Annotated in this window: 49 protein-coding genes and 2 tRNA genes (1 of these 51 running past the window's edge); 22 read left to right on the top strand and 29 right to left on the bottom strand. The window is 43.4% G+C overall.

Features of this window, described 5'->3' with window-relative positions; translation table 11 throughout:
- Positions 1 to 1038: the 3' portion of a DUF748 domain-containing protein gene (locus tag VR7878_RS06410; protein WP_077334492.1), read on the top strand. The gene continues 2091 nt to the left of window position 1, outside the view; the window shows 1038 of its 3129 coding nt (coding positions 2092-3129); its start codon lies off the left edge, out of view; its stop codon occupies positions 1036 to 1038.
- Positions 1039 to 1146: 108 nt separating this feature from the next.
- Here VR7878_RS06410 and VR7878_RS06405 read toward each other — a convergent pair whose 3' ends face one another.
- On the bottom strand, positions 1147 to 2676 hold the full coding sequence (locus VR7878_RS06405) for a pectate lyase family protein (protein ID WP_235862855.1): 1530 nt from the start codon (positions 2674 to 2676) through the stop codon (positions 1147 to 1149).
- A 555-nt stretch (positions 2677 to 3231) separates the two neighbouring features.
- Between VR7878_RS06405 and VR7878_RS06395 the strand changes: the two genes are divergently transcribed.
- From VR7878_RS06395 to VR7878_RS06370, 6 genes are all read left to right on the top strand, one after another.
- Positions 3232 to 4905, top strand: coding sequence for a rhamnogalacturonan lyase B N-terminal domain-containing protein (locus VR7878_RS06395; protein ID WP_205409427.1), 1674 nt, complete (start codon positions 3232 to 3234; stop codon positions 4903 to 4905).
- Between the two features lie 663 nt (positions 4906 to 5568).
- Positions 5569 to 6609, top strand: coding sequence for a porin (locus VR7878_RS06390; RefSeq protein WP_077334484.1), 1041 nt, complete (start codon positions 5569 to 5571; stop codon positions 6607 to 6609).
- Between the two features lie 132 nt (positions 6610 to 6741).
- A complete protein-coding gene (locus tag VR7878_RS06385) occupies positions 6742 to 7425 on the top strand; it encodes a DUF2057 family protein (protein WP_159440436.1) in 684 nt (227 codons plus the stop codon).
- Positions 7426 to 7562: 137 nt separating this feature from the next.
- The gene (gene zntR, locus VR7878_RS06380; protein ID WP_235862854.1) at positions 7563 to 8018 is read left to right on the top strand and encodes a Zn(2+)-responsive transcriptional regulator; all 456 of its coding nucleotides are present in this window, start codon (positions 7563 to 7565) and stop codon (positions 8016 to 8018) included.
- Entirely contained in the window at positions 7996 to 9123 is a 1128-nt protein-coding gene (locus VR7878_RS06375; RefSeq protein WP_077334480.1) for an SO_0444 family Cu/Zn efflux transporter, read from the top strand. The genes zntR and VR7878_RS06375 overlap by 23 nt, the downstream gene beginning before the upstream one ends.
- 279 nt (positions 9124 to 9402) lie before the next feature.
- Positions 9403 to 10644 carry an MFS transporter gene (locus tag VR7878_RS06370; protein WP_159440435.1) on the top strand — a complete coding sequence of 414 codons (1242 nt, stop codon included), beginning with the start codon at positions 9403 to 9405 and terminating at the stop codon, positions 10642 to 10644.
- Here the strand turns inward: VR7878_RS06370 and VR7878_RS06365 are convergent.
- On the bottom strand, positions 10533 to 11576 hold the full coding sequence (locus VR7878_RS06365; RefSeq protein WP_077334476.1) for a GlxA family transcriptional regulator: 1044 nt from the start codon (positions 11574 to 11576) through the stop codon (positions 10533 to 10535). The genes VR7878_RS06370 and VR7878_RS06365 overlap by 112 nt on opposite strands.
- 88 nt (positions 11577 to 11664) lie before the next feature.
- Positions 11665 to 12735, bottom strand: coding sequence for a protease SohB (gene sohB, locus VR7878_RS06360; RefSeq protein ID WP_077334474.1), 1071 nt, complete (start codon positions 12733 to 12735; stop codon positions 11665 to 11667).
- Positions 12736 to 12801: 66 nt separating this feature from the next.
- On the opposite strand from sohB, the gene VR7878_RS06355 reads away from it, so the two are divergent.
- Positions 12802 to 13545 carry a YciK family oxidoreductase gene (locus tag VR7878_RS06355; protein ID WP_077334472.1) on the top strand — a complete coding sequence of 248 codons (744 nt, stop codon included), beginning with the start codon at positions 12802 to 12804 and terminating at the stop codon, positions 13543 to 13545.
- Positions 13546 to 13649: 104 nt separating this feature from the next.
- Here VR7878_RS06355 and VR7878_RS06350 read toward each other — a convergent pair whose 3' ends face one another.
- Together VR7878_RS06350 and mlc are read right to left on the bottom strand one after the other, a co-directional pair.
- Positions 13650 to 14594, bottom strand: a complete 945-nt coding sequence (locus VR7878_RS06350; protein WP_077334470.1) for a chemotaxis protein CheV — start codon at positions 14592 to 14594, stop codon at positions 13650 to 13652.
- 306 nt (positions 14595 to 14900) lie between these two features.
- On the bottom strand, positions 14901 to 16118 hold the full coding sequence (mlc, locus tag VR7878_RS06345) for a sugar metabolism global transcriptional regulator Mlc (RefSeq protein WP_077334468.1): 1218 nt from the start codon (positions 16116 to 16118) through the stop codon (positions 14901 to 14903).
- Between the two features lie 260 nt (positions 16119 to 16378).
- Between mlc and pyk the strand changes: the two genes are divergently transcribed.
- Complete coding sequence (pyk, locus tag VR7878_RS06340; protein ID WP_077334466.1) at positions 16379 to 17827, top strand: pyruvate kinase; 1449 nt, start codon at positions 16379 to 16381, stop codon at positions 17825 to 17827.
- 29 nt (positions 17828 to 17856) lie between these two features.
- Here the strand turns inward: pyk and VR7878_RS06335 are convergent, their stop codons facing one another.
- Together VR7878_RS06335 and cydH are read right to left on the bottom strand one after the other, a co-directional pair.
- Positions 17857 to 19023 (bottom strand): patatin-like phospholipase family protein, encoded by a 1167-nt coding sequence (locus VR7878_RS06335; RefSeq protein WP_077334464.1) that lies wholly within the window; start codon positions 19021 to 19023, stop codon positions 17857 to 17859.
- A 16-nt stretch (positions 19024 to 19039) separates the two neighbouring features.
- Positions 19040 to 19129, bottom strand: coding sequence for a cytochrome bd-I oxidase subunit CydH (gene cydH / locus VR7878_RS20820; RefSeq protein WP_139344033.1), 90 nt, complete (start codon positions 19127 to 19129; stop codon positions 19040 to 19042).
- Between the two features lie 713 nt (positions 19130 to 19842).
- Between cydH and VR7878_RS06330 the strand changes: the two genes are divergently transcribed.
- Positions 19843 to 21303, top strand: a complete 1461-nt coding sequence (locus VR7878_RS06330; RefSeq protein WP_077334462.1) for a sodium-dependent transporter — start codon at positions 19843 to 19845, stop codon at positions 21301 to 21303.
- A gap of 1 nt (position 21304) precedes the next feature.
- Positions 21305 to 21403, top strand: a complete 99-nt coding sequence (locus tag VR7878_RS20815; protein ID WP_139344032.1) for a MetS family NSS transporter small subunit — start codon at positions 21305 to 21307, stop codon at positions 21401 to 21403.
- A 131-nt stretch (positions 21404 to 21534) separates the two neighbouring features.
- Here VR7878_RS20815 and VR7878_RS06325 read toward each other — a convergent pair whose 3' ends face one another.
- The 15 genes from VR7878_RS06325 to yceD form a co-directional block, all read right to left on the bottom strand.
- Complete coding sequence (locus VR7878_RS06325) at positions 21535 to 21960, bottom strand: hypothetical protein (protein ID WP_077334460.1); 426 nt, start codon at positions 21958 to 21960, stop codon at positions 21535 to 21537.
- Between the two features lie 308 nt (positions 21961 to 22268).
- On the bottom strand, positions 22269 to 23702 hold the full coding sequence (gene ptsG / locus VR7878_RS06320) for a PTS glucose transporter subunit IIBC (protein WP_077334458.1): 1434 nt from the start codon (positions 23700 to 23702) through the stop codon (positions 22269 to 22271).
- Between the two features lie 451 nt (positions 23703 to 24153).
- Positions 24154 to 24921: a TatD family hydrolase gene (locus VR7878_RS06315; protein ID WP_077334456.1), complete on the bottom strand. Its 768-nt coding sequence runs from the start codon at positions 24919 to 24921 to the stop codon at positions 24154 to 24156.
- Positions 24894 to 25871: a DNA polymerase III subunit delta' gene (gene holB, locus VR7878_RS06310; RefSeq protein ID WP_077334454.1), complete on the bottom strand. Its 978-nt coding sequence runs from the start codon at positions 25869 to 25871 to the stop codon at positions 24894 to 24896. The genes VR7878_RS06315 and holB overlap by 28 nt, the downstream gene beginning before the upstream one ends.
- Positions 25872 to 25882: 11 nt before the next feature.
- On the bottom strand, positions 25883 to 26512 hold the full coding sequence (gene tmk, locus VR7878_RS06305; protein WP_077334452.1) for a dTMP kinase: 630 nt from the start codon (positions 26510 to 26512) through the stop codon (positions 25883 to 25885).
- The gene (gene mltG / locus VR7878_RS06300; protein ID WP_077334450.1) at positions 26509 to 27528 is read right to left on the bottom strand and encodes an endolytic transglycosylase MltG; all 1020 of its coding nucleotides are present in this window, start codon (positions 27526 to 27528) and stop codon (positions 26509 to 26511) included. The genes tmk and mltG overlap by 4 nt, the downstream gene beginning before the upstream one ends.
- Positions 27522 to 28328 (bottom strand): aminodeoxychorismate lyase, encoded by an 807-nt coding sequence (pabC, locus tag VR7878_RS06295; protein WP_077334448.1) that lies wholly within the window; start codon positions 28326 to 28328, stop codon positions 27522 to 27524. Before pabC ends, mltG begins: the two co-directional genes overlap by 7 nt.
- 76 nt (positions 28329 to 28404) lie before the next feature.
- Positions 28405 to 29649 (bottom strand): beta-ketoacyl-ACP synthase II, encoded by a 1245-nt coding sequence (gene fabF / locus VR7878_RS06290; RefSeq protein ID WP_077334538.1) that lies wholly within the window; start codon positions 29647 to 29649, stop codon positions 28405 to 28407.
- A gap of 93 nt (positions 29650 to 29742) precedes the next feature.
- Complete coding sequence (gene acpP, locus VR7878_RS06285) at positions 29743 to 29976, bottom strand: acyl carrier protein (protein WP_038180604.1); 234 nt, start codon at positions 29974 to 29976, stop codon at positions 29743 to 29745.
- A gap of 231 nt (positions 29977 to 30207) precedes the next feature.
- Positions 30208 to 30942, bottom strand: a complete 735-nt coding sequence (fabG, locus tag VR7878_RS06280) for a 3-oxoacyl-ACP reductase FabG (RefSeq protein ID WP_077334446.1) — start codon at positions 30940 to 30942, stop codon at positions 30208 to 30210.
- Between the two features lie 23 nt (positions 30943 to 30965).
- A complete protein-coding gene (fabD, locus tag VR7878_RS06275) occupies positions 30966 to 31895 on the bottom strand; it encodes an ACP S-malonyltransferase (RefSeq protein ID WP_077334444.1) in 930 nt (309 codons plus the stop codon).
- A gap of 72 nt (positions 31896 to 31967) precedes the next feature.
- A complete protein-coding gene (locus tag VR7878_RS06270; RefSeq protein ID WP_077334443.1) occupies positions 31968 to 32918 on the bottom strand; it encodes a beta-ketoacyl-ACP synthase III in 951 nt (316 codons plus the stop codon).
- A 5-nt stretch (positions 32919 to 32923) separates the two neighbouring features.
- A complete protein-coding gene (plsX, locus tag VR7878_RS06265; RefSeq protein WP_077334441.1) occupies positions 32924 to 33949 on the bottom strand; it encodes a phosphate acyltransferase PlsX in 1026 nt (341 codons plus the stop codon).
- 10 nt (positions 33950 to 33959) lie between these two features.
- Positions 33960 to 34130: a 50S ribosomal protein L32 gene (rpmF, locus tag VR7878_RS06260; protein ID WP_077334439.1), complete on the bottom strand. Its 171-nt coding sequence runs from the start codon at positions 34128 to 34130 to the stop codon at positions 33960 to 33962.
- A gap of 40 nt (positions 34131 to 34170) precedes the next feature.
- Positions 34171 to 34692 (bottom strand): 23S rRNA accumulation protein YceD, encoded by a 522-nt coding sequence (yceD, locus tag VR7878_RS06255; RefSeq protein WP_077334437.1) that lies wholly within the window; start codon positions 34690 to 34692, stop codon positions 34171 to 34173.
- Positions 34693 to 34843: 151 nt separating this feature from the next.
- On the opposite strand from yceD, the gene VR7878_RS06250 reads away from it, so the two are divergent.
- A complete protein-coding gene (locus VR7878_RS06250) occupies positions 34844 to 35428 on the top strand; it encodes a Maf family protein (RefSeq protein WP_077334435.1) in 585 nt (194 codons plus the stop codon).
- Here the strand turns inward: VR7878_RS06250 and rluC are convergent.
- Positions 35423 to 36367 carry a 23S rRNA pseudouridine(955/2504/2580) synthase RluC gene (gene rluC, locus VR7878_RS06245; protein WP_077334433.1) on the bottom strand — a complete coding sequence of 315 codons (945 nt, stop codon included), beginning with the start codon at positions 36365 to 36367 and terminating at the stop codon, positions 35423 to 35425. The genes VR7878_RS06250 and rluC overlap by 6 nt on opposite strands.
- Before the next feature lie 658 nt (positions 36368 to 37025).
- Between rluC and rne the strand changes: the two genes are divergently transcribed.
- Together rne and VR7878_RS06235 are read left to right on the top strand one after the other, a co-directional pair.
- Complete coding sequence (gene rne / locus VR7878_RS06240; protein ID WP_077334431.1) at positions 37026 to 40157, top strand: ribonuclease E; 3132 nt, start codon at positions 37026 to 37028, stop codon at positions 40155 to 40157.
- A gap of 329 nt (positions 40158 to 40486) precedes the next feature.
- Complete coding sequence (locus tag VR7878_RS06235) at positions 40487 to 42046, top strand: SulP family inorganic anion transporter (RefSeq protein WP_077334428.1); 1560 nt, start codon at positions 40487 to 40489, stop codon at positions 42044 to 42046.
- A 373-nt stretch (positions 42047 to 42419) separates the two neighbouring features.
- On the opposite strand, the gene adhE is transcribed toward VR7878_RS06235, so the two are convergent.
- Entirely contained in the window at positions 42420 to 45131 is a 2712-nt protein-coding gene (gene adhE, locus VR7878_RS06225) for a bifunctional acetaldehyde-CoA/alcohol dehydrogenase (protein ID WP_077334424.1), read from the bottom strand.
- Between the two features lie 733 nt (positions 45132 to 45864).
- On the opposite strand from adhE, the gene VR7878_RS06220 reads away from it, so the two are divergent.
- The gene (locus tag VR7878_RS06220; RefSeq protein ID WP_077334422.1) at positions 45865 to 46710 is read left to right on the top strand and encodes an ion transporter; all 846 of its coding nucleotides are present in this window, start codon (positions 45865 to 45867) and stop codon (positions 46708 to 46710) included.
- Between the two features lie 98 nt (positions 46711 to 46808).
- On the opposite strand, the gene asd is transcribed toward VR7878_RS06220, so the two are convergent.
- Positions 46809 to 47921 carry an aspartate-semialdehyde dehydrogenase gene (gene asd, locus VR7878_RS06215; RefSeq protein ID WP_077334420.1) on the bottom strand — a complete coding sequence of 371 codons (1113 nt, stop codon included), beginning with the start codon at positions 47919 to 47921 and terminating at the stop codon, positions 46809 to 46811.
- Between the two features lie 218 nt (positions 47922 to 48139).
- On the bottom strand, positions 48140 to 49144 hold the full coding sequence (yejK, locus tag VR7878_RS06210; RefSeq protein ID WP_077334418.1) for a nucleoid-associated protein YejK: 1005 nt from the start codon (positions 49142 to 49144) through the stop codon (positions 48140 to 48142).
- Between the two features lie 84 nt (positions 49145 to 49228).
- Between yejK and VR7878_RS06205 the strand changes: the two genes are divergently transcribed.
- From VR7878_RS06205 to VR7878_RS06180, 5 genes are all read left to right on the top strand, one after another.
- Positions 49229 to 49453: a YejL family protein gene (locus VR7878_RS06205; RefSeq protein WP_077334416.1), complete on the top strand. Its 225-nt coding sequence runs from the start codon at positions 49229 to 49231 to the stop codon at positions 49451 to 49453.
- Positions 49454 to 49479: 26 nt separating this feature from the next.
- Positions 49480 to 51282 carry a DUF3413 domain-containing protein gene (locus VR7878_RS06200; protein WP_077334414.1) on the top strand — a complete coding sequence of 601 codons (1803 nt, stop codon included), beginning with the start codon at positions 49480 to 49482 and terminating at the stop codon, positions 51280 to 51282.
- Between the two features lie 51 nt (positions 51283 to 51333).
- A tRNA-Pro gene (locus VR7878_RS06195) sits at positions 51334 to 51410 on the top strand.
- 170 nt (positions 51411 to 51580) lie between these two features.
- Positions 51581 to 51671 (top strand) — tRNA-Ser (locus VR7878_RS06190).
- An 871-nt stretch (positions 51672 to 52542) separates the two neighbouring features.
- Positions 52543 to 53793, top strand: coding sequence for a hypothetical protein (locus VR7878_RS06180; RefSeq protein ID WP_077334412.1), 1251 nt, complete (start codon positions 52543 to 52545; stop codon positions 53791 to 53793).
- Positions 53794 to 53855: 62 nt separating this feature from the next.
- Here VR7878_RS06180 and VR7878_RS06175 read toward each other — a convergent pair whose 3' ends face one another.
- The 3 genes from VR7878_RS06175 to VR7878_RS06165 all read right to left on the bottom strand — a co-directional run bounded on the left by VR7878_RS06175 (position 53856) and on the right by VR7878_RS06165 (position 56794).
- A complete protein-coding gene (locus tag VR7878_RS06175; RefSeq protein WP_077334410.1) occupies positions 53856 to 54356 on the bottom strand; it encodes a hypothetical protein in 501 nt (166 codons plus the stop codon).
- Complete coding sequence (locus VR7878_RS06170) at positions 54356 to 54883, bottom strand: transcriptional regulator (RefSeq protein ID WP_077334408.1); 528 nt, start codon at positions 54881 to 54883, stop codon at positions 54356 to 54358. Before VR7878_RS06170 ends, VR7878_RS06175 begins: the two co-directional genes overlap by 1 nt.
- Positions 54884 to 55474: 591 nt before the next feature.
- Complete coding sequence (locus tag VR7878_RS06165; protein ID WP_077334406.1) at positions 55475 to 56794, bottom strand: tyrosine-type recombinase/integrase; 1320 nt, start codon at positions 56792 to 56794, stop codon at positions 55475 to 55477.
- A gap of 233 nt (positions 56795 to 57027) precedes the next feature.
- On the opposite strand from VR7878_RS06165, the gene VR7878_RS06160 reads away from it, so the two are divergent.
- A complete protein-coding gene (locus VR7878_RS06160) occupies positions 57028 to 57477 on the top strand; it encodes a hypothetical protein (RefSeq protein WP_235862853.1) in 450 nt (149 codons plus the stop codon).
- A 31-nt stretch (positions 57478 to 57508) separates the two neighbouring features.
- Positions 57509 to 57671 (top strand): transposase (locus VR7878_RS06155; protein ID WP_139344031.1); only part of this gene is annotated, 163 nt, incomplete at its 3' end.

The raw sequence follows: 57671 nt of genomic DNA, 5'->3' as shown, positions 1-57671 counted from the left end.
ATTGACGGAGAAATCAACCCACTTTCCACACCTCCTTATCTCGATTTAGCCGTGAATTTCAATCGTGTTGAACTCACATCGGTTAATCCATACTCCGGGACTTACGCCGGTTACTATATTGATAAAGGACAGCTGTCATTGGGATTACAGTATCAACTCGAACAGAATCAGCTCGTCGGTAAAAACCACATCGTGATCGACCAGCTGCAACTGGGAAAAGCAAGCCATTCCGAGCAAGCCCTTAACTTGCCTTTGAAACTCGCCATTGCACTATTACAGGACCGCCACGGCGTGATTGATCTGGGGCTGGATATATCTGGCGATCTCGATAACCCCAGCTTCAGTTTCGGCAGTATTATTATGACGGCCCTGACCAACATGATCGCGAAAGCCGTCACGGCACCATTTAGTTTACTGGCAGGTTTAGTCGGTAGTGATGATGAACTCAACATGGTTCAGTTTGAGCCCGGTCTGGCAACCTTAAGTACAGCAGAGCAAGAGCGGCTAAAAACGCTGGCAACGGCATTGACCGACCGACCCAAACTCAGCGTCAGTGCCAAAGGTCACGTATCTCTCACACAAGATAGTCAGGCAATCAAAACCATGAAGCTGAAGCAACAACTCCAGAGACAAAGTGGTGTTGTGCCCTTGCCGGCTGATCTCAGCGCCAGCCGCTTTCCTGAAAGTGGCCCCTTGGTTGAGGCATTGAACGAGCTGTTTAGCACTGAGTTACAAAAACAGCCGGATGCCGAACGACAAATGATTATTCAGCAACTGCAAGGTGAAAATCCGGATGTTGACCCCGAGCCGGTCACGGTGACAACCCGACTCCACATCGCGATGTACAATCAGCTGCTGAATGCTCAAGCGGTGAGTAATGATGAACTGGGCTATCTGGCTCAAAGGCGGGTGAATGCGGTGAAGGCATTTCTGGTCAATGAGGCCGGGCTACCTCCGGAACGTATTTTTCTGCTCGACAGTAAAACCGAGTTGAATGATCGTGAGCCGCAGGTGAAACTAATTTTAAGTGCCGATTAAGCCGCTCAGTACATTGACAACTTCCAGACATCACCGGATGAAGCAAACAAAGCAAAAGGGGGCCATGAACGGCCCCCTTTCAAGGTTACATCTTCCCTACCGGGTCAATTAATTTTTATAAACTTCAAACTCAGCAATCGCAGGTGTACCACTCGCGGCATGAATCACAAAACTGATTTTATCCAGATTAGTATCCGGGAAAGAGATCATGCCAGGAATTGAGCTGCCTGATGCCAGCGTCGTCCCATCATCATGGTTTACCAAAGACCAGGCAGTCACCGTTCCCTGAGTACCGGACAACTCAACAATGCGCACCGCATTAATCGTTTGATTGAGGCGTTTGACACTGATCGTACCGGTGCTGCCTCTTGGTGACCAGTAAGTACTGCTATCCCCATCAATCACATTGCCATAGCTGGTTCCGTTACCCTTAGAGCTACCGTCAGCAGCCGCATTTAAAGCGAGGTTCGAACCCGAAGGTGAGCCCCCATTATCACCACCGTTATTCTGGCCATCACCATTACCGTTACCATTGCCCGGTTGATCATTTCCCGGTGTAGTGACATGACAACGACCATCGGATACAGCCAGATTTTTATTGGCACCCGCTGTCGCCATGACAATCGCAGGGACACAACTTGCCTGATCAGGCTGATACTGATAAGGAATATGAATCGATGTGGTTGAAACCGGGTTCGGGCCAGCAGGATGCACTTTGCTGCCATCATTAGACCAACGCACATTGTCCCAAATATTGCCACTCACATCCCAGAATCCCATGTCATTGGTATAGAAAGTACCGAGCGGGTCTTTAGAATCTTTGACATAGTTATTTTCTGCTTTGATCTTGCCGCCGATTCTTGGGTTCATCCCGGAAGAAATTAAGCCATCGTAGTAATTATTATAAGAATGTGCTGTGGCATGACGTAATAATGGTGTCCGCGAATTAATGTTTTCATAGTAGTTATGGTGGAAAGTCACCGGCCCGTTATTATCATCACTATCACTTGAGCCCACCAGCCCGCCGCGGCCGGAATTTCTCAGAATACTGTAAGAAACCGTCACGTATTTGGTATTATTCTTCATATCTACCAAAGCGTCATAGCCATCACTTTCGCCACCACTCGCTTCTAATGTGGCATGATCAACCCAGACGTTTGAGACATCTTTCTCCATCCCGATAGCATCACCGCCATTTGACGTCGGAGAACCGGATTTCTTCACGTTTCTGACATGCACATTCCGGATGATAATATTAGATGAAGAGCGGATATGAATACCTAATTCATCGAAGAGTGCCCCTTGCCCGACGCCAATCAGGGTAACATTACTAATATCTTTCAGTTCAATTTTATCTGCTGCGGTATTACAGCTGTTACCAGAAACCTTTGAAGTATTACCATGATTGATAGTACCTTCGACCTGAATAATAATCGGTGTATCACTTGAAGCCCGGTTACATAACGCAGCATGAATTTGCGTACCCGTTGTTGCATGGACGATTTGTCCCCCTTCACCACCGGTTGTGCCACCATTTTCGGTATGAAAGCCATTGGCAAATGAAGGTGATGCAGCCCATGCCAGCGATGAAATCAATGACGCGACTATGGTGTGCTGAAATTGTTTTTTGGTCATCATGTTCTTCCTCATTTATATCATTAAAAATATTGATGATCTTTCTCGCCTCTCACTCGCGGCAGAAACAGACCTTATCCAGATAAATTAATTATTTTTCAATTACTTTTATTTCTGAAACCTTCTTTTTTGGGTGAATATCATGCTTTATAGAAGCCTTTCTCTACCTACCTCTTCTTTTTGATAAGCTTCAGATAAATTAAAGTAAATAATATATAACAAAACACAATTCCTTTTAAAATGAAACATTGTTTCTTTTTTGATCTATGTTGAAAAATGAACCGGTTTTTTTCGAAGTCATTTTTATTGAAGGAGTTCACACCCCTCAACTTTTTCTCTGTTAGACTTACGATATATTTCATTGTTAATTAGATATTTTGATGTAATTAACAATCAAGAATAATATCAATGCATTCTCTTGATATATCAAATATTTCTATAAATTTTTCGATTACTTACTTTATTTATATATTCATACAGAACAGAAGTCAGAATAAAAAATCAAACATAGGTTCAACCTATTTATTGATAAACCCAACGACGTCACTAGGAAATAATATGAAAAGAATCAAATATATATCGATAATAATGTGGGTGTTAGCCGCCTGCATATCGAGCTTCAGTGCACAAGCCGCTTTTCAGCTATCCACCTCTCAGGATTTTTATACAGTTGATACTAATGCCGGTGTGGTATTCAGTATACGCAGAGTTGATCGGGGTGTGAGTACACAATCACCCGGTGATCTTGCATCACTCAAGATTAATGGTGTTGAGTATCAAAATCAGCGTAGAGGATCTCAGATTAATTCGGGATTTGACTGGTTATATAACAATACATCCAATGTACAGGTTTACGCCCAAAATTATCAGAATCAATATATAAAAATTACGGTTCAGGCTGGCAATTTAACTCATTATTATATGGCAAGAAATGGTTATCCATATATCTATATGGCGACTTACTTTTCATCTGAACCCAATATTCATGGCCATGTCCGTTATATTTTAAGATTGCATCGTAACCGCCTCCCTTACGGACCGGAACCTTCTGATATTTCTCAAACTGTATCAACCGTTGAATCAGGTGATATTTTTGCACTCTCCAATGGAGAAACTCGCTCTAAACATTACTCTAATATGCGGCTAAAAGATTGGCATGCCATTGGTGCGCGAGGACCCAATGTCGGGGTTTGGCTGGTCAGGGATAATCATGAAGGTGGCTCCGGCGGCCCATTCTATCGCAGCCTTCTGAATCAGGGCACAGCAACCGATCAAGAAATTACCTATATCGTTAACTATGCCGAAGCTCAGACAGAAGCCTTTCGTACCGGTGTACTGAATCATTACACACTGGTTGTCAATAGCGGCCAGCAACCCCCTGCTGATGAAGATATTAACCTCTCTTGGTTTGCACAAATGGGGCTGAAGGGCTATGTTCCGGCATCAAACAGAGGTCGGGTTGCGGGCGTTGGCATTGCCGGACGCGACACCAATTATGAATATACCGTTGGCTTTGCCAACAATCGCGCCCAATATTGGGCAACTGCAAATCCGGCAAGTGGTTACTTCAGCAGTGACAATATGTTACCGGGTACTTACACGATGACCACTTATAAAAATGAACTGGCCGTCAACACTCAGACAGTAACTGTTCGTCCCGGTCAGACAACTGTTTTAAATTCCTATCAAATTACCGGAGATCCAAGCCGTGATCGCGCCATCTGGCGGATCGGTGACTGGGATGGCAGCCCGCAAGAATTTCTCAATGGCGACAAATTAACCACCATGCATCCTTCGGATGTGAGAATGGCAAACTGGAATCCGTCTAACTTTATCGTCGGTAATACGCCGGCCAGTGCCTTTCCTGCGTATATGTGGAAGGATATCAACAATGATCACATTATTTATTTCCGCCTCAACGATGCACAACGAGCAAAAGCACACCGTGTCCGGATCGGTATTACTGTGGCCTATGCCGGGGGACGTCCTAAAATTTCAGTGAATAACTGGACGTCGTCAAACCCACCACCACCGGCACAACCCAAGACTCGGACTTTAACCGTCGGAACATACCGGGGAAACAATATAACCTACACATTTGATGTACCTGCAAGTGCCTGGGTCAGCGGTAATAACTGGAATCGGCTGGTTGTCACAGCAATCAGCGGCTCAGGACTGAGTGGTTATCTGTCTGCCGGTTATAGTATCGATAGTATTGACTTACTTGATTAATACCATCGATTGCATCACACAAAACGAATAGTGAACTTTCGTGATCGATATCGGTCTTCTGTTAATCCCTCAGGAGCCGATATCATTCATTTTAAGGTACTTGCTCTCCAGTCAATAGTCGCTTTTCTATACGATAACACCATGAAAACACCACTCTCCATCGACGATAAATATTCTGTTGGTTAATCATATTGAAAATATGCCAGTTACATTTTGTTTAAATTTTATACATTACATATCTTGATTTAAGTCACAAAAATAAACATTTGATATACATTTTCAACTGACGAAAAATGCAATAGTTTATAGAACCAACTTGAATGAAAAAATCAATATAAATAACCATATTATTAGTATAATAACAAATATATATCATGATAAGTGCAAATAAATAACATAAATGATTTTGTCATAATAACGTAATTAATATGTAAAAATTCGCAAAATTCACTCACCCGACAAATATAAATAATTGTTTTATAAAAATAAAATTAGGAACATGCTCCCAAATTTATACCACTTGACACATATATTTCTCTTTTGCAATCTAGCGACTTCAATTATTGACTCATGTCACTAATCGTAGATACACATAATAAGCAGAAAAACAGGAAGCCAGGAAAGTGCTTCTTCATTTTTAAATAAAAAAGGTAATGGACTATTATGAAAAAAACGCTTATAGCGCTCGCAGTGCTTTCAGCTGCAAATGTGGTTAATGCTGCTGAAATTCTCAAAACAGACTCCGCATCCGTCGATTTTTATGGCCAACTCCGCGAAGAATTAAAACAGGTGGATTGGGCAAAAAAAAGTGATGATACTCACACCACACTCTCTTCAGGCTCATCGCGGGCCGGGGTCAATTCCATCTACACCATCAACGATGATCTTGATGTACTGGCAACTGTTGAATTTGGCATCGGTCAGAGCAACAGCGGCACCAGCCGTAAACACTACCTCGGTTTTGCATCCAAGGAATGGGGCACAGTGACCGTCGGTAAACAGAGTGTCCTGACTGATGATGTCTGGGGCGTCGAAAACGACTGGATCGGTTTAGGTTATAGTGTCCTTCCGGAAATGGATGATTATGGCATGTACTGGCTTCAGGATGCGATGATCAAGTATACGCTGGAAGGCTCTGCGGGCTGGTTTAAAGCAGCTTATTCATACAAAAACGGGAATGATGACCCGACCACCGCGGAAATCTTCGCCGGTACAACTTTCGGTAACATCGAATTATACGGTGGTGTCGGTTATCTGGAAGATAAAACCACTTCAACGAAAACCAAAGATATTACCATTACCAGTGGCGGTGCAACACACACGGTTGAATCCAAGACCACCACGGTCAACAGCAAAGAGCTGAAACATGGTATGCTCACCGTTAATTATAAAGGTGACGGCTGGAACTTAGGCACCACCTACTGGCATGCTCAAGTCGATGATAATGCGAAAAACACTAAGCTCACGTCTGACTCTGTGGCAGTTGCCGGTTCTTATAGCTTTACTGAAAAGCTCTCGCTCTACGGTGGTTATGAATACATCAAAGACCTTCAAGAAGAAGGTAATGACTTCAACGGGGTATACTCCGGCTTACTGTATAAATATGCGAGCTGGACCAAGGTCTATGCTGAAACCGGATTTAATGACTCTGATAAAATCGGTAATGACAGTTACTGGGGTATCGGTGTTCGCATCTACTGGTAATCTGTAAATGGCTGGTCACAGTCGTCTGCCTTCGGCTGTGACCAGATTAATACACCATCTTTTTGTATCAACCTGCCTTTATCCCTACAATCTATGTTGTCCACGCATGACCTTTTGACTCAAGGAATAAAAATGAAAATCGCATTGCCATTACTCGTCACACTTTCTCTGGGGATGATGCCATATACCGTTACGGCTAAAACTATCTTAAATATTCCAGCTAATGTTGATGTCCTTGCTATCAATGCACAACCACCTGAAAAGGCAAGCGGCTTATTCCCTTCAGATACCGAAACATTAGATGATGGCGTCAACCAAATTGTATTCAAATACTCCCCTGCCTTTGAAATCGGCAAAGATATCAGACATGCCTATAGTCAGGTGATCATTGCCAAATTTAAGGCGTCAGAGACTCAGCTTCATTTTGAACTCCCGTCTTATCGCAGCCTGACGCAAGCCCGGCAAGAAATCGACCATCTGCAATGGGCTCTCGTTGATGAACAGGGTAATAATGTTGTCATTGCAGAAGATACTTTACAGAAAAATGGTCTTCAGGTTGGTCGTGATTATGTACAGGAAGCACAACATTACAATGCTGGTTCAGGAATTGCCGCCATCCATATCAGCGCAACATCGCCACAACCTGCGACTCCCGCCAAACAACATCAGCTCTCAGCAACGAAAGTACCGACGGCATCAACAACACAACTTCCCTCAGCAGACTCACCCAACCTTGCTCAGCTCAAACACTGGTATCAAAAATCAAGCGAGCAGGAACGAAAAGCATTCCGTAAATGGATTATCGATCAGGAATAATCGATCTGATTCTCGGTCATGGAGCTGAGAACCAGCGCAGACATAACTGAATCTAAAAATATAAATTTATAAAAATACTTGACCCTGTACTCAGCTACAGGGTTTAAACTCATCCTATGTTATCCGGAAAAGAGAGCATGGATATGAGGACACTCAAACGGGGTGAACTGGCTAAAGAAGTCGGTGTGTCTCCGGAAACCATTCGCTATTACGAACAACAAGGTCTGTTGCAGGCTAACAGAGATGACAACGGATATCGGCGCTTCGAGCCAGGCTGTATTGATCGGCTTAAATTTATTCAACGTGCTCAGCGTGTCGGTTTAAGTCTCAAAGAAATTGGCGAATTGTTGACGCTGGAAATTGCCCGGGGCGAACACACATGTGAAGAAGTCAAAGCCATTACTCAGGCAAAGCAGCAAGAGATTCAACAGAAAATCGATGAATTACAACATATGTACGACGCCCTGACGGTACTCAATAATCGTTGCTGCGGTGGCTCTCATTCAGCAGAGCATTGCACCATTCTGACCGCATTAGCAGATACCGAATCATCAACCGAGGAGCTTGTTCATGAACACCCTAACACGCATTAGTCAGGCCTTTCTCGATCTATGGCTGGATGCTGCATTCTGGCTCCTGTTGGGTCTGATGATCGCCGGGCTGCTGCATACGTTTATCAAAAGTGATCGGTTGGGTCATCATTTAAAAGGGCATGGGTTCTGGCCTGTGATTAAAGCCGCAATTTTAGGTATTCCTCTCCCACTCTGCTCATGCGGTGTGATTCCCGCAGCAGTCGGACTGCGTCGGGCCGGCGCATCCAAAGGAGCCACGACGGCGTTTCTCATCTCTACACCGGAAACCGGCGTTGACTCAATTGCTATCTCTTACGCGCTACTTGGTCCGTTTATGACCATTATCCGCCCGATCGCTGCCATCTGTTCGTCGATTGCTGCCGCAGCACTGGTGCTGTCAGGAGAAAAAGCCGTTGCCCGGCCAGAACACTCTCCCGAACAACAGCCATCTACCTGTAGCGCTTCGGGTACGAAGGAAAATGATGGTGGCTGCTGCTGTCATCAACAAAAGCATCCCACCGGCCATCAAGCGCCGGATTCGCTGTGGCACAGAATCTGGCGCGGTCAAGTGTATGCATTTACTGACTTGTTAAGCGATCTCTCCCTCTGGCTTTTAGTCGGCCTGATCATTTCTGCCGGTGTCGTAGCACTGGTACCCTATGATGCATTAGCCGAAGTCAGCTGGGGTGGCTGGGCGATGGTCATTATGGCGTTGATTGGCGTTCCGATGTACATCTGCGCATCCGCTTCTACTCCGTTAGCTGCCGGACTGTTGATGGCAGGAGTTTCACCCGGTGCAGTACTGGTCTTTTTGCTGGCCGGTCCGGCGACAAACGTTGCCACATTAGGCATTGTACGTCGTGAAATGGGCTGGCACACATTAGGCAGCTACTTGACCGGTGTGATTGGTGTTGCCATTGGATTTGGCTATCTGACTAACGCGCTCGTTGAGCTATGGCACATTGATATTCAAGGTGAATTAGGCAGTAGTAATGAACTTATGCCACTTTGGTTGGCCGGACTATCAGGATTGGTTCTGATGCTATTGGTTGGCAATGACCTCCTGACGCGAATTTATCAACGTCTGTCCAGCAAAACACCGACACATAGCCACAGTCACCACTAGTTTTGAAACTGGATCTGCATTGCTTTTGCAGATCCAGTTCACTCAAACCGAAAAATAGTCACGCGATATCACACCAGCAAATCGATTGATCGTTCTTCATGCTCTGAGTAACCCGCAACAAAAACTAGCCAAATTCTGTCTATAGCAGCCTGAATGATTCAGATGTGTGCACAAATGTGCCGGAGATATGGCGTATTTTCAACGGATTCCATTGTTCAGATACCCGATAATGAGGGTATGACCGTTGTATTGGACGTATTTGGCAAAGGAGTTTGCACTTTGACTTTCACACGCGCTCAACTTCAGCTAATGGTTGTGGCTGGCATCTGCATTACCTTTTTGGCATCCACGATCAAAAGTAGCTATCAAATCTATTTTATCCCCCTGACAGAGTTCCTCTCGGTCACCCGGGGTGAGCTATCCGTCTCTGGTGCACTATTCGGGCTGTCTGTTGGCGTGATGTCACCGCTTGTCGGATGGGTCTGTGACCGATATGGCGCGCTACTTACTATATTGAGTGGCGCACTCATGGCATCGGCAGTTTTCCTGCTGCTCACGATTACCGACAATTATGCCGTTTTTTTGGTGCTCTACGGTATCATGTCGGCCTACGCTTTAACCGCCATGACCTATATTCCACTGGGTATCTTTATTGATCAGATGTTCAGCCAACAGCACAAAGGAATGGCCTTTGCAGCGATTTCAAACGGTACAGCTATCGGGTTTATCTTACTCTCACCGGTTTTAGTCTGGTTGAGCGGATTTGTGTCATGGTCAATGCTCTGCACGGCAATCGGGGGGATTTTTCTCGGTTGCGTCGTGCCCTTGATTATCCTGCTCCATCGTCAAATGACTCAATCCTCCGCCTTACCACCACAACAGTCCTTCCGTCAGGTGACACCACGGCAGGTACTCAAAAATATGTATACACCGACTTTCATCTGTCTGGCAGTCTCTTTTGCTGGCTGTGGTGCATCAATGGGATTTATCGATGTTCATCTCGTTCCATTGATTCAACAGCAATTCACGACGTTCTCGATTTATCAGGAAGTCACAGCCTCTACCTTGAGTTTACTCGGTATCGCCGAGTTGTGCGGTGCAGTTATCGTTGGCTGGCGGCTGAGGCGCTCATCACCGGTGAGCTTGTTGATCCAACTTTATCTGCTGCGTGGTGGTTCATTGTTACTTATCTATGATACGCAATCGAGACTCGCCTATCTGCTGTTCGCGATTGTGTTTGGATTAACCTATATGGGAACCGTCATTATCACCTCATTGATGTGTTTGAATTATTTTGGCACCCAACTCAAGGGACGTTTGTTTGGCTTATTGTTCACCGCCCACCAGCTCAGTGTATTTGTGACGGTTTCAGCCGGGGGATTACTGTATGACACCTTCCATCACTACCGCTATCTTATCTTGCTGTTAGTCTTACTGTGTGTCGGTGCGGCCTTTGCCGCAAGTCTATTGTCCCGGGAAGAGTCAGAACGTACTGTTGACGACAAATGTGAAGATAGCTGACTGGGTAATGAAGCAAACCGTTTTTTCCACACGGTACGCAACGCAGCCGGATTGGGAAACCCAGACAAATAAGCGGCCTGTTCAACCCCCATGCCGTTGTCGATCAACACTTTGGCTTCTTGCAGGCGAGTTTCGGCAATGTAATCACGCAATGTTGCTTCAGTATGTGCTTTAAATGTGCGTTGCAGATGACGTGGTGATACTCGGAAATGCTGACATAAATCGCTGATCGTTAAAGGGTGCTGATAGTTATCCAGAATGTAATCCTGAACGGCATGAATCAACGGACTGATATGGTTACGATGCTTAAAATGAACCGAAATTTGTGGATCATGTGCCATTCTGCGTCGATGAACAACCAGTTCCCTTGCGACATCCACTGCGGTTTTAACTGAAGTCAGCCGTTCAATCAGATACAAGGTGGTATCAATCCCTGCGGTCACGCCGGCACTGGTGATCAAGTTGTCGTAGTGAACAAAAATTCGATCCGCCAGTACCTGTGTCCCGGGGAACTGGTTAGCCAGCACCTGCACCAGATCATGATGCGTGGTCACATCTTTACCTTGAGTGAGTCCCGCTTTCGCGAGTAAGAAAGTCCCCGTGCAGACACCCACAACATAAGTATCTGGTTGAATCGCTTGTTTCAGCCAGTCAATACTTTGCTGCGCGATGGTATCGGTATAGATATCTTGTGAATATTTTGAACCACAGACAAAAATGACAGCACGGTCGGGAAGTTGCTCCGGAGGGGTCGCAATGTGAGCCAACCCAAGCCCCTGATGACTGTCCATATGATCAGAAAAACCAATGAAGTGAGTCTCAAACTGATCCGTCAGTTGGTTAGCGTTATTGATCGCCTGAACCGGGCCGGCAAGATCAAGTAAATGGATTTGCGAGTTGATCAAGAAATAAATCTGATACGGATTTGCCATATTCACCTTAACCTCGCTGATCCTATGCACATTGTGATGCTATCGGAATGGACTGTGCCCCATACTGATGATGGGGCACAATCGGTTCTCAAACGATCGGACGTTGCCCCCGACTAATCAATTTGAGTAACACACGATCAGCAGCTTCAGCAGCCATTCCCGGGAGTTTTTCGGTCAGTTTTTTCTTTTGTACATAATGGACGGACAGAACTTTTTTCTGCTGACAAGCTTCAGTTACCAAATCATCTGAAGTGCGAATATCATCGACCAACCCTAAATCTTTCGCTTGCGTGCCAAACCAGTGTTCGCCTGTTGATACTTTATCGATATCAAGAGATGCCCGGTGTTCACGGATAAAATCCTTAAACAGCACATGTGTATCTTCCAGCTCCTGTTTGAATTTATCGCGTGCTTTATCGGTATTCTCACCAAACATGGTTAAGGTACGTTTAAATTCACCCGCAGTCAGCTGTTCAAACTCAATATGATTCTTTTTCAATAACTTGTTGAAATTCGGTAACTGAGCAATGACACCAATTGAACCCACAATCGCAAAAGGTGCAGCAACCAGTTTATCCGCAATACATGCCATCATGTATCCACCGCTTGCAGCCACTTTATCGACCGCAATCGTGAGGGGTAATCCGGCTGACTTTAAGCGATCCAGCTGTGACGCGGCAAGACCGTAACCATGTACCATTCCGCCACCGGATTCAAGCCGTAGCAGAACTTCATCTCCGGATTGTGCAACCGCCAGAATCGCTGAGACTTCTTCACGAAGCGAGGTGACTTCTTTGGCATCAATACTACCGTGAAAATCAAGCACGAACAGATGCGGATCTCGCTGAGCGGCAAGCGCCCCGTCTTTCGCTGCTTTTTTGACTTCTTTTTCTACAGACTTATGCTTGGCTTTTTCTTCTTTTTTCTCTGCTTTATCACGCGCTTTCAGGTAAGCGTCATCATGCAGGTAAGACTCTAAATGATGAGTTGTTTGTTTATACTTCTCGGTCAGATCGATAATTTCCAGTTCGCCTTTGGAACCATGGTTCTTCCCACTGACAGATTTGATAATCACAAGTATGGCAACCAGCGCAATAACTAATGTCGCAATTTTGGCCAGAAACAGGCCATAATCCAATAAAAAATCCAATGTTCTCATCCTCTCCTTTACGAATTGGTGTATTGTAACCATCTTAAACAACAAAGCATAACAAAAGGAGGCTAGATGAATTATTCTGTTGCACCAAACACACTCAAAAACCGTGTGATTCTGGTTACAGGTGCCGGTGACGGTATTGGCAGACAGGCAGCCATCAGTTTTGCTCAACATGGCGCAACGGTCGTTTTGCTCGGCCGGACAGTCAAAAAACTGGAACAGACCTATGATGAGATAGTGGCACTTGAAGCACCGGAACCGACCATCATATCTTTAGATTTACAAGAGGCGACACAGCAAGATTATCGTGAGTTGATGCAAACGATAGAGCATCAATTGGGTCGATTGGACGGTGTCCTGCATAACGCAGGCCTGCTGGGGACACTGTGCCCGCTTGAACAAATCGAACTCGCGACTTATGACGCTGTCATGCAAGTTAATGTCCGTGCTCAACTGATGATGACTCAGGCGCTATTACCACTATTACGTCAGTCTGACGATGCGCGAATTGTCTTTACCAGCTCAACGGTAGGACATCAGGGGCGAGCTCTGTGGGGAACCTATTCAATCTCCAAATTCGCCACAGAAGGGATGATGCAAATACTGGCGGATGAACTCCGTGAGACCAATATTCGCGTTAATGCGATTAACCCGGGCGGCACACGAACAGGGATGCGTGCTGAAGCATTCCCTTCAGAAGATCCGGACACCTTGAAAACACCGCAAGATATTATGCCGCTATATCTTTACCTGATGGCTCCCGAAGGTCGGGCTGTTCACGGTGAGTGTATTGCAGCACAGTCAAAAGACTAACGCAGTATTCACTAGAGGCTGTTGAAAGCCAGTATCTGTTTAATACGAAACCGGGTCATCAGTTTGATGACCCGGTTATTTATCAACGCTTTATTGCACAATGATCAGGATAAGACTTCACGCAATCGGTCTTGTGCGACTTGAACTAACATATCAGGCTGAAACTTCGAGATAAAACGGTCACAGCCAACTTTTTTCACCATTGCTTCGTTAAAACTACCACTCAATGATGTGTTTAAGGTGATATGCAGATCTTTCATCCGTTCATCATTACGAATTTCATAGGTGAGTTTATAACCATCCATTTCCGGCATTTCCGCATCGGTGATCATAAACAGAATCTCTTGGCTGACATTCTTACCGTCATCGCACCATCTTCGGAGTAAGTTATACGCTTCTAGTCCATCCCGACATTCGATAATCTCTAATCCCAACTGAGACAATGTGCCTTTGATTTGATTTCTGGCGGTTGCCGAGTCATCGACAATCAATACTTTTCGCCCCATCATCTCCGGCATTAAGTCCTCATCTAAGACTTCAGCTGAAATCGAAACATCATAATGAATGATTTCTGCCAAGACCTTCTCGACATCGATGATTTCAACAATGTGCGCTTGATCCTGTTCTTTCACCTGAGTGATTGCCGTCAGGTAATTTGCTCTTCCCGCAGTCCGAGGCGGCGGCTGAATTTCCGTCCAAGCGGTATTGATGATATTACGCACTTGCCCGACTAAAAAACCCTGCACTGACCGGTTATATTCCGTAATGATCAGGTTCTGTTCTTCTGACTCAATTTGGGAAGCAGGAAAACCGATTGCCTTTCTCAAGTCGATGACAGGAACCGGCTCCCCGCGCAAAGAAGCCACACCAGTGATATGTGGGTGTGATCCGGGCATTTTGGTCAACACCGGAACTTTAATCACCTCTTTGACTTTAAACACATTAATCGCAAAAATCTGTCGACTGTTCAATTTAAAAAGGAGCAGTTCAAGGCGATTCTCTCCGACGAGATTCGTGCGCTGGTCAACCGTATTTAAAACACCTGACATACGAGATTCCACCAATTAAAAACTGTTAATAGTATATACCTAAACGCTTTCGGGTGCTGTGCAATATACCCGTTTCAGCACCCTGTACTTCCTATTTATCGATACAAGGTCTGCACCTTTCTGTGAATGATTTGGTCTGATGCAAACCAGAGTCAAACAGCAGAGAGACCGATTATAGATAGAAAGTCGTCAAAATGCCTGATGTAACTGTGAAACATATTAAGCGATAAAGCTAGGAGAATACATCAGAAAATAGACAATCGTAGAGAAACTCGCGGTGATCTTACCTCTGACCTGTCACCCGACTTAACGATCAACAATGGTCATCAATAATGAACCATCGTATAAAGCCTGCTTAATGAGCGCAGCTCCGGGCATCGTTGACTGTTTATAAAAGCGGGATTCAACAATTTTGACCTGCTCCCGGTAGGCGGGATTACATTGGCTCTCGATATACTTGAGCATCGGTGGGTAAACAATTGCTTTGGCCTGATTAATCACCCCGCCGATGAGCACTTTCTCCGGATTAAACATGTTAATCACAATCGCAATCGCCTGACCGAGATGTCTGCCCAGTCGATCCATAATGTCACACGAGAGTGGATCCCCTTGTGCTGCCGCAATACAGATATCCTCAATTGAGATTTCCTTCAGGCGACTCAGTGACGATTGCTCACCATTGGCAATTCTTGACATCGCCTGTTCTCGCAAAGCCTTCGAGCTTGTCACCGTCTCCAGACAACCACGATTACCACAGTGACAAAGTAAACCTTGCGGATCAATCTGGATATGTCCCAAATCACCGATGTTGCCGTGTTTACCCTGCAATACACGCCCATTGACAATCACCCCGGCATTCAAGCCATTATGAATGGAAATTAACACCGAGTTATCATCGTCCTGAGAGTGACCGAATAGTTTTTCCGCAAGTGCCCAGGCCCGGGTATCATTGGCAATAAACACCGGTAGCCCTGTTACTTGATAAATCTCTGCGCCTAACGCGAGATTATCGACATTATAGTGGGGCATTTGCAGGACAACCCCATTCTCCGCATCGACCAATCCCGGCAAGGTCACAGCTATCGCTGTCACCCGTTCAAGTTGCTGGGTGTAAGTCAGAAAAAATTCTTCGATCTCGTGAAACAAACGAGCCAGCAAATCATCCTGATCAACTTCATGAATATCGATTTTGGTATCGATCAGCACATCACCGCTTAATTCATGAAGCGCAATGGTCAGATACCCTCGCCCTAAACGAATCGAGAGGAATTGCCACCCCTCATTTCTGGTTTGAAGACCGACGGCAGGACGTCCGCGGCTAATGGCTTCTTGTACGGTTGTTTCATGGATAAGATGGGCATCGATGAGCTCACGCGTGATCTTGGTGATACTTGCCGGAGCAAGTTCACTCTCTTTAGACAGATCAATTCGTGAAATAGGGCCTTTTTGATCAATCAATTTATAAACACGACCAGCATTAATTTGCTTGATGTGATCAATATGGCCGGGCTGAGCCGTATACATGATGTGCTCCAGAAATCAACAACCTGCTAATTTTTTTACTTTGCAAAGTAATTGTGAAGCGATTTGGTATGTGAGCGTGACAAGCATCACGCACGATCAATCAAGTTTGTGTTGAGAGTCAAATGTTTACTCATTCGAAGAATTCTGAACTCTCGCCACTTTTTACGAAAATGTTAAATTTTTATGCATTCCCGCTACGTTTTAAGTGTTCTCAAGTATACTTACACTGCTCATCCATGATTTTCAGTCAGGAGCAAATCATGCCCAAAAAAGTACAAAGAAGAACTAAAATTGTTACAACCCTCGGCCCCTCAACCGACCGGGATAATAATCTTGAAGCATTGATCAGCGCAGGCGCCAATGTGGTTCGCCTGAATTTTTCACACGGAACAGCAGATGACCATCGTCTGCGGGCAAGAAAAGTCCGGGAAATTACAGCCAGACTCGGGCGTAACGTCGCAATACTGGGAGATCTTCAAGGGCCGAAGATCCGTGTCTCTACTTTTACTCACGGTAAGATCATACTCAATGTCGGTGATCGGTTTACTCTGGATGCAGATATGCCTCCCGGTGCGGGCCATCAAGAAGCAGTCGGGATTGACTACAAAAATCTTCCTAATGATGTCCAGCGGAACGATATTTTGTTGCTGGATGACGGGCGGGTTCAGCTACAGGTTATCATGGTGGAAGGCTCAAAAATCCATACGATCGTGACGGTCGGAGGCCCCCTCTCCAATAATAAAGGCATTAACCGTCAGGGCGGTGGTCTTTCCGCTCAGGCTCTCACCGATAAAGATAAGCAAGATATTCTGCTGGCGGCAGAGCTTGACGTCGAGTATCTGGCCGTTTCGTTTCCCAGAAACGGTGAAGATATCCAATATGCGCGGCGTCTGGCACGGGATGCAGGACTGGAAGCCAAGATCGTCGCCAAAGTTGAGCGCGCAGAAACTGTCTCAAACCAAGCCAATATTGATGACATTATTATGGCATCTGACGTCATCATGGTCGCCCGAGGCGATTTAGGGGTTGAAATCGGTGATCCCGCATTAGTTGGGGTACAAAAGAAATTGATTTATCGGGCCAAAGAACTGAATCGCGTTGTGATTACAGCCACCCAAATGATGGAGTCAATGATAGAGAACCCGATGCCAACCCGGGCAGAAGTGATGGATGTTGCCAATGCCGTTATCGATGGCACCGATGCGGTAATGCTCTCCGGAGAAACGGCTGCGGGGAAATACCCTGTCGAAACGGTAAAAGCAATGGCTGAAGTCTGTATTGGCGCAGAAAGTGTGATGGAAGTAAAAACCCAGAGTTACCGACTGCAAAGCACATTTGTTACTGCAGAAGAGACCGTTGCTATGTCAACGATTTATGCAGCCAACCATATGGATGGTATTCAGGCAATTGTGACCATGACCGAATCAGGCAGAACTGCGCTAATGACATCACGCCTCAATTCAGAACTCCCTATTTTTGCGCTGTCGAGTAATGAAAAAGCGTTAAATCGCTGTGCGCTGTATCGCGGCGTGGTTCCCTGGTATTTTGATAGTCACCAAGAATCAGCCTATGAGATCGCACTGGAAGCCCTTTCTGTTCTCAAAGAGAAAAAGCAACTGGCATTTGGCGATATTGTGATTATCACTCAGGGTGATGTGATGGGCGTCGAAGGAACAACAAACTGTATGCGAGTCCTCCCTGTTTTTTAGTTGAAGAACACTCGATCTGCATAGGGCTGCTATGATTCCAGCAGCCCTGATTTTGACGCTTTCAGCGGTTGACCACTCAAGGCTCGGGCATTCTCCCAGCTACGGATAAAGTTATAGCCAGCCTGTAAACCTTGCTCATAATCCCATAACAAATCACTTTTCCGACTCAACAAGGTGTTGGAGCGGAGCGGCTGTTCCGGGGCAATCTGAATCACAAAAACATCATCTGGCGGACGTTTTAAAAACTCAAGAGTCAAAGCATATGTCTGATAATGAACCATCAGCATATCGGTCAGATGCGTGTCTACAGCCCCTCCGATTAAATGACTCATCCGATACAATTGCTCCGAACCAAATAGCCAGCGCCCCCCGTTCAACATTTCTTCCTGAGGAACCAGCGACATTTTCTGACGCACATAGTTACGCCAATCCTGACGCCACTGTGTCACTTTCTGCTGCCACTGATTTTGCAGGTAACTAAACGACTGACGCAGCCATGCCTCACTCGGTTTCGGCGGCAAGTTAGCAGACGGTATACCGGCTTTGTTGTTGATGACCGATTCAGTCCGAATAACAGCGATAAAACGAGCCCCCTGCCGCCATGCTTCCTGAACAGGAATCGATGCAGAAATGCCCCCGTCAACATAGGATTCACCATTGATATTAATCGGGTGATGACATAATGTCGGTATCGCACATGATGCCAACAAAACGTCTCTCCAGTTTGAGTGCGTCATCGGTAAATAATGGTCGATTAATGTATCTGAACTGGTGACTGCGGCATATGCTTTTCTTTCACCCAAAACTTGACGACCCATATCTAAATCGAGCCGGTACGGGTACTCAACAATACGTTCAAGTGCCCATGATAAATCGACGTACTGCTTTTTCCTGATATAGGCAAAAAGATTAAAAAATGAAGAGTCGGTGGTTAAATCGGTAATGAACGCTTTGCCAAGCCCATGCTGACGACACAGGAATGCACAAAGGTTGAGCGCCCCCGCAGAGGTACCGTAATAGACGTCAAACGGGTCAAAGTTAGAGAGATTAAAAGCATCGAGAACACCAGCAGTAAAAATGCCGCGCTGACCGCCACCTTGCGCAACCAAAGCATTTTTCCCACCAATGAACCGAGACAAACGGTCACAATTCTCGATGACCTGTTGTTCAGAAACGACACCAATATTTTTCCCCATAGGCGGCTGTTGTAATTTAGTTCGCAATGGCGATCAACCCAGAACCAATCAATACAGCAAAAATGATGCCTGTAATAGCCAACGCATATTTTAGATCAACGTCCATACACACCTCCAGTTTTCCGGGTCAGATGACCCTATTCATGATAAAGAAGCTATACATGCCAGTTACAGCTTCAGCATCTATATCTATCTAATAAGATGACAATTATTGTCAATTATTTCATCATACTTATGAAAAGGATATCACAAATATTAGTCAAATAAATTCATGCTCTTGACACCGAACAGTCTATCGCCTCGATTGAAAACAATGGCAGTGTAATAAACACTGCTACATATTTGCTTCTCTGACGAGTAATACACTGGTTCTTGGATATAAATCAGACAGAGCACCAATGATATTAGTGTAGATAAAAAAACTAAAATAATTACTAACAACAGACAAATAACGCGATTAGATACAAAAACAACAATTTAATACCCCACACTGTTAAATATAAGTAATATATATATCTGCAACACAAAATTCTCAATACATTTACAATCTATTGCCTTTCTATTTATAAATCTGTAATCTCGATAGCTATGTACAGTTGAACATCTCATCTGTCGCATACACACATCACAACATACAGAACAATATTCTGAGATATCGCTTAGAAATAAAAATATAATTCTAAACATTAGTGATTATGAGTCATAAAAATTAAGCCAAGGGTGTTCATTCGCCCCCTTCTATTTTTTAACTCTCTATAATCAACTATTACGATAGGGTGAAATTTCATCACTCAGAAAGCATTACCAAAGGAGTATCAAATGAAGCGAGAACAATGGGGCTCTCGTGCTGGTTTTATCCTAGCTGCGGTCGGATCCGCTATCGGTCTGGGTAATATCTGGCGCTTTCCATATATGGCCTATGAAAATGGGGGTGGCGCATTTTTTATCCCTTACCTTTTCGCCATGCTCACGGCCGGTATCCCATTCATGATTCTAGAATTCAGCATGGGACAGAAACACCGCGGTTCAGCACCAAAGACCATTTCCCAGATTCATTCAAAATTTGAATGGCTCGGCTGGTTCCAAGTCGGTGTGGCTGCAGTCATTGGTGTTTATTATGTTGCCGTTATCGGCTGGGCCATCTCCTATTTCGGTCTTTCGTTCACCCAAGGCTGGGGAACAGAAACCAACACCTTTTTCTTCAGTAATTATCTTGGCCTAGGTGAGAACACGCCGACCAACTTAGGTGGTATCCGCTGGAATATTGCATTGACCGTCGCGCTTGCGTGGGGAATTACCTACATTGCCGTTGTGAATGGCGTTAAATCAGGTATTGAACGGGCATCAAAGATTATGATGCCAATTCTATTCATTATGGTACTGGTTCTGATCGGCCGTATGTCGATGCTTCCCGGAGCATTAGATGGCATAAACTATATGTTCAAACCAGACTTCAGTAAGATATGGGATGTCAAAGTTTGGGCTGCCGCCTACGGGCAAATCTTCTTTACCCTGAGTATCGGTTTTGCCATCATGCTGGCTTACTCCAGTTATCTGCCGGAAAAATCAGATATCACCAACAATGCATTTATGACGGTTTTGATTAACTGCGGTTTTTCAATTCTCGCAGGGATTATGATTTTTTCTGTATTAGGTTATATGGCTCAAGAACAGGGCAAAGCACTTACTGATGTTGTTTCATCAGGGGTCGGGCTTGCATTTGTTACATTGCCAGAAGCAATTAACCTACTACCTGCACCTTATATTTTCGGACCATTGATGTTCTTTGCCTTAGTTGTCGCTGGTTTAAGCTCACATATTTCCATTATGGAAGCTGTCACTTCAGCTATCATTGATAAAACCAAATGGCGTCGTAACAAGGCTGCAAGTATTGTTATCGGTACAAGCTTTATCGTCTCAATGGCTTTCGTTACGGATGGGGGTATCTTACTGCTCGATCTTGTCGATCATTTTGCCAATAATATCGGCATTATGACTGGCTGTTTCGTCGAGATTGTCATGATGACTTGGCTGTTCAAAGTGTCCGATATTCGTAAATATGCAAATGCAAAATCGGACTTCTCTATCGGTGTCTGGTTTGATATCTGCCTACGCTTCATCACACCTGTCATATTGGCCACAATTCTTACGACCAAACTACATACATTGTTGACCGAAGGTTATGGTGGCTATGACCTAACCGTTGGCTGGGTTATCATCATTGCCCTGTTCGTTGTCGGTATTTTAATTAATCTGAACAGCCGCTCTCAGGAGGTATAACATGGATATCAGCTCAGTTATTATGATGGTTCTAGGCCTCGGTATTACATGGGGCGGTGCATTCATCTGTATGAAGAAAGCCATGCGTCAATCTGACTAAACTAAAAATGCTTAGCAATGACCCAAAAGGCCGATAGATATCCATCTATCGGCCTTTTTCGTATTCCCTCGAGATTAACTGAGTTGTTCACTATCCTTCGTCATCTCTCGTGATGCAATTTGTTGTGTTGTTTAAAATTGATAACTCACGCCAGCCGCAGCACCGAGTTGAAGCTCGACATCGTCATGTAAATCAAGTTCTGGATGAACCTGTCCATAAACATGGATACGGTTTTTATATGTCCAGTCCACCCCAAGAGGTAATCTGACACCAAAATCATTGTCGTCATCACCCCACTCTGTCCAGCCACCGGCACCGATATACCAATCCACAGGAATATTCGGCTGGTCAAACTGCCCTTTCTTAAACAAATAATCCGCACTCATACCATCATTGCCAAGGGAAAAACGGTACTGGTCATTCAGTTCTAATATGGCACTTAACCCCTGATCGACGCCAATACCAACAGCAGCCTGAGGAGATGATGTGACCGATGATGCAGCATAAGCAAATGATGACAGTGTTAAGGCACCGATCGCAATAGTCATTATTCTCATCGTACAACTCTCTTATAAACATGAATAAATAAACATTACTTTAATTACTTAAAAGTCATTAATGTCATGAATGAGTAAATGAAAAATAAAGAAATTCAAAAGATTTGATTTATCAGCCTTGGAAATACCCCGGTTTTTCAAGAGGCAACACCAGTCAATATCACTGACTATACGGGATAGATGGGGCTCAGTGGCCAGATTTTGAATAGAAATTGGCTGTCATCGTCTTCAACTAACTCCGATAATAACAACCATAAAAAAGGGAGCCGAAGCTCCCTTTGGGTAATAAAATGAAATTCACCCAGCCATTAGTTATGGCCACGCATCCATTCATCCATTTCAGTTCTCAATACATCAGAACGAGTACCGAAGATAGCCTGAACGCCACCTTTAACCACAACAACACCTGCAGCACCCAGAGACTTCAGTTTCTCTTGGTCAACAGCATCAGTGTTGTCCACAGAAACACGCAGACGAGTGATACATGCATCTAAGTTTGTGATGTTCGCTTTACCACCGAATGCAGCAACCAGTGCAGATGCCATTTCTGAATCACCAGAAACAACGTCGTCCATCAGTGATTCATCTTCACGGCCTGGTGTTTTGATATCCAGAGCACGGATGACAACGGTGAATACAACATAGTAAATCACAGCATAAACAAGACCGACACCAACAAGCAGTAACATTTTCTGTGCATGTGCAGATTGCACGACAAAGTCAATGAAACCATTTGAGAATGTATGACCGTGAACTATGCCCAAGTAGTTAGTGATGACATATGCCAGACCAGCAAGCAGCGCATGAATTCCATACAGTAATGGTGAAACGAACAGGAATGAGAACTCGATAGGTTCAGTAATACCAGTCAGGAATGAAGTCAATGCAGCTGACGCCATGATACCCATGATTTTTGCACGGTTTTCAGGTTTAGCACAACGCGCAATTGCAAAAGCAGCAGCAGGCAGACCAAACATTTTAAACAGATAACCACCGGCAAGCTGACCAAAGCCATTACCCGCAGCACGAGAAGCGTCATCAGCAGTCAGGAAGCAAGTCATGATACCATGAACAACTTGACCCGCATTGTTTGTACATGTACCGGCTTCATAGAAGAATGGTACGTTCCAAATGTGGTGCAGACCAAAAGGAATAAGAGAACGTTCAACTACGCCGTAAATACCGAATGCCAACACAGGGTTCTGTTGCGCGGCCCAATCAGAGAATGCAGCGATAGCAGAACCAATCGGTGGCCAGATAAACGAAAGTACGACACCCAGAATAATCGACAGGAAGCCCGTGATGATCGGTACAGCACGTTTACCAGCAAAGAAACCTAAATAGTCCGGTAACTGAATCTTGAAGAAACGGTTAAATGCCCAAGCGGCCAGACCACCCGAAAGGATCCCCCCGAGCACCCCTGTATCGATGGATTCAACACCCATCACAGTTGCCATGACTTTTAATGTCGCAACCATGATACCGTAACCCACGATTGCAGAAAGCCCAGAAACCCCATCATTATTTGTAAAACCTAATGAAACACCGACAGCAAACAGCAACGCCATCTGTCCGAATACCGAACCACCTGCCTGCTCCATCAGATGAGAAACGACTTCTGGTAACCAGCTAAAATTAGCGGCACCGACACCAAGTAATATACCTGCAACTGGTAAAACTGATACGGGTAGCATCAGGGATTTACCAACTTTTTGCAGTTCCGCAAAAAGGCTCTTAGACATATTTTATGCTCCTGAGTAAGTTATTAGAATTTAATTTACGAGAACCTTATGGCCACCCCCGTCGCCATTCCCCAAGTTCTCGTGGAAAGTTAACCACATAGGCATTATATTTTCCGGCTCTAAATATATATTGACGTCTCTCAAACTTTCCAGAAAGTTAGCAACTTTAGTTTCAAAGTAATATATAGATCACAATCATAGCAAGCATAATGAAATGGATTGCAATGAATATAAGTCATTGATAAACATGGAATTTATTACTATAAAATCTAATTTTTCAACGAAAATAAATGCCGTCTTTATGTTAATTATCATTACAAATTAACTTTTCTACGATATGTGTCGATTAAATCAGCGAAACAACCGACCAAAAATATATTTTTTTGCGTAGCAAATTAATTTGTCGCCCCAAAATGGTGCATAGTAATATTTTTAACAACAAACATTTTTTTTATAGAAAAAAAAGATCCAAGAAATTCTTAGTGGTTTGTTGTGCAACCTCACTCACAGGTATCTCTTTCAATTGAGCAATATACTTTGCCACTTCAGTAACAAACGCGGGTTGATTCTCTTGTCCTCGATGAGGTACGGGAGCCAAATAAGGAGAGTCTGTTTCAATCAACAGACGATCTAGAGGAAGGTCTTTGACGACGGCTTTTAATTCCATCGCCTGACGGAAGGTCACAATACCCGAAATTGAAATATAGAAGCCAAGCTCCATCGCTGCCTGAGCAAATGCCATATCCTCTGTGAAGCAGTGAATCACACCACGACATTGCTCTGCTTTTCCTTGACGCAACAATGCCAGCGTATCTTCTCTTGCGTTACGAGTATGAATAATTAAAGGTTTATTCAGTGCAACTGCCACTTCAATTTGCTGCATGAATCTCAGCTTCTGTAACTCAGCTGTCTCCGGACGATAATGATAGTCAAGCCCTGTCTCTCCGATGGCAATAACTTTGGCATGATTGGCATATTCATAAAAAGTATCCAATGCAAAATCACTTTCAACATCCAACGGATGAACTCCACAGGAAGCGTGAACCCAGTCAAATGGTTCAATCATCTCTAGCATTTGAGGAAATGATGCCAGCGTCACACCCACGGACAGGATTTGCTCAACCTGAGCATTGCGCGCTTTATTTAAAACATCTTGAATATCCTGATGTAACTCATCGTAATTGAGTTTATCTAAATGACAGTGGGAGTCGACAAACATGGGGCTCCTTTAAATTTCGATAACCAGTCAAAAACCAGTAGTTCTGAGTTTAAACCACGGTGTACTTCCAGACGATGCAGTAACGTGATTAATTCTCGATATTGTTGATAAAGCATACTATAAGAAAGGCATTGCGCAACTTCTTCACTCTTCGGCAACGTTATTTTATCTTGGGTCTGAAAATGAAGTTTCTGTGCGTCAGTCAGCAAATACCATAGCCAAGTTAAGCGCGTAAGCGGAGAAGTTTGGATCTCATCAACCAAGGTATGTATAAATTGTAATGGCGAATGCAGAAAATGACAGAATAGTTCAACCAGTCGCAAATAATCTTCATGCGACTGCGACTGAATAAACTGGAGTGCTCGGATCGGTGCACTATCATTCAGTTTAACCATATACGGCGCCACATCCTGACCAGTTTCTTTTGCTAACCATTCTGCGACAATCGTCTGATCCGGCTCAGGCACGTGTAACTGACGACATCGGCTTAAAATGGTTGGTAGCACGTGGTCAACGCAATCCGTAACAAGGATAAAGCAGCAATGGCTCGGTGGCTCTTCCAATGTTTTAAGTAAAGCATTTGCCGCTGATTCATTCATGAGATGAGCAGGTTGAATCACGATGACCCGATAACCACCAAACTGAGAAGAAGCCTGAGCCAACTGATTAATCTGCCGAACCAAATCAACCGTAATTGATTTCCCCTCCTGCTCTGGCTGCACCCAGTGAAAGTCAGGATGACTTTGAGCATCCATCAGCTGACAACTATGACAATAACCACATAACTCAGCACCATGGACACATAAAAGTGAACGAGCCGCAGCTTCGATAAAAGCGGCTTCCCCCATCCCGTCTTTGACCACCAGCAACGTCGCTGGCGAAACTAAATCATGTGCCAGTGTTTGACACCACTGTTGCCAGGTCTGTTGAAACCAAGGGTAGAGTGACATTGCATAAGCCTCTATTGCGCAGATAACCAATTCATTAATACATGCCGTATATCTTGCTGCACCATCGCTAACGGCTGCTCTGCCGAAATAATTTGAATTCGCGCATCATCATTGGCTAATTGTAGATATCGGGCACGAGTTCGCTCAAAAAAACTTAAATCCATTTTTTCGATGCGATCCAGCTCCCCCCGCCCCCGAGCCCGTTCCAATCCAATTTCAGGGTTGATATCAAGATAAAGCGTAAAATCAGGTTCAAACTGCCCCAGAACTGACTTTTTTAACGTTTGAATCATCGCAGGGTCAATTTGCCGTCCTCCCCCCTGATAAGCTTGAGAAGATAAGTCATGGCGATCACCAATCACCCACTGTCCACCTTGTAGCGCAGGTTTAATCACACCTTCAACGAGCTGTACCCGAGCCGCATAGATCAGCAGTAACTCGGTCATATCATAGACGACCTCACCTTCATGTTCTTCCTTGACGAGACGACGTAACTTCTCCGCAATCGGCGTTCCGCCCGGCTCTCGTGTTTTGACGACAGAAGAAACACCGAAATCTTTCAGAGTATCAACCACGGTTTGGATCGCAGTGCTTTTTCCGGCACCTTCTAACCCTTCAACGACTATAAATTTCGCGTTCATTTCTTAATTCTTAATTGTTTCAAATAACGTTTTACCGCAGCATTATGTTCCGCCAGCGATTTAGAAAAAACATGGCCGCCATTTCCACTTGCGACAAAATAAAGATAATCACTGACTTCAGGGTTGAGTGCAGCATGAATTGACGCCCTTCCAACCATCGCAATCGGGGTTGGTGGCAAACCATAAATAACATAAGTATTGTAAGGTGTGGGGGTGATCAAATCTTTTTTACGGATATTGCCGTCATAGCGTGATCCCATACCATAGATAACCGTTGGATCGGTCTGTAATCTCATTCTTTTATTGAGTCGGTTGATAAAGACAGAGGCGATCAACTGTCTCTCATCTTTAATCGCTGTTTCTTTTTCAATAATAGACGCTAATGTTAACGCTTCGTAGGGGGAACGCAAAGGTAACCCCTCTTGGCGGTTTTCCCAAGCATTCTGAAGTACCGACTTCAACTTCTGATTTGCCCGTTTCAAAATTTCTATATCACTGGTACCGGCTGTATAGTGATAAGTCTCCGCAAGGAATAACCCTTCTAATTTTGACTCGTCTATCGATAATCGTTTCGCAATATCAGCCTCTGACATTGACTGAATCTCATGCTTGAGATGGGGCTCTGCAACCAACTTTTGCAAAACATCTTGAAAACGACTCCCTTCAATTAAGGTAATCGTAAATTGATATTCGTCTCCGGCCGTAAACCGATGCAGAACATTATGCAACGGTTCTCCGGACTTTACCTGATAGGTTCCAACTTTAATTTTAGCCAGTGCCGGATAGAACCGATGTATCAGATGGACCGCAATAGAAGGATATAACCAAGATTTTGCTTCAAAAGATTTTAGAACCGAGCGCAATGACTCACCCTGACGAATCGTCACAAATTGCTGTTCCGCCGACAATTGAAGTGGCTGCGTGAGATAAGTATCTACTTTTTGATAAAGCACAATAGCACTGCCAACCACCACGAAAGCGACAAGACAACATCCAAATAATAATTTCTTTAACACCGGTTTACTCTCTTTTGTAAATCTCGCACCCGCTCTCCCAGTACAAAGTACGCAGACTGAATCTGAACAACAGGTGCCACCCCCAGAATTGAATTCGTCATAAAAACTTCATCGGCACCAAGCATATCATCCACAGAAAAATGGCCGATATTCACCATGATTCCCTGCTGAGTCGCAATATCGAGCACGACACGTCTCATTACTCCGGCAACACCGGCTAATGTTAAGTCCGGTGTATGGAGCACATTATCCCGAAACCAGAATAAATTTGCCATGGTCGTCTCAATGACTTGATCGTGCAGATCCAGCGCGACCGCATCCATACAACCGGCTCGCTCAGCTTCAGCTTTGAGTAAAACCTGCTCTAAACGGTTATTATGTTTATGCCCGGCTAACAATGGGTTATGCCCGAGACGCTGCTGGCAGATGCCTAACCGGACACCATCTGAGAGCAACGCCTCATAATGGTTCGGGTAATCAAATGACTGGACAGTCACCCTTGGTGAGGGAATCGCATTGGGGCTATATCCTCGTCCCCCGCTGCCGCGGCTGATATGAATTTTGATACCAGCTTTGGGCGCTGCCACAATAACCTGACTCATCCAGCGCGCGACGTCATCCCAATCCGGATACGGAATCTGTAATATGGTCAGACAAGCTTCCATTCTTTGCTGATGATACAACCAGTGCTGCATCTGTCCGTCGATGGTCAGAATCGTCGAAAAACAACCATCGCCATATTGAAAAGATCGGTCATCAGCAGGTATGGATGAAACTGGCATCCCGTCAATCAAAATCATATCTGCATCCTACAAAAAGAAAACGGCTTAATGCTATGCATCAAGCCGTATCAATACAAGTGGATAAGATAATAACTTACACTTTTTTGAAGATTAAAGTGCCGTTAGTTCCACCAAACCCGAAAGAGTTACAAATCGCATATTCCATATTAGAGACTTTACGCGCAGTGTGCGGGACTAAGTCAATATCTAAGCCGTCTTCCGGATCATCCAGATTAATCGTCGGTGGAACGATTTGATCAACAAGTGACATCACAGTAATGATGGCTTCAACAGAACCCGCTGCACCTAAAAGATGCCCGGTCATCGACTTTGTCGATGATACAAGTACCTGCTTTGCACCTTCCTCACCTAAAGCACGTTTAACACCTTTCAGTTCGGCAAGATCACCAGCCGGTGTTGAGGTTCCATGAGCGTTGATATAACCGACTTGAGTTCCGGTAATACCGGCATCGCGCATTGCAGCTTCCATAGCCAATGCACCACCAGATCCATCACTACTTGGTGAAGTCATGTGGTAGGCGTCACCAGACATACCAAAACCAACTAATTCTGCATAAATTTTTGCACCGCGAGCTTTCGCGTGTTCATATTCTTCAAGCACCATGATACCGGCACCATCACCAAGGACGAACCCATCGCGCCCTTTGTCCCATGGTCGGGATGCTTTCTCCGGTTCGTCATTGCGAGTTGACAGCGCTTTCGCGGCGCCAAACCCGGCAATACCGAGCGGTGTTGAAGCTTTTTCTGCACCACCGGCAACCATTGCATCGGCATCCCCGTATGCGATCATACGAGCGGCATGTCCGATATTGTGCAAACCTGTTGTACAGGCAGTGGAGATAGCAATATTTGGTCCGCGCAATCCGCGCATAATTGATAAATTACCGGCAACCATATTCACAATTGTCGAAGGCACGAAAAAAGGGCTAACCTTACGTGGACCTTTATCAACCAAAACCTGATGACCAGCCTCAATCAGATCTAAACCACCAATACCAGAACCGATCGCAACACCAACCCGTGCTGCATTTTCTTCGTTTACGACAAGACCTGAATCATCTAATGCTTGCATACCCGCGGCTATACCATATTGGATAAATAAATCCATTTTTCGGGCATCTTTTTTAGACATATAGTCTTCACAGTTAAAGTTCTTCACTAATCCTGCAAAACGAGTTGAAAAGCCTTCAGTATCAAAGTGTTCAATATTTACGATACCACTTTGTCCTGCCAGCAAAGCTTTCCAAGAAGATTCTACTGTGTTGCCTACTGGTGATAACATCCCCATACCAGTAACAACGACACGACGCTTGGACACAATCATATTCTCCGGAATTGAAAAAGTTCTATAGAAGAGATGAGACGAGTTAATTAAAACTCAGGCGGCCAGATAGCCGCCTGGAGAGATAGATTACTGAGCGCTTTTAACGTAATCGATCGCAGCTTGAACAGTTGTGATCTTCTCAGCTTCTTCGTCAGGAATCTCAGTGTCGAATTCCTCTTCAAGAGCCATAACCAGCTCAACTGTATCCAGGGAATCAGCACCTAGATCTTCAACGAAAGAAGCTTCGTTTTTAACTTCTGCTTCGTCTACACCTAGCTGTTCAACAATGATTTTCTTTACGCGTTCTTCGATGTTGCTCATTTTTCTTTTCCTTTACAGATTTCGCTTAATGCGATGTCCCGTAGTTTATTAGAACTAGGGAAAGTTGCAAGAGGGTCATCGCTGGTCAAACCACAATTTTTACGATTTTAACCGAAGTTCAGACCATTTTTGATATAAATCATGCATAAATACTAAGCACTCATGGTGATAATGCTTATAAACATCGATAATTGCATTTTATCCACTTTTACAAACATTTTCACTACAGACTTAGATCATATACATGCCACCATTGACATGTAACGTTTCTCCACTGATATACGCTGCTTCTTCAGAAGCTAAAAACGCAACAGCCGCTGCAATTTCACGCGGAGAACCTAATCTTCCTGCGGGAACCTGAGCGAGTGTAGCAGCTCTTTGCTCATCATTCATAGCATTTGTCATATCAGTTTCGATAAAACCGGGTGCAACAGTATTGACTGTAATACCACGAGAAGCAACTTCTCTGGCCATCGATTTACTAAAGCCAATTACACCGGCTTTCGCAGCAGAATAGTTTGCCTGGCCTGCATTCCCCATGGTTCCCACAACAGAACCCACATTGACAATACGACCACAACGTTTCTTCATCATGCCACGTAAAACAGCCTTTGAAAGACGATAGATAGAAGTCAGGTTGGTATCCATGATTTCTAGCCATTCTTCATCTTTCATCCGCATCAGCAAGTTATCACGAGTAATACCGGCATTGTTGACGAGGATATCGATCCCGCCGAACTCCTCATTGATAGTCTTAAGAACCGACTCAATAGAATCGGTATCTGTGACATTCAGTTTGAAGCCTTTACCTTTCTCACCCAAATACTCACTGATTGCAGCAGCACCATTGTCACTGGTTGCAGTACCGATGACCGTTGCACCGCGTTCTACAAGAAGTTCAGCAATAGCCCGACCAATACCTCGGCTGGCCCCTGTAACCAATGCAATCTTACCGTCTAGATTCATGAAATTACTCATGTTTCTTTTCCCTATGATGACTGAACTGAATTCAATGAAGCAGTATCGTTTACTGCCTCTGCAGTCAGTGTTTTAACAATTCGTTTTGTCAGACCGGTCAGAACTTTTCCCGGCCCCATTTCAAATAGTTTTTCAATACCTTGTTCATGCATCTTCTGTACAGTTTCCGTCCAACGTACCGGATTATACAATTGGCGAACAAGCGCATCTTTGATCTTTTCCGGATCTGTTTCCGCAATCACATCAACATTGTTAATCACTGATATTTCAGGTGTATTGAATGTCATTGCTTGCAGTGTTTCGGCAAGCTTATCTGCAGCTGGCTTCATCAAAGCACAGTGAGATGGCACAGACACAGGCAGTGGCAGAGCACGCTTCGCCCCGGCTTCTTTACAAAGCTCCCCTGCGCGTTGCACGGCATCTTTTTCACCGGCAATGACAACCTGACCCGGAGAGTTAAAGTTTACCGGAGATACGATCTGCCCATTTGCAGCTGCGATACATGCATTTGCAATTGCATCATCGTCGAGACCGATAATGGCAAACATCGCACCACTCCCGGCAGGAACCGCTTCTTGCATCAGTTGACCACGTAACTCAACTAATTTGATCGCTTGTTTAAAGTCAATCACACCAGCACAAACCAAAGCAGAATATTCACCGAGGCTATGTCCTGCCAGCGTAGCGGGCATCCCCAGTTCTAAAGACTGCCATACCCGCCAGATTGCAACCGAAGAAGCAAGCAGTGCAGGCTGGGTCCGAAACGTTTGATTTAAATCTTCCGCAGGTCCATTTTGAACCAGTGACCATAAATCATATCCCAAGACATCTGATGCTTCTGCAAACGTCTGTTGAACTACGTCATATTGTTCACCCAGCTCGGCAAGCATTCCGATCGTTTGTGAACCTTGACCGGGAAACACGATAGCAAAATTGCTCATTTTTTATTCCTCTCGCCAAACAATCCCCACACGGAGCATCATCACACCATGATATGGATTGTTTTCTCAGTATTAAAATACGACTAGTGCGGAGCCCCACGTAAAGCCACCGCCAAAAGCTTCCAGCAGCAATGTCTGACCACGTTGGATGCGGCCATCCCGAACTGCTTCATCTAAAGCTGTTGGTACTGACGCCGCTGATGTGTTGCCGTGCCGATCTAAAGTCACAACAACCTGATCCATAGACATGGAAAGCTTTCGTGCCGTAGCAGAGATAATTCTTAGATTTGCTTGATGAGGCACCAACCAATCCAGCTCCGTTTTATCCATTTGATTTATGGCTAATGTATCTTTAACGAGTTGTGACAATTGGGTCACAGCCACTTTGAAGACTTCATTTCCAGCCATATGGACCCATTTGTCAGAATCTCCGCCGGGCTGTGGCGTTTCCAAAGATAGCAATGGGCCATATTCACCGTCAGAATAAATATGAGTTGACAGAATTCCGGGAGTTTCACTACGACCAAGCACAACAGCACCCGCTCCGTCGCCAAAAAGGATAATGGTTGAACGATCAGTCGGATCACAGGTTTTTGACAACGCGTCAGAACCGATCACAAGAATGTTTTTACACATGCCTGATTTAATGTGCTGATCAGCAATCGACAAAGCATACATAAACCCAGAACATGCTGCTGCTATATCAAAAGCCGGACATCCTTTGATTCCAAGCTGAGCCTGAACCTGACAAGCCGATGAAGGGAATGAGTGGCTACCGCTGGTTGTTGCAACGATAATCATATCGATATCATCTTTAGAAACAGCAGACATCTCCAACGCTTTTACCGCTGCCAGATAAGCCATATCGGCTACCGTTTCATCTTCTGCAGCAACACGTCGTTCTCGGATGCCCGTGCGTGTAACAATCCACTCATCACTCGTATCTACCATTTTCTCTAAATCTGCGTTAGTCCGCACCTGAGATGGCAGGTAGCTGCCTGTACCTAATATTTTGCTATACATGAAGACTAATAATGCCTCTCGAGTAAAACTGCTTCTAATCGTTCGCTAATACGACTGGGTACTTGCTCTTTGATTTCGTGTACCGCTTCTCCTATCGCATTGGCAAAAGCGGATATATCAGCACTACCATGGCTTTTCACCACGATGCCACGCAATCCTAACAAACTTGCTCCGTTATAGTGGTCGGGGTTCAGGCTTTTTAACCCAATAAATAGCTCAGAAAATAATTTTCTTGCGATCCAACCCTTTATTGATGAACCAAACATTCTATTTTTTAGCTGATCAATAAACAGCTGGGCAGTCCCTTCACAACTTTTCAAACAGACATTGCCAACGAAACCATCACAAACCACAACATCAGTCAGATCATTGAATATCTGATTGCCTTCGATATTACCGGTGAAATGAATTGACTGCGTCTGTCTTAACATATCGGCACATCGTCTGACAAAATCATTGCCTTTAATTTCTTCTTCACCGACATTTAAAACAGCCACTCGAGCTTTATGCCCCAGATGAACTTCAGCCAAAGCACTCCCCATGACAGCAAACTGAAATAAAGAATCGGCATCACAGGAAACATTTGCGCCCAAATCCAGCATCCACAGCCGTTTTCCGGATACCGTCGGAAGCGCAGAAATCAACGCAGGCCGATCAATACCGGGGAGCAACTTCAAACGGAAACGTGAAAGAGCCATCAGCGCACCGGTATTCCCTGCACTGACACATGCATCAGCAACTTGCTCTGTCACCAAGTCAATCGCCATTCCCATTGAACTATGCATAAAACGGCGCAGTGCAAGAGAAGGTTTTTCTGAATTAGAGATGACTTGATCACTATGAACAATACTCATACGTGAGCTGTCAGAGTAACCTAACTGAGACAATTGAAAGGTGATTGCGTTCCGATCACCGACCAAAATCACTTTTAGCGCTGGGAAACGCGACAGTGCCTGCACGGCGGCAGGCACTGTAACGCGAGGTCCGAAGTCCCCGCCCATTGCATCAAGTGCAACGGTATAATATTGCAAAGGTCCAACCTTACTTGTTGATTACCTTTTTGCCACGGTAGTAACCATCTGCAGTTACATTGTGACGTAGGTGAGTTTCACCTGATGCTGAATCTACAGACAAAGCAGCTGTAGTCAACGCATCATGTGAACGACGCATACCACGCTTAGAACGTGTTTTACGGTTTTGTTGTACGGCCATGGACCCTACTCCTATGTTAATGGATGCTTAGCGATAAAAATTAGCGCTTCAAGCTCTTTAATACGTCAAATGGATTCGGTTTATCTTCCGGAACTTCATCAGGAATGTCACCAAATACCATATTGTCTGAATCAACACGACAGTCTGATGGATCATGCATCGCAACTTGGGGTAAACCAATGATGAACTCGTCCTCAACCAACTGAATCAGGTCTACTTCACCGTACTCATTCCGATCTACCAAATCGTATGATGCCGGTGCATCTTCACTTTTCTTCCCTAAATTCGGGGTATAAGTGAAATCCACATCGCAACGATGTGGGAAAACCTCATTACAGCGTTGACACTGCAAATCAACTTCGATGCTAGCTTTACCAGAGATAACAACGAGTCGCTGTTCATCAAACCCAAATGACAATGAGACATCAGCGTCACATTTTACGCCTTCGACTGCTTCCTCTAAGCGCTTAAAAAGACCGACCTGAATAATACCATCATAGTCGAGTCGTTTCTGAGCTGCTTTTACGGGATCAACCGTTCGCGGGATTTTTACCTTTTGCATAGGGCGCGAATATTATCTTCCAAATCAAATTTAGTCAAAGAAAAAGGGAAAAAAGTTAGCTTTTTTTCGCCATTCCGATCCACTTACGGTGATCTCCATAGCATTATCATATATTCTCGGCACAACACCAAAGAATTCATCAAATATCTATATGAGCCATTACCAACTTGTTTTAGCTTCTACCTCAAAATATCGGCGCCAATTGTTGGAAAAAATAGCCATTCCCTTCATTTCAATGGCACCTGAGTGTGATGAAACCCCCTTTGCGGATGAATCGCCACAAGCGCTGGTTCAACGTTTAGCCAGACAAAAAGCACAAAGTTGCCCTCCGCGGCACCAACCAAGTCTGGTCATCGGCTCAGATCAAGTGTGTGTTGTGCAGGGGCAAATCGTCGGCAAACCACACACTAAGGAACGGGCAGTTCAACAGTTGACGGCGCAATCGGGAAACAAAATCACCTTTTATACAGGGCTCGCCGTCTATAATAATGTCACCCGGACAACCCAATCGATTGTTGACCAATTCCATGTTCACTTTCGTCAATTAACTCCCGGGCAAATTGAACGTTATATTGAAATAGAGCAACCGCTTGACTGTGCCGGCAGTTTCAAAAGTGAGGGGCTTGGCATTGCCCTGTTTGAACGCTTAGAGGGTGACGACCCGAATGCACTCATCGGATTGCCCTTGATCAAACTGATCGACTTACTCGATGCTGAAGGAATGACAGTGCTATAAACGTAGCTGTGCCAACACATTTTCAAGCTTTTGCTCCATCGGAGCGACAAGCGTCATCACTTCATTACTTATTGGATGGATAAAACGTATCTGTGCGGCATGTAAAAAGAGTCGATCCAATCCTAATTTACCCGTATATGCATCAAAGCGAGGGTCGCCATAACGATCATCCCAAGCGATCGGATGTCCTGCATATTGGGTATGAACACGGATCTGATGAGTCCGTCCGGTCACTGGGCTCGCTTGAATTAATGTTGCCTGAGAAAAAGCTTCGATCACTTTAAAACGAGTTTCCGAAGCTTTCCCTTGCGGGTTGACCCGAACAATACTATTGACTTCGTTTTTCAGCAGTGGCGCATTTATGTTGCGACATTTGGCATCCCACGTTCCCATCACGAGCGCGTTGTAATGCTTCTGAACCGACTTGTCCCGAAACTGAGCTTGTAAATGACGGAGAGCCGAACGCTTTTTCGCCACCAAAAGGATTCCGGAAGTATCTCGGTCAATCCGATGTACCAATTCCAGAAAACGGGCCTGTGGCCGGAGCGCCCGCAATGCCTCTATCGCGCCAAATTTTAACCCGCTCCCACCATGAACGGCTGTCCCAGACGGCTTATTCAGCACCAATAGCGCATCATCTTCAAATAAAATACACTGTTCTAATTGCGAAACTTTTGCCAGTTTAGGGCTCAATGGTTCTTGCGTCGTGTCACTCTGCGGCAGAGTCACCGGCGGGATCCGAATCACATCACCGGGTTGTAATTTATATTCAGGTTTAATCCGCTTTTTATTCACACGCACTTCGCCCTTGCGCAGAATCCGGTAAACGACACTCTTCGGAATATCCTTCAGTTTATTACGCAGGAAGTTATCGATGCGCTGGCCTGCCATATCTTCATCAATATTGACAAACTGGACTTGTGTTCTGATTTCGCTCATTTGCTTATTGTTTATACAAAATTGTTGATAAAAAGAAGTTGCTGCTACAGGCGATCCGCTCAACCTAGCGCTTCATCACTGGACATAAAAGTTGGCTGGGATAGCAATTCTGGCTCAAAAGCGCGCATCATACTATCTTGATGATCGATATCATAGTGATAAATATTGACGATTCTCGCCCCCTCGCGTGTTAATCTTGAACAAACGACGCCAAAGTCGCCAATTCATAAATCATCTCAGCTTCCGGAGCCGATTTTTTTAGGTTTATTTTTTATAAAGCAGATTGCTGAAATACGTTGCCACTGCTATAGTTCATAGCTGCAATAGACACACTGGCAATGTTTTAACTCATGATGCCATGTTTCGAGCAATTTTGGGTAGAAACTTACGGTTCTTTGTATGCTGCAAATGGCGTAAGACAGACAGACCGTAACATCTTATTGTTCTACTCATCGTCATTCATGTTGAGTATCTACCGCACACGGCGGCTCATCACTGGTGAAGTAATCAGAGGGTGAGGACTGAAGTGCCTTTTTGAGCGTCCCTTCCAGCCGAGAGGCTGCAAAAAAAAGCCATGGGATCAGGCACCGTGAAGACGAAATGCAAGCAATAAGAACAACAAATAATCAAAACAAAAGAAATACAACGAGATTTTTAAATGAAAAGAATGTTAATTAACGCAACTCAAAAAGAAGAGTTGCGTGTCGCGCTGGTTGATGGCCAGCGACTTTTCGATCTGGATATAGAAAGTCCCGGATACGAATCAAAGAAAGCCAATATTTACAAAGGAAAAATCACCAGAGTTGAGCCAAGTCTTGAAGCTGCATTTGTGGATTATGGCGCGGAAAGACATGGTTTTCTTCCTCTCAAAGAAGTTGCGAAAGAATATTTCCCGGCCGGCTACACTTATCAGGGACGTCCTAGTATTAAGGAAGTTCTGAAAGAAGGTCAGGAAGTCATCATTCAAATCGAGAAGGAAGAGCGTGGCAGTAAAGGTGCTGCGCTTACAACATTTGTGTCTCTGGCTGGTAGCTATTTGGTTCTGATGCCAAATAATCCTCGTGCCGGTGGGATTTCCCGTCGTATCGAAGGAACGGAAAGAACTGAACTGAAAGAAGCACTCAGCACACTCGAACTTCCGCAAGGCATGGGGCTGATAGTCCGCACTGCCGGTGTGGGTAAAAGTGCTGAAGAGTTAGAGTGGGATTTAAACGTTCTGCTCAACCACTGGAGTGCAATTAAGCAGGCTTCCGACACGAATCCGGCTCCTTTCTTAATCCATCAGGAAAGTAATGTTATTGCTCGCGCAATTCGTGATTATTTGCGTCGCGATATCGGTGAAATATTGATCGATAGCAATACCATTTACGAACGTGCATTAGAGCATATCCGCCTTGTTCGTCCCGATTTTGTCAATCGGGTCAAAAAATATGAAGGTGAAGTCCCGCTCTTCAGCCACTATCAAATCGAAAGCCAGATCGAATCAGCCTTCCAGCGTGAAGTGCGTTTACCTTCCGGTGGTTCGATAGTTATCGACCCGACTGAAGCACTCACGTCGATCGATATCAACTCTGCTCGTGCAACCAAGGGTGGTGATATCGAAGAAACGGCACTGAATACCAACCTGGAAGCAGCCGAAGAAATCGCTCGCCAACTTCGTTTACGAGATTTAGGTGGTCTTGTTGTCATCGACTTTATCGATATGACACCAGTCCGTCATCAACGTGAAGTTGAAAACAAACTTCGAGAAGCGGTTCGTGTTGACCGTGCCCGGGTTCAGATTGGCCGTATTTCCAGATTTGGCTTACTTGAGATGTCCCGGCAACGCCTGAGCCCTTCTCTGGCAGAGGCAAGTCATCATATTTGCCCGCGCTGTTCCGGAACAGGGGTTGTCCGTGATAATGAATCTCTCGCGCTGTCTGTACTTCGACTCATTGAAGAAGAAGCGTTGAAAGACAATACGTCACAAGTCCTCGCCGTTGTGCCCGTACCGATTGCATCGTATCTATTAAATGAGAAACGTCGTTCAATTAATCACATTGAGCGAATTCAGGATGTTAAAATCACCATCGTACCGAACTCTGATATGGAAACCCCTCACTTTGAGGTAATTCGGGTTCGCGAAGGTGAAGAACAGGAAATGCTGTCTTACCTCGTGCCAAAACGATTAGAAAGTATTCGTGAGGTCGAAGGTAAAGATATCGTTGAGCCTGAAACGAAACAGCGACGCATCGAAGAGCCGGTCTTAAAAGGGTTTGCTGCGCCAACAACATCAGCGCCTCAACCTAAAGCGCCTCAAACCACTCAAACAAGTGAATCGAAGGAACCGGCACAACCGGGATTATTCAGTCGCTTGATGAAAGGCCTGAATAATCTGTTTTCTGCTTCAGAACCAGCTCAGCCGGAAAAACCGGTGGTCGAAACTGAAACATCCACACAGGAAAAACCCTCAGAGAACAGAAAACCTCGCCGTTCTCGTGAACGTAATCAAGAGCAACGCAGACGTCCTCGTCAACAAACTCAGGAAAACAACAAACCAAAATCAGAGAAAACAGACTCAGCTGAAACCAAACAGCAACAGCCTGTTGATGATAAAAAGCCAGCGAAATCTCGTAAACCAAAACAAGATAAGCGTGGGCCACAAGATAAAAATTCGGCTGATAAATTGGCCGAAGAAGGACAAAAAATCGCTCAGGAAGCACAATCTGAAGCGAAGAAAGAACCACGGGATACACAAGATAAAGCTGTCGTTGCTAAAGAGCGCCGTCAACGCCGTAAACTGACCAAACAGATTCGGATTCAGTCTCAAACGACTGACGAAACTTTGGCAACTGATAAACGTGTATCCGAACATGATGAGATAAATCAAGAAGTGTCCCCTGTGGCAGTGACGGATGAACAATCGTCACAATCACCGGTGCAGTCTTCATCGGAAGAGACGCAACAAGATCAGACCGCAAATAATGCGAATGACAACACAAATACTGAAGAGCCTAAACAGCGTCGCAGTCGTCGTTCGCCTCGCCATTTACGTGCAAACGGCCAACGTCGTCGCAGAGGCAGAGAACGCAGACCAAACCCATTCCGGTTACGGAAAGGCGGTGTTGCGTCTCCGGAAATGGCAATGGGTAAAGTGATGCCAAGCTACGGTTTAACGAAAAAGTCCACATCTCAACCCGTTAAATCTGAACAAACACCGGTACAGCCAGAAACGCGGGAACTCAGCGGTGTCGCGTTCCCTGAAATGGCAATGGGTAAGGTGATTGTTCATTCAGCCGCAGCATCTAACACTTCAGAGATTGCAACATCAGAAAATGCACCGCAAGTGACACCGGATATAGTCACGCCTGAAAAAATGGTTCATGAAGAGATGAACCCGGTAACTCAGGAAACGGATAAATCTTCAGGTGAGCATGTTGAGGTTGCTACGCCGACGGAAGCTGTGGGAGATCAACCATCACCCGCTGAACAGCCGAAAGCAGAGATCACCGATAAAGTTGTCGCGGATACTGAACAGACAGCACAAGTTCAGGACAGCCCACAAGACATGCCAGAACCAGCTCAGGAAAGTTCAGAGCAGCCTTTACAACCGGCGCCGGAAAGTGTCATCGCAGTAAAAGGCCATGCTTTTTCTCCAATGACTAAAGCCCCCGGAAGCGGTGAACTGGTAAACGTTATTCTTGATGCTGCGCCTTTGCGAGATCAACGCTATCCATTAAAAGGTGCCGGCAGTCATGCAGCAACCAATCATGCTAGTTCTGTCATGGCAAAACCACTCCAGTTATCCTGAATAATTTCTGCGTAACTTTTAGTCTTCAAAGAGCTGCTGAATGCAGCTCTTTTTTTACGCCTCTTCGGTCAGCGCATCTCATTACATCCATAAAAGGCAGCTCGTCACCAAGATACCGAACAGTTGACCTCAATCACACTTTTCTGTAGCATTCGCCAGCTTATGCCCAAGTAAAGTCCAAGACCGAAATGTCCTTTTAGTCATGAAAGAACTTGCGGCACATGAACCTGAAATCACCAGTTCATATTGCTTGGTTACAATACCCAGAGCGAACCGATAGCTTTATATCGGTTTTTTTGTTCAGCCACTAACAGAAAACAGTCATACTCATGCTTGAATTCCCAAACCAATCAACATATTCAATTAAAAATGATGTCCTTTCCGGATTGACCGTCGCACTGGCATTAGTCCCCGAGGCCGTTGCTTTTGCATTTGTTGCAGGTGTGGACCCGATGGTCGGTCTTTATGCTGCTTTTATTGTCGGTCTGATTACTGCCATTTTTGGTGGCCGCCCGGGGATGATTTCAGGTGCAACCGGTGCCATGGCTGTCGTGATGGTCAGCCTGGTTTCCGAACACGGCATCTCTTATCTGTTTGCTGCTATTTTATTAGCAGGTATCCTTCAAATCAGTGCCGGTTTATTCAAACTCGGAAAATTTATCCGGATTGTGCCCCATCCGGTCATGATCGGTTTTGTCAACGGACTTGCTATCGTTATCTTCCTTGCTCAGTTAGGGCAATTCAAGGTGCCCTCTTTGAATGGCGTAATGACTTGGCTACCCTATGACCAAATGTTACTCATGCTAGGCCTTGTCGCTTTAACCATGGCGATTATCTTTTTCCTGCCGAAAATCACAACGGCAATCCCCTCTTCTCTGGCCGCTATCATTGTCGTCACTTTAATTGTTCAGGGATTCGGTCTGGAAACCCGGACTGTGGTTGATTTTCTTCGTACCATGTCCGGAAATGAAGCGGCAACACTTGCCGGAACACTTCCCACGTTTGCAGTGCCAAATGTCCCGCTCACATTCGAAACCCTAAAAATTATTCTGCCCTATTCTGTTATTTTAGCAGCCGTCGGACTGATCGAATCTTTGCTGACACTCACTGTACTTGATGAAATGACGAATAGCCGCGGCCAGTCAAACCGAGAATGTATGGGGCAAGGGCTTGCCAATATTACCTGTTCGTTTTTCGGTGCTATGGGTGGGTGTGCGATGATCGGTCAATCGATGATTAACGTCAACTCCGGTGGCAGAGGACGCCTGTCCGGTATCGTTGCTGCAGTGATGTTGCTGTGCTTTATTTTGTTTACTTCATCACTCATTGAGATGATTCCACTAGCAGCATTGGTCGGTGTCATGTTTATGGTGGTGATCGGAACCTTCGAATGGGCAACCTTTAAACTTGCCAGAAAAGTACCGAAGAAAGACTTCTTCGTGATTATCCTTGTGACCATTGTGACTGTATTTACCGATTTAGCGATTGCCGTTGCTGTCGGTGTCATTACATCAGCACTGATGTTTGCATGGGATCATGCTAAACACATTTATGCAACCAGCCATACAAACGAAGACGGCTCTAAAGAATATAAAATCCATGGACCGATTTTCTTTGGTTCGGTGGCAAATTTTCTGGAGTTATTTGATGCTCACCAAGATCCGGAACACGTGATTGTTGATTTTGCTCAATCACGAGTGACAGACCACTCAGCAATTGATGCGATTGAAACCCTCGCGGAACGTTACGCAACCGTAGGTAAAACGCTTCACTTACGTCACCTGAGTCAGGATTGTCGTAAACTGCTTCATAAAGCCAGCAGTCTGATAGAAACGAATGTGAAGGAAGATCCAACTTACAAAGTTGCAACCGACGTCCTCGCCGGATAAGTTCAAAGTACGACACTTCACAAAAAGGCGTTGCTTCATCACGAAGCAACGCCTTTTTCTTATCAGCAACATTTACCTTTGGTTGCCTTTCTCTTCTTCTATTTATTATTGATTGTCAGACTGTCGCACATATTCCTAGGCATAACTCCAGCACATTGCTACCTGCCCTCTGATGGTTTTAGTGGCATTGGCCAATATCACAAGTCATCCCACTGTGGCCAAGTTTCTGCTCATCTTGAATGGTTATGAGTACAAACAGACCTATCACCAATCTCGTTAAGGCTTGAAACTCAATCAAAGTCAGAAAAATATGACGCAAAAAAATGCCCCAACCAAAGGCTGGGGCATTTTCATCTATACAGTATGAATGCAATTAAGCTTCAGATTTCTCTTTTTTCGAAGTCCGCTTTTTAGGCGTTTCTACGGCCGCTTCTTGATCCGCTTTCTTCTTGATGACTGTGGTTCCTTCAACAGTATCGCCTTCAACATAAGCATGACCATAGTAAGATGCCAGTAACACGTCTTTCAGCTCACTGATTAACGGATAACGTGGGTTTGCACCGGTACACTGGTCATCAAACGCCTGAACTGACAGTTCATCAAGTTTAGCAAGGAAATCTGCTTCGTTAATACCGGCCGACTGAATAGACAGTGGGATATCAAGATTATGCTTCAGCTCTTCCAACCATCCTAACAGACGTTCAATTTTCTGTGCTGTACGGTCACCCGGTTGAGACAGATCCAAATGATCGGCAATCTCAGCATAACGACGACGTGCTTGAGGACGGTCATATTGAGAGAATGCAGTCTGTTTGGTCGGGTTATCATTGGCGTTATAACGAACAACGTTTGCAATCAATAGTGCGTTTGCCAGACCGTGAGGAACATGGAACTCTGCACCGATTTTATGCGCCATTGAGTGACATACACCTAAGAATGCGTTAGCAAATGCAATCCCGGCAATTGTTGCAGCATTGTGCACTTTTTCACGGGCAATCGGGTCATTCGCACCATTTGCATAACTTGATGGCAGATACTCTTTCAACATTTTCAGCGCCTGTAAAGCCTGACCATCTGAATATTCGTTAGCAAGCACTGAGACATAAGCTTCTAATGCGTGAGTTACCGCATCATAACCACCAAACGCAGTGAGTGACTTAGGCATGTTCATCACCAGATTTGCATCAACGATTGCCATATTTGGTGTCAATTCGTAGTCTGCAAGTGGGTATTTCGCCCCAGTTTCATCATCGGTTACAACGGCAAATGGTGTTACTTCAGAACCGGTACCAGATGTTGTTGTGATACATACCAATTCAGCTTTCTGACCCATTTTCGGGAATTTGTAGATACGTTTACGGATATCCATAAAGCGCATCGCTAACTCTTCAAAATGCGTTTCCGGATGCTCATACATGACCCACATGATTTTCGCAGCATCCATCGGAGAACCACCGCCAAGTGCCAGAATCACATCAGGCTGATAGCTCGCCATTTGCGCGGCACCTTTTTTCACAACAGATAATGTCGGATCAGCTTCAACATCAAAGAACGTCTGAACTTCCATCCCTTGAGACTTCAGCAGGCTGACGACATCATCGGCATAACCATTGTTGAATAAGAAACGGTCTGTAACCAAGAATGCACGTTTTTTACCTTCAAGGTCGCCCAGTGCGATAGGCAGGCTACCACGACGGAAATAGATAGACTTAGGTAATTTATGCCACAACATGTTTTCAGCTCGCTTAGCAACAATTTTCTTGTTGATCAAGTGTTTAGGACCGACGTTTTCTGAGATAGAGTTACCACCCCAAGAACCACAACCCAGTGTTAAAGAAGGTGCAACATTAAAGTTGTACAGATCACCGATACCACCATGAGTTGTCGGAATATTGACCAAAATACGAGCTGTCTTTAATCGGTCACCGAAGTAACGGATACGATCTTTGTTCACATCCTGATTGGTATACAAACCAGATGTATGTCCGATACCACCGATTTCTACCATTTTCACCGCTTGGTCTACCGCATTTTCAAAAGAAGACGCACGGAACATACCTAAAGTCGGTGATAATTTTTCATGAGCGAACTCATCGTCGTAAGAAACTTCGCCGATACCTTCACCAACAAGAATCTTAGTATCCGCCGGAACACTCACACCAGCCATTTCGGCAATAGCGGTTGCTGGCTGACCCACGATTTTAGCATTCAGAGCACCATCGATAAGCAGAACTTTACGGACTTTATCTGCGTCAGACTTGTTCAGCACGTGTGCTTTGTGAGTAGCAAAACGCTCTTTGACTTCGTCATAAACTTCATCCATAACAATGACGGCTTGCTCAGAAGCACACACAACACCATTATCAAATGTTTTTGACATCAGGACAGAAGCAACTGCACGCTTGATATCAGCAGTTTCATCGATAACAACAGGCACGTTACCGGCACCCACACCGATAGCTGGTTTACCGGAAGAGTAAGCAGCCTTAACCATTCCCGGACCACCCGTTGCAAGAATCAGAGCAATCCCTTCGTGTTTCATCAAGGCATTAGACAGCTCAACAGAAGGTTGGTCAATCCAGCCGATAATGTCTTTTGGTGCACCTGCGGCAACCGCAGCCTCAAGCACAAGTTTCGCTGCATCGTTAGTTGAGTTCTTAGCACGAGGGTGAGGAGAAAAGATAATTCCGTTACGAGTTTTCAGAGAAATCAGAGATTTAAAGATCGCTGTTGACGTTGGGTTGGTTGTAGGGACGATACCACAGATGATGCCGACAGGCTCTGCAATCGTCATTGTGCCCATGTTCTCGTCTTCTTCCAGCACACCACAAGTTTGTTCATCTTTGTACTTGTTATAGATGTACTCTGATGCAAAGTGGTTTTTGATCACTTTATCTTCGACAATCCCCATGCCAGATTCTTCGACCGCTTGTTGTGCCAGAGGAATACGAGCTTGGTTTGCTGCCAGTGATGCCGCACGGAAAATTTTGTCTACCTGCTCTTGAGAGTAAGTTGCAAATTCTGCTTGAGCAGCTTGCACACGTGCAACAAGAGCATTAAGTTCCGCCATATTGGTTACAGGCATAGTGAATCTCCTAAAATTAAAAAAATGTTAAAAACTTTTTATTAAGACTGTCATCCGGTCTAAACGGTCAAAATCCAGATTTTTCTTAGAAACAAGCTTAGTAAATAGCTTTCATCTCTGAGTATAATCTTTCAGTATTTGAAAACATTGACCCAGATCAGTTCTAAAAAACAATTCCTTCACTTATCGAAATATTACCCAAACAAGATATAACCATATGAATTGTAATGAAAAATAAATAAAGAGACCGGTTTCATAAAGAAATATCATCGAGACATAAAATAAAAAAAACTACAATTTTATGTAATAAATTTTCATGATGAAGCAACAGAGAAAGACCTAATCCGTTGTTTTCGTGCTACTAGTCAGTATATAAGCCATGGCCGAGAACACCATTTTTAAACGATCTTTTTTACAATATCCCTACATATGAGACACAAACCAATCTGCACATCTAAACACTTGTTCTGATTTTATCTGATGTAAAAGGTTCCATTTCGATAACCTTTTGCCAGTGCACCACAAAAATCACCGAATAGATGACATCTTATTCATATCACGGGATAATCATTCAACGAATGCCAATGATGAGCGGCATCCATGTTGCGAGATTTCGACATATGGGGATAACTTTTCCGTCAAAGTCACCATGCCTATACATACGTAACTACCAATCATGAACCACACTTAAAATAAACAAGACAGATAACGCCAATCGATCAATGGAAAAACTATGACTGAACCGTCACTAAGAACAAATCTTTATGTCATTATTTTCGGGACACATACACGGGCAGGCAAAGTGTTTGACCTCTGCCTGATTGCGACAATTATGAGTTCCTTATTGGTTTTGATTCTAGAGTCAATTCCGGAAATCAATGCGCAATGGCACCAACAACTCCGTTACTTTGAGTACGGGTTTACCCTGCTGTTCACAATGGAATATCTCATCCGACTCTACTGCTCCCCTCATCCCAAGGCTTATGCGAAGAGTTTTTACGGGATTGTCGATTTACTTGCCATTCTGCCCACTTACCTCTCGCTACTCTTTCCTAGTGTGTCATTTATGGCGGTTGTCCGACTGATTCGTGTGATGAGAATTTTCAGAATTCTTAAGTTGGTTCGTTATCTGCAAGACTCCAATATTCTGATGCGTTCACTGCTTATGGCGCGGCGGAAAATTTTTATCTTTTTTAGCTCCGTTTCAATATTGGTGACGATTTTCGGAGTGCTGATTTATGTCATTGAAGGTCCGGAACATGGATTTTCAAGTATCCCGAAATGTATCTACTGGGCTATCGTCACCATTACAACGGTCGGATATGGTGATCTGGTGCCTCAGACCCCGCTTGGTCAAGGGCTCGCATCACTCACCATGTTATTAGGCTACTCAATTATCGCGGTTCCGACAGGCATTATTACCGCGGAGTTGAGTAAAGAGATGAATATTCATCGCCAGTTAGTCAAGTGTCCGAACTGCTCTCGCACCGGGCATGACAGTGACTCACTGTTTTGTAAACACTGCGGCAGTCAGTTAGCCGATCCGGATAAACGTGTTGTTTCAGAAGAAACACCATAGTTGTGATTCAGATAAAAATTACTCAGATAAAAAAAAGAGTGCACACTGTACACTCTTTTCTCAATCCGCTCACAAGACGTGATGAGGATTTGACGTCTCTATTTCTCGTTCAGAATGATTCGTAGCGTGCGGCGCAACGGTTCTGCTGCACCCCACAGTAGCTGATCACCGACAGTAAAGGCATTGAGGAAGTCATCACCCATCGACATTTTACGTAAACGACCCACAGGCACAGATAACGTCCCTGTAACTTTGGTCGGTGTCAGCTCTTGAGCTGTGATATCACGATCATTCGGAACCACTTTTACCCAGTCATTATGCGACGCAATCATTTCTTCGATTTCATCCATTGGTACATTCCGTTTCAGCTTGATTGTCAGCGCCTGAGAATGGCAACGCATTGCACCGATACGCACACAAGTGCCATCAATCGGGATCGGAGAACCTTGCAAACCGAGAATCTTATTTGCTTCAGCACCGGCTTTCCATTCTTCTTTACTCTGTCCGTTGTCACGCTTTACATCAATCCATGGGATCAATGAACCGGCCAGCGGTGCACCGAAGTTATCACGCGGGAAAGAACTTGAACGCATCGTTTCCACGACCTTACGGTCAATATCAAGGATAGAACTGGCCGGATTTGCCAGCTCAGAACTGACACAATCGTTAATCACACCCATCTGAGAAATCAGCTCACGCATATTCTGAGCCCCGGCACCGGATGCAGCCTGATACGTCATCGCACTCATCCATTCGACCAGACCTCTCTCAAAGAGTCCGCCTAAGCCCATCAGCATCAGGCTCACGGTACAGTTACCACCGACGTAGGTCTTGGTTCCGGCATGGATAGCCTGTTGAATTTGCTTCATGTTGACCGGATCAAGCGTAATAATGGAATCTTCAGCCATCCGTAATGTTGATGCTGCATCAATCCAGTAGCCTTTCCAACCGGCATTTCTAAGCTGTGGATACACTTTCTCGGTATATCCCCCGCCCTGACATGTAATGACGGCGTCCAACTGCTTTAAGCTTTCAACATCGTAAGCATCCTGCAGCAATCCGGCATCTTTCCCGTAATCGGGAGCCGCGATACCAACTTGTGAAGTGCTGTAAAATACAGGCTCAATATGATTGAAATCACCTTCTTCAACCATCCGCTGCATCAGTACAGAACCAACCATACCACGCCACCCGACTAAACCAACTCTCATTGCACAAACTCTCCATGTGTTTCTGATTCAAAACTAATCCAACATCTATAAGCGGTTCAGAACAAAATCTCAAGCTCAATTTGGAATTTCCCATAAGTTTTTCAACTTGATTACCGCAGCCAACACGATAATTACCGTGTATAAACAATAACAATATCAGATAAATAAAACAAAAAGGCACCCCAAAAGGTGCCTCGGCATTTTTTCACATAAGCGTATCAACGATTATTTTTTGTCAGTTGATCACGTAAGTTAGGTGGTGTGCCTTTGATCGTCAGCGTATCCGATTCAGGATCATAAAAGACTCGCTCACCCAGCAACAAACTATCGAAACTCAGATTTAACCCACCACCGGAGCCCACATACTTTGTCAGTTTGCGCACTGTCGAGCGATCCGCCGGAAAACTCTCTTCCAGCTCATAGCCGTGGCTTTGGGTATAGTCCCATAACGTTGTTCCGTTAGTATCATCCGGCAACTCTTTCGATAAATCTTTCAGCTGAACTTCATCACCTGATTTAATCTGTTCATTACAGTAGTCGTAGACCTGCTTTTTGTAAGTAATTGTTTCATCTTTTTCAAACTGCGCATCACTACAAAAATCTTCCACGGCTTGCATCAATACTAAATTTTGCTGTTTTGAATCCAGCCCGACATCAGCCTGCAGAAAATCGAGAAAAAAGTCAGCAACTTTGCGCCCGACGCGCCCCTTAATATAAGTCAGGTAACGATTAGAATCCGGATCGGACTGATACAGCGAGAGATCGATGCGGGCTGCAATATCCATCTGTCGGATATCGAGATAATCCGTCGCACTGATATCCAATCCTTCTGTGATTTTCAGGCTCTGATTCATAGGTAACAGCCCGATGAACAGGTACTGCGTCGCCAGTGACTGATATTCGGCCATCACCAGAATCCCTTCGTCAGCAAAAGGATACTTGATCAGCTCATCTTTGAGTTTTCTGGCGCTGGACTGTGAGAAATCATAAAAATCTAAACTGCCGCTTTTGAGCTCACGCAACCAGTTTTGAAACTCACTGTCTGGTTGGAAACAGCCAAACCCTTTAGACGGCTTAGCACTAAAAACACGGTGCAATTCAGCCACCAGATTTTGCGTTGAAGCATTGTTTTCTAAAGACTGAGAGCGATAGTTGACAACCAGTTCATCCGATTCATTTTTCAGTAACTGGTGTAGTATTACATTGGAGAGATCAAGACTCATAGCGAATTTATCATCGTTGTGGTTTCAGTTGACAGGTATAGTAGGTTATCATAAGCCGTTTTTACTATCATCGTTAGAGTCTATATGCCCATTACATCAAAATATAGTGATCAACAAATTGAAACGATCCTGACTGAAATTGCTGCCGTTTTTGATAAACATGATGCGTCTCCGGATCTGGTTTTGATGATCGCCGGAAACATCGCAACCAATGTATTGAATCAGAACGTTGCAGAAAATCAGAGAAAAGCCATTGCAGAGAAATTCGCTCAAGCGTTGATATCTTCAATCGACAGTACGATTCACTAACAAAGAACGGATAAAACGAAAAGAACATGGTAGAGAGTGAAAACACCTACGGAGAACGTGTATCCCGTCTAGTTGGCTGGGGACACTGGTTTGCGTTTTTTAACATTATCGCAGCCATGCTGATCGGCACACGTTACATATCGCAGTCACCATGGCCAGAAACATTACTGGGGCAGTTTTACTTAGCTGTTTCATGGGTCGGACATTTTGGCTTTCTTGTTTTTGCGCTCTACCTGTTGGTACTGTTTCCACTGACTTTTCTTGTCCCCTCACGCAAGTTATTCAGGTTTCTTGCCGTTTGTTTTGCAACGGGTGGCCTGACCGTCCTGCTCATCGATACGCAGTTGTATTTCAAACTCAATCTCCATTTAACCCCCGTCGTATGGGAGGTGCTTTTCAGCGATAATTCCAAAACGACAACCAGCGATCTTCAGCATCTGTTCGTATTATTACCGCTGATTTTTGCCATGGAGATTGGTTTATCCGAGTGGGTATGGAGAAAACAGAGACGTTTATCGCATAAACATATCGGCCGACCACTGGCGACCATTTTCTTTATTAGCTTCATTACCAGTCACCTCATCTATGTCTGGTCTGATGCCTCTTTGTATACACCGGTCACCAGCCAAAAATCGAATTTTCCACTGTCTTATCCGATGACGGCAAAATCGTTTATGGAAAGACACGGGCTGTTTAATCGCGATGAATATCTCAAACGTCTGCATGAAAAACAGACTCACAAATCGGTACTGGTTAACTATCCGTTAGAGCCGATCAAATTTGATCGCCGGATTAACCCACTCAATATTCTGGTCGTAAGTGTCAATAACTTGCGTGCCGATATGCTCAACAGCAAATATATGCCGCTGACGACGACATTCGCCAAAGAGAGTCTGAACTTCAGCAACCATTACAGCTCCAGTAATGACATGTTTGGTATCTTCGGGCTGTTTTATGGCCTGCCGAGCAGTTATGCATCAAGTATAAAAGTTCAAGGCACGCTGCCGGTTCTGCTCGATACACTCGAAGAACAGAAATATCAGTTTGGGCTTTTCAGCAGCAATAACTTCAGCGATCCACTCTATGCAGAAACCGTATTCAGAGGGTTGCCATTACATCAAACTGCATTTACTCAAAGTGCCAGCAAAGATGATCAGACCATCGAAGCTTGGTCCAAGTGGGTGGCTAATCAATCAGGCCGTTGGTTCAGCTATTTAGAATTGACGACCGTTCAGGCGTTCGACGCACCGGATAATTCGTTCGAAAGCGCCACACAAGACAAACTCAAAAATAACTATGAACAGTCAGTTGAAGCCGCGGATCATGAGCTTGGGCAATTGATTAAGCAAATGTATAAAACAGGATTAATGGACTCGACAATCGTTGTTATTACCTCAAATCACGGCACTGAGTTTAATGAAACCAATACTAATAGCTGGGGCTCCAATACCAACTACAGTCAGTACCAACTTAAAGTGCCGATGATTATTCACTGGCCGGGCAAAGTTGCTGCCAAATATACCCAGCGCACCAGTCACCTCGATTTTTCAGTGACACTGTTACAAGATTTACTCGGTGTTTCTTCAAACCCGAATGACTACAGTAGTGGTCAAAACTTGTTTGATGAAAACAAAAGACGTTGGATTTTAGCCGGAGATGCCCGGGAATTGGCTCTAGTGACCAATAAGCAAACAACAGTGATTGATAAGTTTGGTAATTTCAAAGTCTTTGATAACAATTACCATCGGTTGCCGGATACTAATCCGACACTGCCGGTTCTGATGCAAGGGTTAACTGAACTAAAACGTTTCTACAGCAAAGACAATTAAATCAAGCTATTGCTTGACTCGTTTTAGGAAAGGCGGTAGATTACATGCCATCGGACTGTAGCGCAGCTTGGTAGCGCACCGTCATGGGGTGTCGGGGGTCGGAGGTTCAAATCCTCTCAGTCCGACCATACACCTAAAGGGAAGTTTTCTTATGAAGACTTCCCTTTTTTCATTCCGTTAAGCATAAGAAAACTCGCCTTCACTGATAAAATTTTAATCAAAGTCGCATAATACTGATAAAAATCAATTTGAAGACTTTACAAGCAAAGTAATCATGGTTATGATTTTTGCACTTAATGGAGAGATGGCTGAGTGGTTGAAAGCACCGGTCTTGAAAACCGGCGTACGTTAATAGCGTACCTAGGGTTCAAATCCCTATCTCTCCGCCACATTAGTGCTTGAAAGGTAAGGCTTTTTTAGTCTTACCTTTCTTGCTTTTTGGCGTTTATAACTTTCAATTTTTAGCTAAAAATACAGTTGTTAGCGTTAGTTAGTTTTAGCATTTCCCAGAACTCATATCAAGAAATCCCCTCAATGTGATTCTAAGCGTTTTTTGAAAGTGTTTGAGCATCGGCTCAAATGCTTGAGAAAAATCGTATATAGCTCATTCTGTGAGATAGGATCGTTTACCGATTTTAACTTCTAAACAATGTGTTGTTATCTACTGTTTGATGATGCTTATTGCTGATAAGATAGTTGCATAATCACATTTTACAAAGGTCGTCTATGGCTAACTTTTTTTCTACAATTTTTAGTTATGCGTTAATGTCGCTTTACCTAATCCTACCGTTGGGATGGATATATTGGCTCTGGATAGCGGTTAAGATTGGTGGTTTTGCAATGTTTGCAATGGCGCTTTTCCCTATCACAGCTCCTTTTGCTGCGCTGTTGGGTGGGTGGAGTTTTCTCTTTGGCATACCTGACTGGGCATATAGCTTTTTTATATCCTGATTTCGTTCCTCTATTACAGAGGGAGTTTTTGAAAGTGTTTGAGCATTGGCTCAAATGCTTGAGAAAAGTCGCTTAGAATAGCTTACAGCGCACTGTCTTTTTGTTCTTGTGAGAATTGGAACAATTCGAGAGCGTAGCGGGTGAGATTTATCTCACGGGTCTGGGGTGTCCCCAGCCGTCGGAGACCTCACACACTGCGCAGCGGTGTTTTAGTGAGCTAAAACACTCCTCGATTTTCAATCTCGAATTGTTTGCTCTTGAAATACCTTAAAAATATGTTTTATTGAATATATAGATTGAGGTAAAAATATGAGTGGAAAAAAATATGTAGCTAATAATACTAAATATTACAATGATAGTAATATGTCCGAAATAGCCCATGTAATACGTTCTATGTTAAAAAATAAGAACGCATTTGAAGACTTAACAAAAAACAATTTTGGTTTTACTTTTGATAATGAAGATCTTAATTTAGTTCAAAATTATCAATTGAAATTAGCTGAAGCAAAAAAACAAAATCCAAGTGCTATTCAAAAAAAATCAAATACTTTTATAGATTCTGTTCTAGTTTTTGATCATCAATTAATGTTTGATTTATTAAATAGTGAAGATGGAAAAAAACAAGTAGAACAATCTATAAAAGATTATATGTTGGATTTTAAAGATAAATACGGGTTTGAGCCAATCGGTTTTCAATTTCATCTAGATGAAGGAACTTTCTTCACTGAAAAACAATTTAATGAATTAGAAGATGAAGAATTGAAAAAAAGACTCGTTAAAACAAAAAATGAAGATGGAGAAGAAGGATATTTAAAGCAAAATATGCACGCCCAAGCAATTTTCTTAAATTTCAACAAAGAAACAGGAACAACCTGTTTAAGAAAAATGAGAAAAAAAGACTGGTCCGACTGTCAAGATTTACTTCATAAGCATTTTGAAAAATATGGTTTTGACCGTGGAGAACCTAAACAACATCAAAGTAAAGATCATAAAAATAAAGATGAATATTTAAAAAAATTACAAGTTGAAATAGAAAAAAATGAAGAACTAAAAAAAGATTTTGATAAATTAAAATCTGAATATTCAGATATATTAGATGAAATAATAATAGAAGGAACAGAAAGAGAACTTATTGATAAAGAATTGGAAAATTATAATAATTTGCAAGTTTTAGCCAAAACATCACTTAAAGCCTTGTTTAGCAACACTCCTTTTAAAAATATAGTTAAATACATAGAAAAAAAAGAACAAAAAGTATTTAAGTATATCAAGAAAAAAGGATCTGAACTTTTGGAGTTGTTAGATATAAAACCAAGCGATTTTTTACCAAAACCCAAGCAAAAATTAGAGGTTGAAGAAAATCAACCAGAACCGCAGCCAGAGGCTGCTCAAAGTCCTGAACCTGAGCCAGAACCGGAAGTATTGACAGTTTTGGAACAGATCGAGGCGAAGAGGGAAGAAACAAAAGAAAGGCTTGAAACAATGAGCATCGAAGAGAAAAAAGCCGAAGTAAAAAAACAAAATCAAAAACGCAAATATGGTAAAAGGGCAAAGAATTAAATTGCGGCGAAAAAAATATTGAATAGTCTTTTTTATTCAATATTTCTTTTTTGTCTATTCTTTTAATATTCTTCAATATCATCAATTTCATATTCAATCACTTCAAGACTATCTTTTATTTCTTCTATTTCCTCAATGCTTGAAGAAATAAAACAAATTAAATCAAGATCTAATAAGTGATAAGGTTCATCAATGTTAAAATTGATTTTACTTAATTTTTCCTTAAATTCTTGTACATAATGATCCATTTTTTCAAAATCAGCATCTGGTGTTATATTGGTAAAACAAAAATCACCGCTAGAAACACCATAAAAACTTTTTCTGTCTGGGAAAAAATCAGGATTTGTATAAATAAAGCTTTGATATTGAATTTTTTCATTACTAAACTGTATAAATGCTAATTTTTTAGAATGAAAATCTTTAAAATCATTAAAATAATCCTCTTTATATAAATGAAAATCTTTCTCTTCAAACTTATCTTTTAAAATATATTTAAGAACATTTTTAAAAGCTGTTTCAGCATCATTTTTATATTTATAGTAAGTTATATATATGCCATTCATTATTTTTCTCCTATTACTTTGTTGTTATTTCTTTTGAATATTTTTTTTATTTGTGATGATTGCTCATCAAAATTAAGATACATTGTCGCTTTAAATTTCGCTTTCCAAAGATTCTTATCCCCTTGTGTCCACACAAAAAAAGCATTTATAGCATAGACATTCATATTTCCATTTTTGAAAATCTCAATAAAATTTCTTTTTTCAAGGGTTTTTATATGTTTTGAAAGTGTTTGTCGTGATAATTTAAATAGTTTTTCAAGTGTTGCCATTGATATACAAATAGCATTTGTGTTATCCATTTCTGATATTAGAAACTCTAATATTGAATTAGCTAAAGGCTCTTCTCTTGCTAACAAAACTTTATTTTTGTAATTTTCTCTATTAAACGCATAAAATAACGCTGATTTTTGAGATGCTGTATATTCGCTTGTTTCTTCATTAACTTTCAAATCTACCAAGCATTCTTGACCGTCTTCCCTTGTTGTTGTGTATTTTGTATTTGATTTAATATTTAATTCATCAGTCATAATTTATTCCTTTTTATTAATTTGTTTAGTTGTATATTAATTAATAAAACATAAATAAATTATTTGTCAACACGTAAACCAATATTTACTTTAATGTCAAATCAACATTAATTTTAAAAATTAGCTAAAAATAAGGATTTTTTATAAATAATATTGGTAGGGGTTTACATTGATTTTTGGCGTAGTTAAGCGAAAAAACCGATTTTTTTGTTATACCCCCTTTACATTAATGGTAAGTCTAGGCTTTACATAGGTATAAAATAAAACCTTATTTTAAGCCATTTTTTATTTACCTTTATATATGGTCTTATTTATAGGTAATTACGAGTAAAAATTTTTTACGAGTGTTTGAGCGGTAGCGAGTAAAATTTTCCTTGTTCGACTTGTCGAAAAATCGAGGGTTCGGCTCGATTTGAAAATTTGGGTAGGTATTACGTGGGGGGCTGGTCTCCCCCACACCCCCCAATAGCCCAAGGGCTTAACTGTTTAAGATATTTTTAAAGATTTATTAAATTGTCATTCTGGACGATGTTTTTACTATTTCAGCTTTTATATCGCAAAATTAAAAATCTTGCAAAAAACAGCTATTTTTTATTTCAAGCGTTCTAACAATCCAGCTAAATCTTTTCTAGAACTTGCTTTATCATATTTTTGTTCGTTTTGATCGTCATTATATCCAATGAATGATAGTTTATCTTTTAATAGTATTTCTCTAGCTTTTTGAGTCATAACAGATACATGAGAATAATGTTTCTCGATCATTGTTATACTTGTTCCTGCATTTTCAGCGATCAACGCCAGAGGCACATCATTTTCAATTGATCTAGTTATATAGCTATGTCTCAAACTGTAAAGTGTTAGTTCTTTAGCCTTAGGCAATACCTCTGCCTCTTTGAGTTCATCAACCCATTTTTTAAAGATCCTATCATAAGTGGGTTTATCACTAAATTTTGTAGAAAAAATAGTTTCATTTGGTTTTTTATTGATAAGATAAGTTATGACTTTTCTCTTATCCATTCCTCTCAATAAATCGCTGTATTTTTCTTGTGCTGCGTGGTGAATGCAATCCTCTGCAAATAGATCAAAAATAACATTGCGATTATTTTTCTCATAGTTTTTAGTTTTACCATCTCTAATAACACAATATAGATCGCCAAAACTTGTATAATCTAGATCTGACCATTTAATACCCAATGCTTCAAATCCAGCTCTAACACCAGAATGAAATAAAAAAGAACTGTAAAACACTGTCATTTTTTGAGTGTGAATTCCTTTGCCATGAGCTTTTGAAACTTGATTCATAGCATAGACAAAATAACTAGCAAATTCTTGATAAGTAAAATGATCTCTTCTGGTCTGTTTTTGTTTTTCAACTTTGATTTTTTTTAAATCAACGATCTGATCTTTGGTGATTAATTTCTTTTCAAAGGATCGATCAAAAATTTGAGTAAAACAGAATCTTGTTGCAACTAATTGAGTATTCGAAAAAGCGGGTTGTTCTTGAAAGTAGGATCTTACTTGTCCAATATCTAAAGCAGATGGTCGAAGCTTTTCATGATAAAATTCTTTAATTTTTTTAAAGATCCTAATGTGTGTGGCATGTCTTCCATCACGGTTTTTTTCTCTTACTTTGTCTTGTGCTGATTCATATTCTTTTATCAATAGATCGATAATCTTATGAACGGTTAGGCGTTGGTTTGGCTGTTGGATCGGTAAATCACGCTCCAACATCATCTTGTTAAACTGATATTCAGCCTTGGCCTTGGCAATAGCTTCATCAAGATCAGACGTTTTAAGTGAGAATTGGCGTTTTGGGTATCCTTCAAATTTAATATAAACGCTAAAATTTTTGCTCTGTGGTAGTTTTCGGATCGACAATCCGTTGTGGATCTTTATGCTTTTTATGCTCATTTCATAACTCTCAAAGTTGTTAGTTTTATTGTTAGCCGCTAACTACCACATTTAACTAACTGAAAATTATATGAAATATTTGAAATAAAGTCTAACTTGAAAACCGGCGTACGTTAATAGCGTACCTAGGGTTCAAATCCCTATCTCTCCGCCACATTCAAGCCCTTGATTTATCAAGGGCTTTTCTCGTTTTAAGACGATCAAATGTCACCTAATACAAGTAGGTGATACATATGTATTTGATTAAATTGAGCAATAACGTGTTTTATACACGTATTTCCACACCCGCTATTCTGCAAACTTCTCTGGGTTATCCGAGAGAGATTCGACTTTCACTTCTGACTAAGCAACGTAGGCTTGCTTCTAAGCGTAATTCTCAGCTTTCTGGCGTAATCCACACTTTATACGAGCAAGCACTCACAGAAAGGATTCCTTATGTCAGCTTTAAAATGGAACTCGATGCTCAAGTAGCAAAGGTTCGCCAGCAGTTTAGCTCTAACCTTCCCAATGAGGATAACCCACAATCAAAATGTACAGTAGTTAGCATTAATAATGAGGCAAGGACAAAGGTTCAACCTGCTCCTGCTCCTGCTCCTGCTCCTGCTCCTGCTCCTGAAGTTAGCGTAGCCCCTAGTTTGGCTGATGTGACCTGCTCCCCTAAATCTAGTCCAGTCTATACTTAGTGATGTTCATCCAACCAAGGAGATGATGAACATGAAGAAGCGATTCAACGAACAACAGATCATTACCATTCTTAAAGAAGCCGAAGCAGGTATTCCCGTCAGGGAGTTGTGCCGTAAACACGGGATCTCGGATGCGACTTTTTACACCTGGCGCAAAAAATATGCGGGAATGGATGTCTCCGAAGCCCGTCGGC

The organism is Vibrio ruber DSM 16370, assembly GCF_900163965.1.
GTDB lineage: Bacteria > Pseudomonadota > Gammaproteobacteria > Enterobacterales > Vibrionaceae > Vibrio > Vibrio ruber.
Note: the sequence above shows the minus strand (reverse complement) of the source record. Positions and strands in the feature narration are given on the sequence as shown.

Coding starts and splice junctions, on each gene's coding strand:
- mlc (WP_077334468.1), bottom strand. CDS start 16,118: ATGTATACGGCTCAGCCCGGCCATATTGATCACATCAAGCAAATTAAT.
- VR7878_RS06160 (WP_235862853.1), top strand. CDS start 57,028: ATGTATTTGATTAAATTGAGCAATAACGTGTTTTATACACGTATTTCC.
- VR7878_RS06375 (WP_077334480.1), top strand. CDS start 7,996: ATGAACACCCTAACACGCATTAGTCAGGCCTTTCTCGATCTATGGCTG.
- VR7878_RS06385 (WP_159440436.1), top strand. CDS start 6,742: ATGAAAATCGCATTGCCATTACTCGTCACACTTTCTCTGGGGATGATG.
- VR7878_RS06395 (WP_205409427.1), top strand. CDS start 3,232: ATGAAAAGAATCAAATATATATCGATAATAATGTGGGTGTTAGCCGCC.
- tmk (WP_077334452.1), bottom strand. CDS start 26,512: ATGAACGCGAAATTTATAGTCGTTGAAGGGTTAGAAGGTGCCGGAAAA.
- adhE (WP_077334424.1), bottom strand. CDS start 45,131: ATGCCTGTAACCAATATGGCGGAACTTAATGCTCTTGTTGCACGTGTG.
- VR7878_RS06325 (WP_077334460.1), bottom strand. CDS start 21,960: ATGAGAATAATGACTATTGCGATCGGTGCCTTAACACTGTCATCATTT.
- sohB (WP_077334474.1), bottom strand. CDS start 12,735: ATGAGAACATTGGATTTTTTATTGGATTATGGCCTGTTTCTGGCCAAA.
- yceD (WP_077334437.1), bottom strand. CDS start 34,692: ATGCAAAAGGTAAAAATCCCGCGAACGGTTGATCCCGTAAAAGCAGCT.
- rne (WP_077334431.1), top strand. CDS start 37,026: ATGAAAAGAATGTTAATTAACGCAACTCAAAAAGAAGAGTTGCGTGTC.
- VR7878_RS06180 (WP_077334412.1), top strand. CDS start 52,543: ATGAGTGGAAAAAAATATGTAGCTAATAATACTAAATATTACAATGAT.
- rpmF (WP_077334439.1), bottom strand. CDS start 34,130: ATGGCCGTACAACAAAACCGTAAAACACGTTCTAAGCGTGGTATGCGT.
- VR7878_RS06205 (WP_077334416.1), top strand. CDS start 49,229: ATGCCCATTACATCAAAATATAGTGATCAACAAATTGAAACGATCCTG.
- VR7878_RS06250 (WP_077334435.1), top strand. CDS start 34,844: ATGAGCCATTACCAACTTGTTTTAGCTTCTACCTCAAAATATCGGCGC.
- cydH (WP_139344033.1), bottom strand. CDS start 19,129: ATGGACGTTGATCTAAAATATGCGTTGGCTATTACAGGCATCATTTTT.
- fabD (WP_077334444.1), bottom strand. CDS start 31,895: ATGAGCAATTTTGCTATCGTGTTTCCCGGTCAAGGTTCACAAACGATC.
- VR7878_RS06355 (WP_077334472.1), top strand. CDS start 12,802: ATGAATTATTCTGTTGCACCAAACACACTCAAAAACCGTGTGATTCTG.
- VR7878_RS06220 (WP_077334422.1), top strand. CDS start 45,865: ATGACTGAACCGTCACTAAGAACAAATCTTTATGTCATTATTTTCGGG.
- fabG (WP_077334446.1), bottom strand. CDS start 30,942: ATGAATCTAGACGGTAAGATTGCATTGGTTACAGGGGCCAGCCGAGGT.
- VR7878_RS06170 (WP_077334408.1), bottom strand. CDS start 54,883: ATGACTGATGAATTAAATATTAAATCAAATACAAAATACACAACAACA.
- VR7878_RS06200 (WP_077334414.1), top strand. CDS start 49,480: ATGGTAGAGAGTGAAAACACCTACGGAGAACGTGTATCCCGTCTAGTT.
- ptsG (WP_077334458.1), bottom strand. CDS start 23,702: ATGTCTAAGAGCCTTTTTGCGGAACTGCAAAAAGTTGGTAAATCCCTG.
- pyk (WP_077334466.1), top strand. CDS start 16,379: ATGCCCAAAAAAGTACAAAGAAGAACTAAAATTGTTACAACCCTCGGC.
- VR7878_RS06175 (WP_077334410.1), bottom strand. CDS start 54,356: ATGAATGGCATATATATAACTTACTATAAATATAAAAATGATGCTGAA.
- VR7878_RS06405 (WP_235862855.1), bottom strand. CDS start 2,676: ATGATGACCAAAAAACAATTTCAGCACACCATAGTCGCGTCATTGATT.
- VR7878_RS06330 (WP_077334462.1), top strand. CDS start 19,843: ATGAAGCGAGAACAATGGGGCTCTCGTGCTGGTTTTATCCTAGCTGCG.
- pabC (WP_077334448.1), bottom strand. CDS start 28,328: ATGATTTTGATTGACGGGATGCCAGTTTCATCCATACCTGCTGATGAC.
- zntR (WP_235862854.1), top strand. CDS start 7,563: ATGGATATGAGGACACTCAAACGGGGTGAACTGGCTAAAGAAGTCGGT.
- VR7878_RS06335 (WP_077334464.1), bottom strand. CDS start 19,023: ATGGGGAAAAATATTGGTGTCGTTTCTGAACAACAGGTCATCGAGAAT.
- VR7878_RS06350 (WP_077334470.1), bottom strand. CDS start 14,594: ATGTCAGGTGTTTTAAATACGGTTGACCAGCGCACGAATCTCGTCGGA.
- acpP (WP_038180604.1), bottom strand. CDS start 29,976: ATGAGCAACATCGAAGAACGCGTAAAGAAAATCATTGTTGAACAGCTA.
- yejK (WP_077334418.1), bottom strand. CDS start 49,144: ATGAGTCTTGATCTCTCCAATGTAATACTACACCAGTTACTGAAAAAT.
- holB (WP_077334454.1), bottom strand. CDS start 25,871: ATGTCACTCTACCCTTGGTTTCAACAGACCTGGCAACAGTGGTGTCAA.
- VR7878_RS06165 (WP_077334406.1), bottom strand. CDS start 56,794: ATGAGCATAAAAAGCATAAAGATCCACAACGGATTGTCGATCCGAAAA.
- VR7878_RS06270 (WP_077334443.1), bottom strand. CDS start 32,918: ATGTATAGCAAAATATTAGGTACAGGCAGCTACCTGCCATCTCAGGTG.
- VR7878_RS06315 (WP_077334456.1), bottom strand. CDS start 24,921: ATGTTTGTCGACTCCCACTGTCATTTAGATAAACTCAATTACGATGAG.
- VR7878_RS06235 (WP_077334428.1), top strand. CDS start 40,487: ATGCTTGAATTCCCAAACCAATCAACATATTCAATTAAAAATGATGTC.
- VR7878_RS06390 (WP_077334484.1), top strand. CDS start 5,569: ATGAAAAAAACGCTTATAGCGCTCGCAGTGCTTTCAGCTGCAAATGTG.
- VR7878_RS06365 (WP_077334476.1), bottom strand. CDS start 11,576: ATGGCAAATCCGTATCAGATTTATTTCTTGATCAACTCGCAAATCCAT.
- asd (WP_077334420.1), bottom strand. CDS start 47,921: ATGAGAGTTGGTTTAGTCGGGTGGCGTGGTATGGTTGGTTCTGTACTG.
- VR7878_RS20815 (WP_139344032.1), top strand. CDS start 21,305: ATGGATATCAGCTCAGTTATTATGATGGTTCTAGGCCTCGGTATTACA.
- rluC (WP_077334433.1), bottom strand. CDS start 36,367: ATGAGCGAAATCAGAACACAAGTCCAGTTTGTCAATATTGATGAAGAT.